The 54,507-nt window shown below is 66.2% G+C and carries 59 protein-coding genes, 1 tRNA gene, 1 other RNA gene, 1 pseudogene and 1 riboswitch (2 of these 63 only partly in view); of the genes and pseudogenes, 28 read left to right on the forward strand and 34 right to left on the reverse strand.

From position 1 onward, the window contains the following. Positions 1–251, forward strand: the 3' portion of a protein-coding gene (gene panC / locus U5A56_RS09605; RefSeq protein ID WP_044849221.1) for a pantoate--beta-alanine ligase. 589 nt of this gene lie to the left of the window's left edge; only the last 251 of its 840 coding nucleotides appear in the window; its start codon lies off the left edge, out of view; its stop codon occupies positions 249–251. A gap of 41 nt (positions 252–292) precedes the next feature. Beyond that, on the forward strand, positions 293–679 hold the full coding sequence (gene panD, locus U5A56_RS09610) for an aspartate 1-decarboxylase (RefSeq protein ID WP_006484038.1): 387 nt from the start codon (positions 293–295) through the stop codon (positions 677–679). 208 nt (positions 680–887) lie between these two features. Here panD and U5A56_RS09615 read toward each other — a convergent pair whose 3' ends face one another. The 4 genes from U5A56_RS09615 to U5A56_RS09630 all read right to left on the reverse strand — a co-directional run bounded on the left by U5A56_RS09615 (position 888) and on the right by U5A56_RS09630 (position 3,977). Then, positions 888–1,547 carry a ParA family protein gene (locus tag U5A56_RS09615; RefSeq protein ID WP_044849222.1) on the reverse strand — a complete coding sequence of 220 codons (660 nt, stop codon included), beginning with the start codon at positions 1,545–1,547 and terminating at the stop codon, positions 888–890. A gap of 127 nt (positions 1,548–1,674) precedes the next feature. Then, positions 1,675–2,088, reverse strand: a complete 414-nt coding sequence (locus tag U5A56_RS09620) for a DoxX family protein (RefSeq protein WP_321811945.1) — start codon at positions 2,086–2,088, stop codon at positions 1,675–1,677. A 164-nt stretch (positions 2,089–2,252) separates the two neighbouring features. Beyond that, complete coding sequence (locus U5A56_RS09625; RefSeq protein WP_185500425.1) at positions 2,253–2,393, reverse strand: hypothetical protein; 141 nt, start codon at positions 2,391–2,393, stop codon at positions 2,253–2,255. Between the two features lie 81 nt (positions 2,394–2,474). Further along, positions 2,475–3,977: a cobyric acid synthase gene (locus U5A56_RS09630; protein WP_321922006.1), complete on the reverse strand. Its 1,503-nt coding sequence runs from the start codon at positions 3,975–3,977 to the stop codon at positions 2,475–2,477. Positions 3,978–4,051: 74 nt separating this feature from the next. On the opposite strand from U5A56_RS09630, the gene cobU reads away from it, so the two are divergent. From cobU to U5A56_RS09650, 4 genes are read left to right on the forward strand one after another with little or no spacing between them, the layout of a single operon-like run. Continuing rightward, positions 4,052–4,612: a bifunctional adenosylcobinamide kinase/adenosylcobinamide-phosphate guanylyltransferase gene (gene cobU, locus U5A56_RS09635; RefSeq protein ID WP_321804744.1), complete on the forward strand. Its 561-nt coding sequence runs from the start codon at positions 4,052–4,054 to the stop codon at positions 4,610–4,612. Then, complete coding sequence (cbiB, locus tag U5A56_RS09640; RefSeq protein WP_321922008.1) at positions 4,606–5,550, forward strand: adenosylcobinamide-phosphate synthase CbiB; 945 nt, start codon at positions 4,606–4,608, stop codon at positions 5,548–5,550. Before cobU ends, cbiB begins: the two co-directional genes overlap by 7 nt. Then, positions 5,543–6,562, forward strand: coding sequence for a threonine-phosphate decarboxylase CobD (gene cobD, locus U5A56_RS09645; protein ID WP_321922010.1), 1,020 nt, complete (start codon positions 5,543–5,545; stop codon positions 6,560–6,562). The genes cbiB and cobD overlap by 8 nt, the downstream gene beginning before the upstream one ends. Further along, positions 6,559–7,470, forward strand: coding sequence for a cobalamin-binding protein (locus U5A56_RS09650; RefSeq protein WP_321922012.1), 912 nt, complete (start codon positions 6,559–6,561; stop codon positions 7,468–7,470). Before cobD ends, U5A56_RS09650 begins: the two co-directional genes overlap by 4 nt. A 152-nt stretch (positions 7,471–7,622) precedes the next feature. Here the strand turns inward: U5A56_RS09650 and cobC are convergent, their stop codons facing one another. Genes cobC through U5A56_RS09675 form a run of 5 tightly spaced genes read right to left on the reverse strand, consistent with a single transcriptional unit; the run spans position 7,623 to position 11,873 of the window. Beyond that, the gene (gene cobC / locus U5A56_RS09655) at positions 7,623–8,207 is read right to left on the reverse strand and encodes an alpha-ribazole phosphatase (protein ID WP_321922014.1); all 585 of its coding nucleotides are present in this window, start codon (positions 8,205–8,207) and stop codon (positions 7,623–7,625) included. Beyond that, positions 8,192–8,968: an adenosylcobinamide-GDP ribazoletransferase gene (locus U5A56_RS09660; RefSeq protein WP_321922016.1), complete on the reverse strand. Its 777-nt coding sequence runs from the start codon at positions 8,966–8,968 to the stop codon at positions 8,192–8,194. The genes cobC and U5A56_RS09660 overlap by 16 nt, the downstream gene beginning before the upstream one ends. Next, positions 8,958–10,013 (reverse strand): nicotinate-nucleotide--dimethylbenzimidazole phosphoribosyltransferase, encoded by a 1,056-nt coding sequence (cobT, locus tag U5A56_RS09665; protein WP_044845637.1) that lies wholly within the window; start codon positions 10,011–10,013, stop codon positions 8,958–8,960. Before cobT ends, U5A56_RS09660 begins: the two co-directional genes overlap by 11 nt. Before the next feature lie 52 nt (positions 10,014–10,065). Continuing rightward, the gene (locus U5A56_RS09670) at positions 10,066–10,878 is read right to left on the reverse strand and encodes an ABC transporter ATP-binding protein (protein WP_321922018.1); all 813 of its coding nucleotides are present in this window, start codon (positions 10,876–10,878) and stop codon (positions 10,066–10,068) included. Beyond that, entirely contained in the window at positions 10,875–11,873 is a 999-nt protein-coding gene (locus U5A56_RS09675; RefSeq protein ID WP_321922020.1) for an iron ABC transporter permease, read from the reverse strand. Before U5A56_RS09675 ends, U5A56_RS09670 begins: the two co-directional genes overlap by 4 nt. Positions 11,874–12,560: 687 nt before the next feature. Beyond that, a riboswitch (cobalamin riboswitch) is annotated at positions 12,561–12,814 on the reverse strand. A gap of 165 nt (positions 12,815–12,979) precedes the next feature. On the opposite strand from U5A56_RS09675, the gene U5A56_RS09680 reads away from it, so the two are divergent. The 5 genes from U5A56_RS09680 to U5A56_RS09700 all read left to right on the forward strand — a co-directional run bounded on the left by U5A56_RS09680 (position 12,980) and on the right by U5A56_RS09700 (position 15,367). Beyond that, positions 12,980–13,330 carry an ATPase gene (locus U5A56_RS09680; protein WP_044845635.1) on the forward strand — a complete coding sequence of 117 codons (351 nt, stop codon included), beginning with the start codon at positions 12,980–12,982 and terminating at the stop codon, positions 13,328–13,330. Further along, entirely contained in the window at positions 13,327–13,641 is a 315-nt protein-coding gene (locus tag U5A56_RS09685) for a cell division protein ZapA (protein ID WP_011885730.1), read from the forward strand. The genes U5A56_RS09680 and U5A56_RS09685 overlap by 4 nt, the downstream gene beginning before the upstream one ends. 80 nt (positions 13,642–13,721) lie before the next feature. After that, a non-coding RNA gene (ssrS, locus tag U5A56_RS09690) (6S RNA) lies at positions 13,722–13,903 on the forward strand. Positions 13,904–13,972: 69 nt separating this feature from the next. Beyond that, positions 13,973–14,434, forward strand: a complete 462-nt coding sequence (locus U5A56_RS09695; protein WP_044845634.1) for an EVE domain-containing protein — start codon at positions 13,973–13,975, stop codon at positions 14,432–14,434. A gap of 192 nt (positions 14,435–14,626) precedes the next feature. Continuing rightward, positions 14,627–15,367: an SIMPL domain-containing protein gene (locus tag U5A56_RS09700; RefSeq protein WP_044845633.1), complete on the forward strand. Its 741-nt coding sequence runs from the start codon at positions 14,627–14,629 to the stop codon at positions 15,365–15,367. A 195-nt stretch (positions 15,368–15,562) separates the two neighbouring features. On the opposite strand, the gene lgt is transcribed toward U5A56_RS09700, so the two are convergent. Beyond that, positions 15,563–16,453 carry a prolipoprotein diacylglyceryl transferase gene (gene lgt / locus U5A56_RS09705; protein ID WP_044845632.1) on the reverse strand — a complete coding sequence of 297 codons (891 nt, stop codon included), beginning with the start codon at positions 16,451–16,453 and terminating at the stop codon, positions 15,563–15,565. A gap of 89 nt (positions 16,454–16,542) precedes the next feature. Then, entirely contained in the window at positions 16,543–17,460 is a 918-nt protein-coding gene (locus tag U5A56_RS09710) for a LysR substrate-binding domain-containing protein (protein WP_044845631.1), read from the reverse strand. A gap of 135 nt (positions 17,461–17,595) precedes the next feature. On the opposite strand from U5A56_RS09710, the gene ilvD reads away from it, so the two are divergent. Further along, positions 17,596–19,269 carry a dihydroxy-acid dehydratase gene (gene ilvD, locus U5A56_RS09715; RefSeq protein ID WP_321922024.1) on the forward strand — a complete coding sequence of 558 codons (1,674 nt, stop codon included), beginning with the start codon at positions 17,596–17,598 and terminating at the stop codon, positions 19,267–19,269. 125 nt (positions 19,270–19,394) lie between these two features. Then, a complete protein-coding gene (locus tag U5A56_RS09720; RefSeq protein WP_321922026.1) occupies positions 19,395–19,724 on the forward strand; it encodes a c-type cytochrome in 330 nt (109 codons plus the stop codon). 128 nt (positions 19,725–19,852) lie between these two features. On the opposite strand, the gene U5A56_RS09725 is transcribed toward U5A56_RS09720, so the two are convergent. The 3 genes from U5A56_RS09725 to U5A56_RS09735 are packed head-to-tail and all read right to left on the reverse strand — an operon-like array spanning position 19,853 to position 22,590. Continuing rightward, on the reverse strand, positions 19,853–20,602 hold the full coding sequence (locus U5A56_RS09725; RefSeq protein WP_321922027.1) for a DUF2486 family protein: 750 nt from the start codon (positions 20,600–20,602) through the stop codon (positions 19,853–19,855). A gap of 25 nt (positions 20,603–20,627) precedes the next feature. Beyond that, complete coding sequence (locus U5A56_RS09730) at positions 20,628–21,044, reverse strand: DNA polymerase III subunit chi (RefSeq protein WP_006757287.1); 417 nt, start codon at positions 21,042–21,044, stop codon at positions 20,628–20,630. A 34-nt stretch (positions 21,045–21,078) separates the two neighbouring features. After that, complete coding sequence (locus tag U5A56_RS09735; protein WP_044845626.1) at positions 21,079–22,590, reverse strand: leucyl aminopeptidase; 1,512 nt, start codon at positions 22,588–22,590, stop codon at positions 21,079–21,081. 122 nt (positions 22,591–22,712) lie between these two features. Here U5A56_RS09735 and lptF point away from each other — a divergent pair, with 122 nt between their 5' ends. The 3 genes from lptF to U5A56_RS09750 are packed head-to-tail and all read left to right on the forward strand — an operon-like array spanning position 22,713 to position 25,365. Beyond that, the gene (gene lptF, locus U5A56_RS09740; RefSeq protein WP_044845625.1) at positions 22,713–23,804 is read left to right on the forward strand and encodes an LPS export ABC transporter permease LptF; all 1,092 of its coding nucleotides are present in this window, start codon (positions 22,713–22,715) and stop codon (positions 23,802–23,804) included. Between the two features lie 3 nt (positions 23,805–23,807). Then, positions 23,808–24,956 (forward strand): LPS export ABC transporter permease LptG, encoded by a 1,149-nt coding sequence (gene lptG, locus U5A56_RS09745; RefSeq protein WP_321802827.1) that lies wholly within the window; start codon positions 23,808–23,810, stop codon positions 24,954–24,956. Between the two features lie 25 nt (positions 24,957–24,981). After that, positions 24,982–25,365, forward strand: coding sequence for a CbiX/SirB N-terminal domain-containing protein (locus tag U5A56_RS09750; RefSeq protein ID WP_321922031.1), 384 nt, complete (start codon positions 24,982–24,984; stop codon positions 25,363–25,365). 90 nt (positions 25,366–25,455) lie between these two features. On the opposite strand, the gene cobA is transcribed toward U5A56_RS09750, so the two are convergent. From cobA to U5A56_RS09780, 6 genes are all read right to left on the reverse strand, one after another. After that, positions 25,456–26,205 (reverse strand): uroporphyrinogen-III C-methyltransferase, encoded by a 750-nt coding sequence (gene cobA / locus U5A56_RS09755; protein WP_044845622.1) that lies wholly within the window; start codon positions 26,203–26,205, stop codon positions 25,456–25,458. Between the two features lie 88 nt (positions 26,206–26,293). Beyond that, positions 26,294–27,610, reverse strand: a complete 1,317-nt coding sequence (locus U5A56_RS09760) for a sulfate adenylyltransferase subunit 1 (RefSeq protein WP_321922033.1) — start codon at positions 27,608–27,610, stop codon at positions 26,294–26,296. A 22-nt stretch (positions 27,611–27,632) separates the two neighbouring features. Continuing rightward, positions 27,633–28,595, reverse strand: coding sequence for a sulfate adenylyltransferase subunit CysD (cysD, locus tag U5A56_RS09765; protein ID WP_044845620.1), 963 nt, complete (start codon positions 28,593–28,595; stop codon positions 27,633–27,635). A gap of 75 nt (positions 28,596–28,670) precedes the next feature. After that, a complete protein-coding gene (locus U5A56_RS09770) occupies positions 28,671–29,414 on the reverse strand; it encodes a phosphoadenylyl-sulfate reductase (protein WP_321922036.1) in 744 nt (247 codons plus the stop codon). After that, complete coding sequence (locus U5A56_RS09775; RefSeq protein ID WP_044845618.1) at positions 29,411–29,953, reverse strand: DUF934 domain-containing protein; 543 nt, start codon at positions 29,951–29,953, stop codon at positions 29,411–29,413. The genes U5A56_RS09770 and U5A56_RS09775 overlap by 4 nt, the downstream gene beginning before the upstream one ends. Before the next feature lie 25 nt (positions 29,954–29,978). Next, positions 29,979–31,658: a nitrite/sulfite reductase gene (locus U5A56_RS09780; protein WP_321802820.1), complete on the reverse strand. Its 1,680-nt coding sequence runs from the start codon at positions 31,656–31,658 to the stop codon at positions 29,979–29,981. A 217-nt stretch (positions 31,659–31,875) separates the two neighbouring features. Here U5A56_RS09780 and U5A56_RS09785 point away from each other — a divergent pair, with 217 nt between their 5' ends. From U5A56_RS09785 to U5A56_RS09805, 5 genes and pseudogenes are all read left to right on the forward strand, one after another. After that, a complete protein-coding gene (locus U5A56_RS09785) occupies positions 31,876–32,817 on the forward strand; it encodes a CysB family HTH-type transcriptional regulator (RefSeq protein ID WP_009689198.1) in 942 nt (313 codons plus the stop codon). 64 nt (positions 32,818–32,881) lie between these two features. Further along, positions 32,882–34,039, forward strand: a complete 1,158-nt coding sequence (locus U5A56_RS09790) for an ABC transporter substrate-binding protein (protein WP_124666010.1) — start codon at positions 32,882–32,884, stop codon at positions 34,037–34,039. A 105-nt stretch (positions 34,040–34,144) separates the two neighbouring features. Beyond that, a tRNA-Leu gene (locus U5A56_RS09795) sits at positions 34,145–34,229 on the forward strand. Between the two features lie 173 nt (positions 34,230–34,402). Next, a pseudogene (locus tag U5A56_RS09800) lies at positions 34,403–35,628 on the forward strand (tyrosine-type recombinase/integrase). Positions 35,629–35,773: 145 nt separating this feature from the next. Continuing rightward, positions 35,774–36,085: a hypothetical protein gene (locus tag U5A56_RS09805; protein ID WP_321922037.1), complete on the forward strand. Its 312-nt coding sequence runs from the start codon at positions 35,774–35,776 to the stop codon at positions 36,083–36,085. Between the two features lie 103 nt (positions 36,086–36,188). Here the strand turns inward: U5A56_RS09805 and U5A56_RS09810 are convergent, their stop codons facing one another. The 5 genes from U5A56_RS09810 to U5A56_RS09830 all read right to left on the reverse strand — a co-directional run bounded on the left by U5A56_RS09810 (position 36,189) and on the right by U5A56_RS09830 (position 41,159). Further along, a complete protein-coding gene (locus U5A56_RS09810; RefSeq protein WP_321922194.1) occupies positions 36,189–36,770 on the reverse strand; it encodes a recombinase family protein in 582 nt (193 codons plus the stop codon). Between the two features lie 589 nt (positions 36,771–37,359). Continuing rightward, a complete protein-coding gene (drt3b, locus tag U5A56_RS09815; protein ID WP_321922038.1) occupies positions 37,360–39,336 on the reverse strand; it encodes an antiviral reverse transcriptase Drt3b in 1,977 nt (658 codons plus the stop codon). Beyond that, on the reverse strand, positions 39,329–40,591 hold the full coding sequence (gene drt3a, locus U5A56_RS09820) for an antiviral reverse transcriptase Drt3a (RefSeq protein WP_321922040.1): 1,263 nt from the start codon (positions 40,589–40,591) through the stop codon (positions 39,329–39,331). Before drt3a ends, drt3b begins: the two co-directional genes overlap by 8 nt. A 206-nt stretch (positions 40,592–40,797) precedes the next feature. Beyond that, on the reverse strand, positions 40,798–40,938 hold the full coding sequence (locus U5A56_RS09825; protein ID WP_321922042.1) for a hypothetical protein: 141 nt from the start codon (positions 40,936–40,938) through the stop codon (positions 40,798–40,800). Positions 40,939–40,967: 29 nt separating this feature from the next. Further along, a complete protein-coding gene (locus U5A56_RS09830) occupies positions 40,968–41,159 on the reverse strand; it encodes a hypothetical protein (protein WP_321922044.1) in 192 nt (63 codons plus the stop codon). 558 nt (positions 41,160–41,717) lie between these two features. On the opposite strand from U5A56_RS09830, the gene U5A56_RS09835 reads away from it, so the two are divergent. Then, positions 41,718–41,888, forward strand: a complete 171-nt coding sequence (locus tag U5A56_RS09835; RefSeq protein WP_321922045.1) for a hypothetical protein — start codon at positions 41,718–41,720, stop codon at positions 41,886–41,888. A 39-nt stretch (positions 41,889–41,927) separates the two neighbouring features. On the opposite strand, the gene U5A56_RS09840 is transcribed toward U5A56_RS09835, so the two are convergent. Further along, entirely contained in the window at positions 41,928–42,818 is an 891-nt protein-coding gene (locus U5A56_RS09840) for an alpha/beta hydrolase (protein WP_321922046.1), read from the reverse strand. Between the two features lie 105 nt (positions 42,819–42,923). Here U5A56_RS09840 and U5A56_RS09845 point away from each other — a divergent pair, with 105 nt between their 5' ends. After that, positions 42,924–43,811, forward strand: coding sequence for a LysR family transcriptional regulator (locus U5A56_RS09845; RefSeq protein WP_321922048.1), 888 nt, complete (start codon positions 42,924–42,926; stop codon positions 43,809–43,811). A gap of 125 nt (positions 43,812–43,936) precedes the next feature. Here U5A56_RS09845 and U5A56_RS09850 read toward each other — a convergent pair whose 3' ends face one another. The 3 genes from U5A56_RS09850 to U5A56_RS09860 form a co-directional block, all read right to left on the reverse strand. Beyond that, positions 43,937–44,866, reverse strand: coding sequence for a LysR family transcriptional regulator (locus U5A56_RS09850; RefSeq protein ID WP_321922050.1), 930 nt, complete (start codon positions 44,864–44,866; stop codon positions 43,937–43,939). 188 nt (positions 44,867–45,054) lie between these two features. Next, positions 45,055–45,828 carry an SDR family oxidoreductase gene (locus U5A56_RS09855; RefSeq protein ID WP_044845613.1) on the reverse strand — a complete coding sequence of 258 codons (774 nt, stop codon included), beginning with the start codon at positions 45,826–45,828 and terminating at the stop codon, positions 45,055–45,057. Positions 45,829–46,020: 192 nt separating this feature from the next. Further along, positions 46,021–46,521, reverse strand: a complete 501-nt coding sequence (locus U5A56_RS09860) for a DinB family protein (protein ID WP_044845612.1) — start codon at positions 46,519–46,521, stop codon at positions 46,021–46,023. A gap of 210 nt (positions 46,522–46,731) precedes the next feature. On the opposite strand from U5A56_RS09860, the gene U5A56_RS09865 reads away from it, so the two are divergent. Continuing rightward, entirely contained in the window at positions 46,732–47,448 is a 717-nt protein-coding gene (locus U5A56_RS09865; protein ID WP_321922052.1) for a 16S rRNA pseudouridine(516) synthase, read from the forward strand. A gap of 105 nt (positions 47,449–47,553) precedes the next feature. Next, positions 47,554–47,742: a hypothetical protein gene (locus U5A56_RS09870; RefSeq protein WP_044845610.1), complete on the forward strand. Its 189-nt coding sequence runs from the start codon at positions 47,554–47,556 to the stop codon at positions 47,740–47,742. On the opposite strand, the gene U5A56_RS09875 is transcribed toward U5A56_RS09870, so the two are convergent. Then, entirely contained in the window at positions 47,725–48,762 is a 1,038-nt protein-coding gene (locus tag U5A56_RS09875; RefSeq protein WP_321922055.1) for an NAD-dependent epimerase/dehydratase family protein, read from the reverse strand. The genes U5A56_RS09870 and U5A56_RS09875 overlap by 18 nt on opposite strands. A gap of 106 nt (positions 48,763–48,868) precedes the next feature. Here U5A56_RS09875 and U5A56_RS09880 point away from each other — a divergent pair, with 106 nt between their 5' ends. From U5A56_RS09880 to U5A56_RS09890, 3 genes are all read left to right on the forward strand, one after another. Then, positions 48,869–49,900 carry a CDP-6-deoxy-delta-3,4-glucoseen reductase gene (locus U5A56_RS09880; RefSeq protein ID WP_257772996.1) on the forward strand — a complete coding sequence of 344 codons (1,032 nt, stop codon included), beginning with the start codon at positions 48,869–48,871 and terminating at the stop codon, positions 49,898–49,900. A gap of 296 nt (positions 49,901–50,196) precedes the next feature. Next, positions 50,197–51,381, forward strand: coding sequence for an acetylornithine transaminase (locus tag U5A56_RS09885; protein ID WP_044845607.1), 1,185 nt, complete (start codon positions 50,197–50,199; stop codon positions 51,379–51,381). Positions 51,382–51,394: 13 nt separating this feature from the next. Next, entirely contained in the window at positions 51,395–51,850 is a 456-nt protein-coding gene (locus U5A56_RS09890; protein ID WP_321922057.1) for a GNAT family acetyltransferase, read from the forward strand. Between the two features lie 21 nt (positions 51,851–51,871). On the opposite strand, the gene U5A56_RS09895 is transcribed toward U5A56_RS09890, so the two are convergent. The 4 genes from U5A56_RS09895 to U5A56_RS09910 all read right to left on the reverse strand — a co-directional run. Continuing rightward, positions 51,872–52,543, reverse strand: a complete 672-nt coding sequence (locus U5A56_RS09895; RefSeq protein ID WP_321922059.1) for a DUF2278 family protein — start codon at positions 52,541–52,543, stop codon at positions 51,872–51,874. 270 nt (positions 52,544–52,813) lie between these two features. Beyond that, positions 52,814–53,530: an ABC transporter ATP-binding protein gene (locus U5A56_RS09900; RefSeq protein WP_044845604.1), complete on the reverse strand. Its 717-nt coding sequence runs from the start codon at positions 53,528–53,530 to the stop codon at positions 52,814–52,816. Next, positions 53,530–54,306, reverse strand: a complete 777-nt coding sequence (locus U5A56_RS09905) for an ABC transporter ATP-binding protein (protein WP_044845603.1) — start codon at positions 54,304–54,306, stop codon at positions 53,530–53,532. Before U5A56_RS09905 ends, U5A56_RS09900 begins: the two co-directional genes overlap by 1 nt. A 23-nt stretch (positions 54,307–54,329) precedes the next feature. Beyond that, positions 54,330–54,507, reverse strand: partial view of an ABC transporter permease subunit gene (locus U5A56_RS09910; protein WP_044845602.1) — the 3' portion only. 992 nt of this gene lie beyond the right edge of the window; 178 of the gene's 1,170 nt are visible here — the last part of the coding sequence; its start codon lies beyond the right edge, outside the window — the gene reads right to left on this strand; its stop codon occupies positions 54,330–54,332.

The raw sequence follows: 54,507 nt of genomic DNA on the forward strand, positions 1-54,507 counted from the left end.
CCGAGCTCGCGAAGACGCTGCAACGCGTGCGCGACAGCGTGCTCGGCGGCGAGCGCGACCTCGGCACGCTCGAGCAGCACGCGCGCACGCATCTGGCCGAGCGCGGCTGGGCGCCCGACTACATCGCGATCCGCCGCCGCGCGAACCTGATCGCGCCGAGCGCCGCCGAGCTCGAAGCCGGCGAGCCGCTCGTCGTGCTCGCGGCCGCGAAGCTCGGCGCGACGCGCCTGATCGACAACCTGGAAATCTGACGGGCCGCCCGCCCTCGCCTCTCACGCATCACGGAGAACCCATGCAGCGCCACATGCTCAAATCGAAGATCCACCGCGCGGCCGTCACGCACTGCGAGCTGCATTACGAAGGCTCGTGCGCGATCGACGAAGACCTGCTCGAAGCGGCGGGCCTGATCGAAAACGAACGGATCGACATCTGGAACATCAACAACGGCGAGCGCTTCTCGACCTACGCGATCAAGGGCGAGCGCGGCAGCGGGATGATCTCGCTGAACGGCTCCGCCGCGCGCCGCGCGCAACTCGGCGACCTCGTGATCATCGCGGCGTTCGCGATGGTCGACGAAGCCGAGCTGCAGGCCGGCTGGAAGCCGAAGCTCGTGTTCATCGACGAAGGCAACAAGATCAAGGGCCACCGCGACCACGTGCCGACGCAGAACTGGACCTGATTCACGCGGCCGGCCGGCGCATCGCGGCGCGCCGGATCGCTGCCGCGGCGCCCCGCGCGCCGGGGCGGCCGAAGCCGCGCAGCCGCATACGTACGAAGGGCCTGATCCGGCACGCTGCCGCATCAGGCCCTTCTTCATTGGAGCGGGAACCCACCGAATTCGACCGGCTGCGCCGCGCGGGTTCGCCTCGCGCATCCGCCTCGCGCGCTCAGGACGCCTTCGCGACCTTCTCCGCTTTCGGCGCGCGGCGCTCGGCCCATTCGACGATCGGCCGCCACTGCTCGAGATCCTTCTCGACGCGGCTCTTCGCGACGTCCCACAGCGTCAGGCCGTGCGCGGCGATCTGCACGTAGTTCTGCGTGTCGCGCACGTAGCCGAGCACCGGCAGCCCGAGCCCTTCGACGAAGCGGTGCAGCTGGTCGGACGAGCGCGTGCGCGCGTCGACCCGCATCCCGACGATCCCGACCTCGACGCTGCCCTTGCGCACGGCCTTCTCGCCGGCGAGGCGCTCCAGAAACTGCTGGGTCGCGAGAATATCGAACATCGACGGTTGCAGCGGCACGATCACCTTGTCGGCGAGCTGCAGCGCGACGTTGAGCCGGTTGCCGTGCAGCCCGGCCGGCGTGTCGATCACCGCATATTCGAGGCCGCGCGGCGGCTTCGACGGCGCATCCGGGTCGAGCTCCCACGCCTCGATCGGCGGCAGGCCGGCCGGCCGCAGGTCGAGCCACGCATGCGCGGACTGCTGCCGGTCCAGATCGGCGAGCGCGACCCATGCGCCCTGCGCCGCGAAATAGCCGGCAAGATTGGTGGACAGCGTGCTCTTCCCCACGCCGCCCTTCGGATTCGCCACCACGATGACCGTCATGAATTCCCCCGAAAAAGCCGTGCGGCGCCTGCCGCCCTGGCAGGCGCCGCTCGATTGCGGATACAGGGAGCGATGATATCGGCAAACGGGGTGTCACCGGAACGGGTTGCGCCGAAGCCCGCCCCGTTTATGCGGTCCGCGTCGCGGCGCGCGATGCGCCGAGCGCGAATGCACCGCCGCCCAGCAGCGCCTGCACGGCCAGCGTGACGGCCCAGAACGCCGGGTATTCCCAGCCGCCGTTCGGCGACGCGAAGCTCCAGCCGTTCGGCAGATGCGCGGACACCGCGCCGAGCATGAACGGCAGCAGCACGAGTGCGGCGATCCGCACGCGGAAGCCCGCGAGCAGCGCGAGGCCGCCCGCCAGTTCGACGACGGTGGTGACATACGCGAGCCAGCCCGGCAGGCCGATCGACGCGAAAAACTGCGCGGTGCCGGGCAGCGTGAAGACGAACACCTTCTGCGCGACGTGCGCGAGGTACAGCACGCCGAGTGCGACACGCAGCAGCGTCGCGCCGAGATCGTTCAGGCGATTGGGGTTCATGGCGAATTCCTTCGTGAGTGGATGGGAATGGATCGCACTCTATTCGAATCGTTTCGACCAATAAACATGCATTTCGGCTTTAACTGATTCCCAAATGGAACGAATCGGATCATGAAAAAGGGCATGACCGATCATGCCCCGATGCCAGCACCCCGCCGCGAACCTCAGCCGCCGCTCTTGCCCTGGGCGGCGTCGCCCGAGCCGGCCGGCCCGCCGCCCGGTGCATACGAATCACACGCGTGCGCAAACGCCGACGCGCCCAGCAGCACCGCGAGCAGCACACTCAACCACCATCGACCCTTCATCGTCGCGCTCCTTCGGGCGGACCTCCGCCCATCTGAGTTGTACGCGATCCGCCGCAAAATGCCAGGCCGGCACGCCATGCGTCAGCGGAACTCGGCGTACAGCGCGCGCAGGTCGAGATGCTCGGCGAACGAATCGGCCAGCCGCTCCAGCGACGCCTCGCGCAGCGCCGGATAGTCGATGCGTTCCGCGCCGTCGAGTCCCGCCCATGCGAGCAGTGCCGCGCACGCGTCGGGCGCGTCGAACAGCCCGTGCACGTAGGTCGCGAGGATCTGCCCGTCGGCCGACCGTGCGCCGTCCGGGCGCACGCCGCCCGGTGCGTCGCCCGCCGCCAGTTCCAGCGCGGGCGCCGCGAGCGCGGGCCCGCGCGTGTCGCCCATGTGGATCTCGTAGCCGTGCACCGCGGCCGCGCCCGGCAGCGCGAGTTGCCCGGTCACGTTCTTCAACGTCTTGTCCGGCTGCAGCGTCGTGTCGAAATCGAGCAACCCGAGCCCCGCCACGCTGCCGGGCGCCCCTTCGAGGCCGAGCGGATCGTCCAGCGTGCGGCCGAGCATCTGCATCCCGCCGCAGATGCCGATCACCTTGCCGCCATAGCGCAGGTGCCGGCGGATCACCGCGTCCCAGCCCGCGTCGCGCAGCCACGCGAGATCGCGCTGCACGCTCTTCGAGCCGGGCAGGATCAGCAGGTCGGCGTCCGGCACCGGGCCGCTCTTCCAGTACGTGAACTCGACCTGCGGATGCGCACGCAGCGGGTCGAAATCGGTATGGTTGCTGATCCGCGGCAACGCGGGCACCACCACGCGCAGCACGCCGGCATCGCCGCGCACGGCGGCGCTGCGCGCCTGCGACGGCAGCATGTCCTCGGCATCGAGCATCAGCCCGTGCAGGTACGGCAGCACGCCGAATACCGGCTTGCCCGTCTGCGCGCGCAGCCAGTCGAGGCCCGGTTCGAGCAGCCTGATGTCGCCGCGAAAGCGGTTGATGACGAAGCCGCGCACGCGCGCGCGCTCGCTGTCCGACAGGCACGCGAGCGTGCCGACCAGGTGCGCGAACACGCCGCCGCGGTCGATGTCGGCCACCAGCACGACCGGGCAGTCGACGCGCTCGGCGAAGCCCATGTTCGCGATGTCGCCTTCGCGCAGGTTGATTTCGGCCGGGCTGCCCGCGCCTTCGACGAGCACCGTGTCGTAGCCGGCGCGCAGCCGCGCGTATGACTCGAGCACCGCGTCGAACGCGACCGGCTTGTAGTCGTGGTAAGCACGCGCGTCGAGGTTCATGCGCGCCTTGCCGTGAATGATCACCTGCGCGCCGCGGTCGCTCGTCGGCTTCAGCAGCACCGGATTGAAATCCGTATGCGGCGCGACGCCGGCGGCCAGCGCCTGCAGCGCCTGCGCGCGGCCGATCTCGCCGCCGTCGGCCGTCACCGCGCTGTTCAGTGCCATGTTCTGCGGCTTGAACGGCGCGACGCGCGCGCCCGCGCGGCGCGCGAGGCGGCACAGCCCCGCGACGAGCGTGCTCTTGCCCGCGTCGGACGTCGTGCCCTGGATCATCAACGTGCCGTGCGGCTGCGGTTCGGGTGCGTTCATCGTGTGCAAAGTCGTGGCGAAGCAAACGCGCATTATCGCCCGCGTGCGGCCGCCCGCGCCGTTACAATCACGCGATGATTCCGCACGACCTCACCTTCGTCCTCGGCGGCGCGCGCTCGGGCAAGAGCGCGCACGCCGAGCGGCTCGCCGCCGACAGCGGGCGCCCCGTCACCTACATCGCGACCGCGGCCGCGACGGCCGCCGACGCCGAATTCGAACGGCGCATCGCGCATCACCGCGCGCGCCGGCCGGCCGACTGGGGTTTCGCCGACGCGCCCGTCGACCTCGCCGGCACGCTCGCGCGGCTCGACGATCCGCACGCGTGCCTGCTCGTCGACTGCCTGACGCTGTGGCTCACGAACCTGCTGTGCCCGCTCGACGGCGAACCGCTCGACGATGCGCAGTACGCGGCGCAGGTCGAGCGGCTCGAGCACGCGTTGCGTGGCGCGCGTGCGAAGGTGATCGTCGTCAGCAACGAAATCGGGCTCGGCGTCGTGCCGCTCGGGTCGGTCACACGCCGCTACGTCGACGAACTCGGGCGCCTGAACCAGCGCGTCGCCGCGCTCGCGACGCGCGTGACGCTACTGGTCGCCGGGCTGCCGCTCGAACTCAAGGCCGGAGCGCCGTCATGCTGATGCTGTCGATGCCGCTCGTCGCGATGCTCGCGGTCGCGGCCGCGATCGTCGATCGTGTGATCGGCGAACCGGCCGGCTGGCATCCGCTCGTCGCGTTCGGCCGGCTTGCCGCGCGCATCGAAGGCGCGCTGAACACGGGCCGGCGCGGCCGCGTGGTCGGCGTCGCCGCATGGGTCGCGGCCGTGGTGCCGCCGGTGGTGGTCGCCGCGTGGCTCGCGGCCGTGCTGCCGTGGCCGCACGCGGCCGCGCTGCACGTCGCGCTGCTGTGGTTCGCGCTCGGCGCGAAGAGCCTCGCCGACCATGTCGCGCCGATCGCCGCCGCGCTGCTGCGGCACGATCTCGATGCCGCACGCGCGCTGACCGCACGGATCGTGTCGCGCGACACGAGCGCAGCCGACGAAGGCGCGCTGTCGCGCGCGGCCGTCGAATCGGCCCTCGAGAACGGCAACGACGCGATCTTCGGCGCGCTCTTCTGGTTCGTCGTCGCCGGCGGCCCCGGCGCGCTGCTGTTCCGGCTCGCGAACACGCTCGACGCGATGTGGGGCTATCGCACGCCGCGCTTCCTGACCTTCGGCTGGGCCGCCGCGCGACTCGACGACGCGCTCAACTGGATTCCCGCACGCCTCACCGCCGCGAGCTACGCGCTGCTCGGCGACACGGCCGCCGCGTGGCGCTGCTGGCGCACGCAGGCGCGCCACTGGGACAGCCCGAACGCGGGCCCCGTGATGGCCGCGGGCGCCGGCAGCCTGAACGTGCAGCTCGGCGGCCCGGCCGTCTATCACGGCGAAATCGAAGACCGTCCCGCCCTCGGTACCGGCGCACCGGCGACGGCCGCGCACGTCGTCGCCGCGCTGTCGCTCGTCACGCGCACGCTCGCGCTGTGGCTCGCACTGCTCGTCGCGAGCGGCGCACTCATCCTCGCAACCCATCATGTCTGACGCACGCATCCCGCACGGCGGCAACCTGCACGAAGCCGCGCGGCGCCACGGCATTCCGTACGACGCCTGGCTCGACCTGTCGACCGGCATCAATCCGGTCGGCTATCCGGTGCCGCCGGTTCCGGCCGACGCATGGCGCCGGCTGCCCGACGACGGCGACACGCTCGCCGCATGCGCGGCCCGCTACTACGGCGCACCCGATGCCGCGCACGTGCTGCCGGTCGCCGGCAGCCAGGCCGCGATCCGCGCGTTGCCCGCACTGCTGCCGGCCGGCGACGCCGGCGTCGCACCGCTCGCGTACGGCGAATACGCGCCTGCCTTCGCGCGCCACGGCCATCGTGTCGTCCCGCTCGACATCGCCTCGGACGCGTTGCCTGCGACGCTGCGTCACGTCATCGTCGGGAATCCGAACAATCCGACAGCCGAGTTCGTGCCGACCGAACGGCTGCTCGGCTGGCATGCGCAACTGTCGGCACGCGGCGGCACGCTGATCGTCGACGAGGCCTTCGCGGATACGGGCGCCACGCCATCGCTCGCGCAGTACACCGATCGTCCGGGCCTCGTCGTGCTGCGCTCGGTCGGCAAGTTCTTCGGGCTCGCCGGCATTCGCGCAGGCTTCGTGCTCGCGCGTCCCGAACTGATCGCCGCGCTGCGCGACATGCTCGGCGCGTGGACCGTCAGCGGCCCCGCACGTCACGCGGTCGCCGCCGCGTTCGCCGACCGCGCATGGCAGGCCGCCGCGCGCGAGCGGCTCGCGGCCGACGGCGCACGCCTCGCCGCGCTGCTGCGCGCGTACGGCTTCGCGGTGCACGCGACGCCGCTGTTCAGCTGGACCGACGACCCGCGCGCCGCCGCGCTGCATACGGCACTCGCCACGCACGGAATCTGGACGCGGCACTTCGCGCAACCGTCGAGCGTGCGCGTCGGCCTGCCGGGCAACGAAGCCGAATGGCAGCGCGTCGCCGACGCGCTCGCGCAGTGCGTGCCGACGCTGCAACGGGCATCCGCATGAACGCCCGCCCGTTGCGCCGACTCCCGGCGCTCGCGATGCTGGTCGCGCTCGCGCCCTTCGCTCACGCCGACATCACGACCCGCGACGATGCAGGCAATGCCGTCACGCTGCCCGCACCGGCGCAACGCGTGATCAGCCTCGCGCCGCATGCGACCGAACTGGTCTATGCGGCCGGCGGCGGCACGAAGCTGGTCGGCACGGTCACGTACAGCGACTACCCGCCCGCCGCGCAGGCCGTGCCGCGCGTCGGCGACAACAAGGCGCTCGACCTCGAGCGGATCGCCGCGCTGAAGCCCGACCTGATCGTCGTCTGGCGGCACGGCAATGCCGAGCGGCAGACCGACGCGCTGCGTGCGCTGCACATTCCGCTGTTCTTCAGCGAACCGAAGCATCTCGACGACGTCGCGACGTCGCTGCGCCGTCTCGGCACGCTGCTCGGCACGGAACCGGTCGCCGACGCGGCCGCGGCATCGTTTTCGCGCGACATCGCGACGCTGCGCGCGCGTTACGCGGCACGCCCGCCCGTCACGATGTTCTTCCAGGTATGGGACCGGCCGCTGACGACGCTCAACGGCGCGCATCTGTTCAACGACGTCGTCACGCTGTGCGGCGGCCGTAACGTGTTCGCGGCGCTGAAGCCGCTCGCGCCGACCGTCACCGACGAGGCCGTGCTTGCGGCGAATCCGGAAGCGATCGTGACGACGAGCGCCGGCGCGACACGCTCGGACACGCCGCTGCCGAGCCTCGCGCGCTGGCGTGCATGGCCCGCGCTGACGGCCGTGGCGCGCAACAACCTGTTCGCGATCGACGGCGATTTGCTGACGCGGCCGTCGCCGCGGATCGCGCAAGGCGCGGCCGCGCTGTGCGAGGATCTCGACGCGGCGCGGGCGCGGCGGCCGGCGCGCTGATTTCGGGCCTTGATGCCCTCACCCGCGTCAGACGAGCACGCGACAGCCTACGCGTCCCAGTGGGCGACTTCCCACATGCGGGCGGCATCCTCCATCCGACGCTGATTTCGGGCCCTGATGCCCTTGCGCGCGTCAGACGAGCACGCGACTGCCTACGCGTCCCAGTGGACGACTTCCCACGTGCGGGCAGCATCCTCCATGCGCAACCAGACGACGCCGCCCGTCGGCACCGGTCGTGACAGCAGCGTATCGAGCGGCACGCGCAGCGCATGCGACGCGAAGGCGCGAATCACGCCTGCATGAGTGATCGCCCATTGCGGCGCGTCGGCCTGCGCGACCTCGCCGGCCACGCGCGCCACGCGCTCGACGAACCGCGCGACACTCTCGCCGCCATGCGCGCACGCATGCATCAGGTCGGCCGCCCACGCATCGAGCGCGGCGCGGTCGATGTCGTCCCAGCGCTGCAGCTCCCACGCGCCGAAGTCCATTTCCTGCCAGCCCGCGTCGCGCCGCAGCGGCACGTCGAACGCTTGCGCAAGCCGCTCGGCGACCGACGCGCAACGCGTGAGCGGACTCGTCCAGACCTGCGCGGGCAACGGCGCCCCGAGCGCCGCCAGACGCTCGCGCATGGTCCGCGCCCCCGCCTCGGCCGGTGCGGCGAGCGGCACGTCGCTGCGTCCGTAGCACACGCCCGGCTCGACAGCGACGGCCGGATGGCGAATCAGGACGAGATCCATCCGAGCACCACGAGATAGATCGCCAGCTCGCTCAACTGCTGCGCGAAGCCGAGGCAGTCGCCCGTATAACCGCCGATCCGCTTCACGAAATAGCGGGCCGCCCATGCGCGCACGAGCACGAGCGCGACGACGGCCGCGACGCCCGCGCGCCAGTCCGGCCAGAACAGCCACGGCAACCCGAATGCGGCCACGACGCAGGCCGCGCGCGCGCCCATGCGCCGTGCGACCGGTTTTGCCTTGCCTTCCGGCCGGACGTAGTCGAGCGACATCAGCAGGCTCACGGCCCCCGCGCGGCTCGCCGCATGCGCGGCGATCATGGTCCACGCGGCGCGCAGCGGCGGCATGGCCGCGAGCGCCTGCCATTTCAGGCCAAGCGCGATCACGAGCGCGGCCGCGCCGAACGTGCCGATGCGCGAATCGTGCATGATGCGCAGCACGTCGTCGCGCGCGTAGCCGCCGCCGAACGCGTCGCAGCTGTCAGCCAGGCCATCCTCGTGGAATGCGCCGGTCGCGAGCAGCGTCGCGGCCATCGACAGCCCCACCGCGATCGACGCCGGCAGCACGCGCAGCGCCGCGAGATAGACGAGCGCGCCCCATGCGCCGACGCACGCGCCGACCAGCGGGAAGTAGCGTGCGGCCTGATCGAGATCGCCGGCCGCGTAGCCGATCGCGCGCGGCACCGGCACGCGCGTGAAATAGCCGAGCGCGACGAAGAAGTAGCGCAGCTCGGCGCGTACGCCCTGCGCGCGTTCAGGCGTCACGATTGTCGACGCCCGCGGATTCGAAGCTCGCCATCTCGGTAAGGAACGCGGCCGCCGCGCGCACCAGCGGCAGCGCGAGCGCGGCACCCGTGCCCTCGCCGAGCCGCAGGTCGAGCGCGAGCAGCGGCTTCGCGCCGAAATGCTCGAGCATGCGCCGGTGCCCGGCCTCGTGCGACGCATGCGAGAACACGCAGTAGTCGCGCACGCCGGGCGCGATGCGCTCGGCGACGAGCAACGCGGCCGTCGCGATGAAGCCGTCGACGAGGATCGTCATCCGCTCGCTCGCGGCCGCGAGATATGCGCCCGTCATCATCGCGATCTCGAAGCCGCCGAACGTCGCGAGCACGTCGAGCGGCGCGATCGCATGCGAATGCCGGACGAGCGCGCGGCCGAGCACCGCGCGCTTGTGCGCGAGCCCCTGGTCGTCGAGACCCGTGCCGCGCCCGACGCACGCGTCGATCGGCACGTCGAGCAGACGGCTCATCAGGCACGCGGCCGACGACGTGTTCGCGATCCCCATTTCGCCGAAGCCGATCACATTCGTGCCGAGCGACGCGTGCACGCGCACGCGCGCGGCACCCGCGGCGAGCGCCGTTTTCGCCTCGTCGTGCGTCATCGCGGGTTCGACCGCGAAGTTGCGCGTGCCGCGCGCGACCGGCAGCGACACGAGCCGGTCGGACACCGGCAGCGGCGACGCGACGCCCGCATCGACGATCTCGAGCACGCTCTGCGCGACGCCCGAGAACGCATTGATCGCCGCGCCGCCGGCCAGGAAGTTCGCGACCATCTGCGCGGTGACCGCCTGCGGATACGGGCTCACGCCCTCGGCCGCGATCCCGTGGTCGCCGGCGAACACGATCGTCACGGGACGCTGCACGTGCGGCCGCTCGGTGCGCTGGATCAGGCCGATCTGCAGCGCGAGCGCCTCGAGCTGGCCGAGGCTGCCGGGCGGCTTGGTCTTGTGATCGATCACATGCTGCAGACGCTTGCGCAGCGTGTCGTCGAGCGGCGCGATCGCGGGCGGGAAGTCGGTCGGGTTCGTCATCGGAAGGTTGCCTCGTTGGTGCGGCCGCTGCCGCGCATCGAAAGAAGGAAATTCATCGTCGCTCGGGCCACGCGGGCAGCAGCGCATCGCGGCCGTTCTCGCGGATCAGCACGAGCGGATAGCCGAACGCGTCGCTCGCGCGCGCCGGCGTCAGCACGTCGAGCACGGGGCCCGCCGACGCATGGCCGCGGCCGTCGAGCAACAGCGCGTGCGTCGCGAAACGCCGTGCGAGATTCAGGTCGTGGCACGAGAACAGCACCGTGCGCGGACCCGCGTCGAGCCAAACGCTCAGCGCGGTCAGGCCGTCGATCTGATGATGCAGGTCGAGATGCGCGAGCGGCTCGTCGAGCAGCATCAGCGGCGCGTCCTGGCACAGCGTCGCGGCCAGCGCGACACGCTGCCGCTCGCCGCCCGACAGCGACAGCACGTCGCGCGACGCGAGCGCGCTCAGCCCGAACGTCGCGAGCGCATCGCGCGCGGCCGCGCGGTCTGCCTCGCGCTCCCAGCCCCAGCCGCCGAGATACGGAAAGCGGTTGAGCAGCACCGTGTCGAATACCGTCGCGCTGAAAGCGTCGTGCAGTTGCTGCGGCATCAGCGCGCGGCGCCGTGCGAGCTGTTCGGGCGGCCAGGCGGCGAGCGGCCGGCCGTCGATCTCGACCTGCCCGCCGGCCGGCCGCTGCAGGCCCGCGAGCGTCGCGAGCAGCGTCGTCTTGCCTGCGCCGTTCGGCCCCGCGACGCACCAGATCTCGCCGGGCCGGAACGCCTGCGTGAAGCCGTCGAGCAGGGTCCGTGCGCCGGCCCGCAGCGTGAGGTCGACCGCCGCATAGGTCACGTCGCCGGCGGTGTGCGGTGCGGCATGCGTCATCGCATCGGTCTCCTCAGCAACATCCACAGGAACACCGGCACACCGATCAACGCGGTCATCACGCCGACCGGCAATTGCGCGGGCGCGATGGCGGTGCGCGCGAGCAGGTCGGCCGCCATCACGCCGCCGCCGCCCGCGAGCATCGCGGCGGGCAGCAGCATGCGCTGGTCGTTGCCGAATGCGAGCCGCAGCGCGTGCGGCACGACGAGGCCGACGAAACCGATCGTGCCGGCCGTCGTCACCGCGGCCGCGGCGGCCAGCGACGCGACGAGGTAGATCCGCATGCGCAGCCGCGCGACCGGCACGCCGAGCGCGAGCGCGGTCGCGTCGCCACGCAGCAGCACGTTGAGTTGCGGCGCGGCCGGCAGCGCGACGCAGGCGGCCAGCAGCAGCGCGCCCCATGCGAACCAGGGCGCCGTCACGCCGTTCAGATCGCCCGTCAGCCAGAAGATGATGCCGCGCAGCCGCGCGTCGGGCGCGAGCGACAGCAGCAGCGTGACGAGCGCGCCCCACCCGGCCGCGATCACGACCCCCGTGAGCAGCAGCCGCGGCGACGCGTCGCGCGCATCGCCGCGCCACAGTTCGCGGCGCGCAAGCCCGAGCACGAGCGCGACCGACACGAGCGCGCCGGCGAACGCGGCCGCATCGACGAGCCACCACGCGGCGCCCGCGATCATCGCGACGAGCGCGAAGCCGGCCGCACCGCCCGACACGCCGAGCACGTACGGCTCCGCGAGCGGATTGCGCAACAGCACCTGCAGCAGCGCACCGGCCAGCGCGAGCAGCGCGCCGCACGCGAAGCCCGCGAGCGCACGCGGCAGCCGCAACGTGCGCACGATGTCGGCGAGCAGTGCGTCGCCGCCGTGCGGCACGAGCGACGCGAGCGCCTGCCACGGCGACATCGGCACGCTGCCGATCGACAGCGACGCGACGAACAGCAACGCGACCACGGCCGCGAGCGCGGCCCAGATCGCGGCGGCACGCGCGGCGCTCATGCGCCGCACGGCATCGCGCATGACGCGTGACGCTTTCGCTGACCGTCATGGCCGGCCGGGCTCGGCACCGGCGTCGCGCTACGGCGTGTCGTAGGCATACGCAAGCTCGTCATCCTCGTCGAACAGGTTGTTGATGCATGCACGGACGAACCGTGCCCGGTGATGTCATCGCACGCACGGCCAGGATGCCATGCGCGGCATGACGCATGATTCACGGCCGGCGACGCCCCATACCGCGCGCGACGATCGGCACCCGGATTCCGCATTTCGTCGCCCGGGTCCCGCGATGCGGCGGCCGGCCGCGTGCCGGTCGCACCGACGTGACACGCGCGCGATCCGTCGCGCCGCATCCTCGCGCGGCCCACGTTCTGCGCAATATAGTGGAAGCCGTCGCAGCGGGTCGATCGGCATCGCGCTTGCGTCACCGTCAGGCACGCTCGGTGCGGCAACCACGGCGGCCGGCAGCAAGGGGACAGCGTCGCGCCAAGCGACCGGGCGCGGTGCCGCGACGACCGGCGTCGTCGCCGATCCGGACGAATCGGCGTGCGCTGCGCTCCGCGCGATGGCGGCAGGCGACATTCCGCAGCGTGCGCCGCACGCCGTGCGGACGATTGGGGTCAGCATCGAAGACAAGTCCCGTGAAGCACTGCGCGCCCCGCTTCCCCGCGGGCCGTGCGTCATGAAGCCGTGCAGGCTCCTCGCCTCGGCCGGTATCCGGGCTGGCGGCGTACCGGCTCGCCTTCCCGCGCGTATCACGCGCAGTGGCCCGCGCCAGCGTGCGACCTGCACGCGAAACGCGCCCGAGCCGGCCTGCGTCATGCGACGCGGCCGCTTACCGTTGCGGGGGCAGCGCAGGTTGGCGAACTCCGGGCGGAGCACGCGCCCTGCTTCCCGTTTAACCGCGCGACGCACGCGCGAGCACCGAGGCGGCGCCAGTTTAGGAGCGGGCCGCGCGAGCGTCAAGGAAGCGTCCGGACGCATGCGGAACACGTGCCGGACCCGTGTATTCGCGGCAAGAAGCGGGGGTGTTACGACTGGAAACGTTACAGATGTCGGAATGCGCGTTATTCCGCGCTAAAATGCTGGGTCTTTAGAGGACGCAGCAAATGCTCAACGAACTCGAAACTTTATCTCAAAATATTGGCCGTCTGATCTCGCTGAACAAGCGCTATCACTCGGAACGGCTCGCGCTCGAGGAGCAGGTCGCGCAATTGCGCGCGGAAGCGGACACGGTCCGCGCGGAACTCGCGCAACTGCGCGACGAACGCAATGCGCTCGCGGCCGAGCGCGACACGCTGTCGGCAAAGATCGACGACGCCCAGGTCAAACTGAATGCGATTCTCGAAAAGCTGCCGCGCACGAAGAGCGCGGAGCAAGCCGACAACCAGCTCGACCTGCTGGATGCGCAGGCGCGCACGGACAGCGACGACGCGGCCAGCCACGGAGAACATGCATGAGCACCAAGCAGATCGAAGTCTCGATTCTCGGTCAGCCCTATCGGCTCGCCTGTTCGGCCGAGACCGAAGCGGCGCTGCTCGAGGCCGTCGCACGCGTCGACGCAGAAATGTCGAAGATCCGCGCGAACAGCTCGGTGCGCGGCACCGACCGCATCGCGGTCATGGCCGCGCTGTCGCTCGCGTCCGAATTGCTGCGGCTGCAAACGAGCGTGCGTCACGGTGAAGCATTTCCGGCGGAAGAAATCCGTCGTACAATGCACCAGATGAACGAACAGCTCGGCGCGGTGCTCGCACAGCACGAGACGCAGTAACGTTTGATCGATGCGTCGATTCCCCTTGATCTCGGCGATCAACGGTGGTCAAATTGGCGCAACGAAACACAGTTCAGTCAGCTTCCCTGCCTGGTTCGCCAAGGTCATATATTCCTTGAACCAATGCCATGTGCACGGTTGCGGAAATTTGTAGCACGGGCGCGCGCGTCACTCTGTCTGATGTACCCGAAGTGCTGCTAACTGCGACCAATTCTGAACCCCAGGTTCAGGATGCCGGCCTAGCGGCCAAGGCGGGGGCCTATTCAACGGCATCGGGAAGTCCCGATGCCGTTTCCTTTTGTAGCAGCCCTTTCTGCGTCGATCACGATCCATGCAATACTGGCTGATGAAGTCCGAACCGGACGAAGCAAGCATCGACGATCTCGCGCACGCGCCGCAGCACTCGCTGCCGTGGACCGGCGTGCGCAACTATCAGGCGCGCAATTTCATGCGCGACACGATGAAGATCGGCGACGGCGTGCTGTTCTATCACTCGAGCTGCCCGGAACCGGGCATCGCGGGCCTCGCCGAAGTCTCGTCGACGCCCTACCCCGACCCCACCCAGTTCGATCCGGCAAGCCCGTATTACGATCCGAAGTCGACGCAGGAAGCACCGCGCTGGCTGCTCGTCGACGTGCGCTTCGTGAAGAAGTCGCCGCTCGTGCCGCTCGCCGCGCTGCGCGAACACGACGAACTCGCCGACATGCGCGTGCTCGCACGCGGCAACCGGCTGTCGATCACGCCCGTCACGCGTGCCGAGTGGCGCTTCATCACCGAAAAGCTGATGAAGTAGGCGTGCGCGGCAAGCACACGCCAAAGGTCAAATCCGGTCAACACGCGCCACCGCCACGGAACTCGCGGCGCGTTCGCGCAGCCTAAGCAACCGCTGTCGCCGCGATCGGGCGGCGGCCGTTTTTCGTCGCGCGGTACGCCCGCGTCGCGCACGCGTGATCCGCGTGCGCGCCCTCGCACAAGGAGTCCAACAATGACCAAGAAATCCGCACTCGCGCTGTCGCTCGCCCTCGCCGCCGCCGTGCCCGTCGCGCTGACGCTCGCGTCGCCCGCCGCGCATGCGCAGACCGCGAACCCGCACTTCCCGGAGCCGGCGGGCGTGCTGTCGCTGTCGTCGCAGGCCAGCGCCGACGTGCCGCAGGACATCATCCACATCACGCTGTTTTACGAACAGCAGGCGAAAGACCCGGGCAGCCTGACGTCGGCGCTGAACCAGCGCGCCGACGCGGCGCTCGCGCAGGCGAAGGGCGTGTCGGGCGTCACCGCGCACACCGGCGCGTTCTCCGTCTATCCGAGCACCGATCGCGACGGGAAGATCTCCGCATGGCGCGGTCGTACCGAAGTCGTGCTCGAATCGCGCGATTTCGCGGCGGCGTCGAAGCTCGCGGGCCAGTTGTCGAACCAGATGCAGATCGCGAACGTCGAGTTCTCGTTGTCACCCGAAGCGCAGCGCGCGGCCGAGCAGAAGCTCACGACCGAAGCGATCAAGTCGTTCCGCGCACGCGCGGACGAAGCCGCGAAGGCGTTCGGCTACAACAGCTACTCGATTCGCGACGTGAACGTCGGCGGCAGCCGTAACGTGCAGCCGTACCCGCGCATGATGGCGATGGCCGCCGCACCGATGGACAGCGCGAAGATGAGCGCGCCGATTTCGGTCGAAGGCGGCAAGGCGACCGTGTCGGTCACGGTCAACGGCTCGGTGCAGATGAAGTAACGCGCATTGCGCAACACGCGGCAGATGTGAAAACGCCGGCCCTCGGGCCGGCGTTTTTCGTTTGCGATCCTGCGATCGACGCGCACGCCGATCGTGCGCGTCCGCATCGCATCAGGCATCACGCATCAGGCATCACGCATCACGTGCCACGCGTCACACCGCTCGCGCGTGACGCAACCGCATCACGCCGCGACATCACGCGACCGCATTCGCCGCGCGACGGCGATACGCCCACACCAGCAACGCGACGCCCGCGAGGATCATCGGCAGCGACAGCCACTGCCCCATCGACAGGCCGAGCGCGAGCAGGCCGAGGAAGTCGTCCGGTTCGCGCGCGAATTCGACCGTGAAACGCGCGAGCCCGTAGCCGATCAGGAACAGCGCGGAGATCGCACCCATCGGCCGCGGCTTGCGCGAGAAGAAGAACAGCACGAAGAACAGCGCAATGCCTTCGAGCGCGATTTCGTAGAGCTGCGAAGGATGGCGCGGCAGCATCTGGTACTGCATGAACACGTCGGCCAGATGCCACTTCTCGACGAGCGCCGGATGCTTCGGCAGCCATGCCGCGTCATCGCGCATCGCGCCCGGGAACAGCATCGCCCACGGCGCGTTCGGATCGGTCACGCGGCCCCACAGCTCGCCGTTGATGAAGTTGCCGAGCCGCCCGGCCGCGAGCCCGGTCGGCACCATCGGCGCGACGAAGTCGGTGACCTGCAGCCAGTGGCGCTTGCGCTGCCATGCGAACAGCGCCATCGCGAGCGTCACGCCGAGGAAGCCGCCGTGGAACGACATCCCGCCTTCCCACACCTTGAAGACGTCGAGCGGATGCGAGAAGTAGAAGTCGGCCTTGTAGAACAGCACGTAGCCGAGCCGGCCGCCGAGCACGGTGCCGAGCACGCCGTAGAACATCATGTCGTCGATGTCCTTCGCGGTCCAGCCCTGCGCCGCGACGTGCGGCAGCTTCAGGCGGATCCGGCCGACGACGATCGCCGCGATGAAGCCGACGAGATACATGAGGCCGTACCAGCGCACGGCCAGCGGCCCGAGGTGGATCGCTACGGGGTCGAAATTCGGGTGAATGATCATGGGTTAGCGATGAAGTTTTCGAATGCGGTACGGCGCTCGCACCGGCGCCGCACCGCGCATTGGACGGCGCCGGCGCGCCATCGTTCGCGTCACGTGGCGAGCCCCTGCGCGCGCACGACGTCGATGAAGCCGGCGAGCACGGGGCTGACGTCGCCCGTGCGCCACACGAGGCCGGTTTCGACGACCGGCGCGTCGCCGGCGAGCGGCCGGTAGACCACGCCGGTGCGCCGCAGGTTACGCAGCGACTGCGGCACCAGTGCGACACCCATGCCGGCCGACACGAGGCTGACGATCGTCTGCATCTGGATCGCCTCCTGGCCGATGCGCGGGGTTTCCCCCGCCGCGCCGTAGCAGCCCGTAATGATGTCATAAAAGCCGGGCGCCAAACGACGCGGGAAGATCACGAGCGGCAGCGCGGCCAGGTCGGCCAGATGCACGGGTTCGTCTTCCGACACGCCGTGCGCCGCGGCCGCCGGCATCGCGACCACCAGCGGCTCGCGCACGACCGGCAGGTACGACAGCCCGGCCGCGTGGCGCGGCGGCACCGGCGGAATCACGAGCCCCGCGTCGATGCGGCCCGCGACGAGTTCGTCGATCTGCACGTCGCTCGTCGCCTCCGCAAGCTGCAGCCGCACTTGCGGATAACGCGCGCCGAACGCGCGCAGCAGCGACGGCAGCAGCCCGTAATCGGCGGTCGACACGAACGCGAGCGACAGCGAACCGGCTTCGCCGCGCGCGAGGCGCCGTGCGAGCGGCGGCAGCGCGTCGGCCGACGCGAGCAGCCGGCGCACGTCGGGCAACAGCGCCGCACCGACCGCCGTCAGCGCGACCGAGCGCTTGGTGCGCGCGAACAGCGCGACGCCGAGCGTGTCCTCCAGTGCCCGGATCGCCTGCGACAGCGGCGGCTGCGTCATCGACAGGCGCTCGGCCGCGCGGCCGAAATGGCGCTCGTCGGCCACGGTCACGAAATAGCGCCACTGGCGCAGGTCCGGCGTCGGTTCGGCCATCTCTCACTCATTCGCAAAAAGACTTAATAAGCGACAAATAATATATTGGACATCCCAAACCGGAAACTCCATGCTTGATTGATCCGAACCGGTGCGCCGATCGCGGGCGTCGCCAATACAACGATGGAGTCCCCCATGCCGTACAACCGTCGCTCGAAGCACATCACGCAAGGCGTGGCCCGTTCGCCGAACCGCTCGATGTATTACGCCCTCGGCTACCAGAAGGACGATTTCGACAAGCCGATGATCGGCATCGCGAACGGCCACTCGACGATCACGCCGTGCAACTCGGGCCTGCAGCGGCTGTCCGATGCCGCCGTCGCGGCGGTGAAGGCGGCCGATGCCAACCCGCAGATCTTCGGCACGCCGACGATCTCGGATGGCATGTCGATGGGCACCGAAGGGATGAAGTACTCGCTGGTGTCGCGCGAGGTGATCGCCGACTGCATCGAGACCTGCGTACAGGGCCAGTGGATGGACGGCGTGGTGGTGGTCGGCGGCTGCGACAAGAACATGCCGGGCGGCATGATCGCGCTCGCGCGCCTGAACGTGCCGGGCATCTACGTGTACGGCGGCACGATCCGCCCCGGCCACTGGAAGGGCCGCGACCTGACGATCGTGTCGTCGTTCGAGGCGGTCGGCGAGTTCACCGCGGGCCGGATGTCGCAGGAGGATTTCGAAGGGGTCGAGAAGAACGCGTGCCCGACGTCGGGCTCGTGCGGCGGGATGTACACCGCGAACACGATGAGCTCGTCGTTCGAGGCGCTCGGCATGTCGCTGATGTACTCGTCGACGATGGCGAACCCCGATCAGGAGAAGGTCGACTCGGCCGCCGAATCGGCACGCGTGCTGGTCGAGGCCGTAAAGCGCGACCTGAAGCCGCGCGACATCATCACCAGGGAGTCGATCGAGAACGCGGTATCGCTGATCATGGCGACTGGCGGCTCGACCAATGCGGTGCTGCACTATCTCGCGATCGCGCACGCGGCCGAGGTCGACTGGACGATCGACGACTTCGAGCGCATTCGCAAGCGCGTGCCGGTGATCTGCGACCTGAAACCGTCGGGCCAGTACGTCGCGACCGACCTGCACCAGGCCGGCGGCATCCCCCAGGTGCTGCGGATCCTGCTCGATGCGGGGCTGCTGCACGGCGGCTGCATGACGATCACCGGCCGCACGCTCGCCGAGGAGCTGAAGGACGTGCCGGGCGTGCCGCGCGCGGACCAGAAGGTGATCTTCCCGATCGATCGCGCGCTGTACAGGGAAGGCCATCTCGCGATCCTGAAGGGCAACCTCGCGGAAGACGGCGCGGTGGCAAAGATCACCGGCCTGAAGAACCCGGTGATCACCGGCCCGGCGCGCGTGTTCGACGACGAGCAAAGCGCGATGGACGCGATCCTCGGCGACAGGATCCGCGCGGGCGACGTGCTGGTGCTGCGCTATCTCGGCCCGCAGGGCGGCCCCGGCATGCCGGAAATGCTCGCGCCGACGTCGGCGATCATCGGCAAGGGGCTCGGCGAATCGGTCGGCTTCATCACCGACGGCCGCTTCTCGGGCGGCACCTGGGGGATGGTGGTCGGGCACGTCGCGCCCGAAGCGTTCGTCGGCGGCACGATCGCGCTCGTGCAGGAAGGCGACTCGATCACGATCGATGCGCACCGCCTGGTGCTGCAGCTGAACGTCGACGACGCGGAACTCGCGCGCCGGCGCGCCGCGTGGAAGCAGCCGGCGCCGCGCTACACGCGCGGCGTGCTCGCCAAGTTCGCGGCGCTCGCGCGTCCGGCGAACCAGGGCGCCGTCACCGGCTGATGCGGCGCGCGGGGCATGCGACCCCATTGCGAACGGCCGCCGGGGAAACGCGCAAAACGCGCTTTCCCTTTGCTTTTATAATGCGCGGACCGTGAAGCCGGCCGTCCCCGCCGGCGGAGAACCGCATGAAACAGACGATATTGCGCGCGCTGCTGGTGGCGCTGCTGACCGGCAGCGCGGCGGCGGCACACGCCGACCTGGCCGGCGACGGGTTCGCGCTCGCGCAGCGCAAGAACTGCATGGCCTGCCATGCGGTCGGCAAGCCGCTGATGGGCCCGTCGTTCCACGACATCGCCGGCAAGTACGTGGCGCGCACCGACGCCGTCGATTACCTCGCGCAATCGATCGTGAAAGGCAGCGTCGGGGTGTGGGGTGGCGTGCCGATGCCCGCCAACACGCAGTTGACGAGCGCAGAAGCGCACACGCTCTCGCAATGGGTGCTGTCGCTGCGCTGAACCGGATGACCGGGTGCGTGCATCGCGCACCGTGCCCTGCACCCGGCAGCGTTCCGCGCTTGTCGTTGCAACCGGCCGGCAATCGTCAGCGACGATGACCGGAGCCGCGCACGAAACGTGCGGCGGGCTCAGCCTGAATGACCGGTCCGGCGGCGGGCGATCTCCGCATCGACCGCGTCGCGAACCCACTCCATCACTTCGGTTTCGAGCGCCAGCGCCACTTCGCGCGTGATCTGGCCGACGAGCCAGGCCGTATGGTCGTGCAACGCGTCGCGACAGCGGGCCTCGATGGCCTCGCGCCCTTCCCCGGTCAGATAATTCGTCAGCCGATTGCGCAGACGCTCGGCGATATGCTGCGTGTCCTCCGCCGTCAGCGCGGCGGCTACATGCGCGTCCGGATGCGACGCGCCGGTGAGTTGAGCGGTAGCCAGCCCGCCGGCAGCCGGTGCAATCGCGTGGGACAGCATCGCTTCGCCAGCATCGCGCGGCATCGCGGCAACGCCGGCCTGCTGCGCATCTTCGTCTTCGGCGGCCAGTGCCGAGCGCAGCGGCGCCTGCGCCGCAGCCGACTCTTCGGCGACGACGTGCCCGGCGGCACCGGGTTGCGCCGGCGCATCGCTGTCGCCCGGCAATTCGACGGTCGGGATGTCCGGCGTCGGCACCGGCTCGACCACCACGAATTCGGGGTCGGTGCCCGGCTGCTCCGGCGCGGCGGACGCCCGAGCCGGATGGCCTGATACCAGCACGTCGGTCAGCACCGGCACCGCGGCAACGTCGTGCGGCGGCGCGTCGGCCGCGGACGAACGCGCCGGCACCGGCTTGCCCGGCACCAGCACGTCGGTCAGCGTCGGGATCGAAGAGGATTCGGCTTGTGTCACGGGAACGCTCCGTCGACGGTTTCGGCTAACTGCCCTGCTTGTAGTTGTTCAGCGCGTAGCCGCGATCGCGATAGAAGCGGTAGCGGTCGCGGCCCGCGGCCAGCTCGTCCGGCGCATTGCCGACCACTTCGAGCAGGCGCTCGAAGCGGGCGAACTGCGCGGGTACGGCCGCGCCGAGGTTCAGCAGCACATGATGATGCGGCGCCTGGTCGAGATCGGCGGCCAGCACGATCGGCGTGCCGGCCGCGTGCGCGCTGTCGACGCCGCAGTGCGGAATGAAATCGAGCGGCGAGAACGTCCAGAGCCGCTCGTCGAGCGCACGCAGGCGCGCGGGCTCCGCGAGCACGACGACCGGCTGCCCGGCCTGGTAGGCCTTGCGCAGCAGCCGGCATGCGTATGCGAGCGAATCGCCGACGTTCGAATGGAAATCGATTCGCGTCATTGCCCGCGTACCCGCATCGTCGTGAGACCTGCCATCACTGGCCGGCGCGGTCGATCAGGAACTGCGCGAGCAGCGGCACCGGACGGCCGGTCGCGCCCTTCGCCGCGCCACCCTTCCATGCGGTGCCGGCGATGTCCAGGTGCGCCCACGGATAGCTGTCGGTGAAGCGCGACAGGAAGCACGCCGCCGTCACGGCACCGGCCGGACGCCCGCCGATGTTCGCGATGTCCGCGAAATTCGACTTCAGCTGATCCTGGTACTCGTCGTCGAGCGGCATGCGCCATGCCGGATCGTTCGCTTCGCGCGATGCGTCGAGCAGTTCGCCCGCGAGTGCGTCGTCCTTCGAGAACAGGCCGCTGTTGTGGGCGCCCAGCGCGATCACGCAGGCGCCCGTGAGCGTCGCCACGTCGATCACCGCGGCCGGCTTGAAGCGCTCCGCATAAGTGAGCGCGTCGCACAGGATCAGGCGGCCCTCGGCGTCGGTGTTGAGCACCTCGATCGTCAGCCCCTTCATGCTGGTGACGATGTCGCCCGGCTTGGTCGCGTTGCCGCCCGGCATGTTCTCGCAGGTCGGCACGATCGCGACGACGTTGATCTTCAGGCCCATTTCGGCGACCGCACGCATCGTGCCGAGCACCGAACCCGCGCCGCACATGTCGTACTTCATCTCGTCCATGCCCTCGCCCGGCTTCAGCGAGATGCCGCCCGTGTCGAACGTGATGCCCTTGCCGACCAGCACGACCGGCGCGGCCTTCGCGGCGGCGCCCTGGTAGTGCAGCACGATGAACTGCGGCGGCTCGACCGACGCGCGCGCGACCGACAGGAACGAGCCCATCTTGAGCGCCTGGATCTGCTTCAGGCCGAGCACCTCGACCTTCAGACCCCAATCCTTCGCGATCTTCTTCGCGGTGTTGCCGAGATAGGTCGGCGTGCACACGTTGCCCGGCAGGTTGCCGAGGTCGCGCGTGAGGTCCATCCCGTTCGCCAGCGCGACGGCCTGCTTGACCGCCAGCTTCGCAGCCTTCTCATCGGCCGGATCGACGCTGAACACGACGCGCTTGAGCGTGTGCGACGCCGGTTCCGGCTTGCTCTTCATCTGCGTGAAGCGGTAGGTCTCGTTGCGCAGCGCGAGAATCGCCGCACGCACACCCCAGTCGGAGCTGCGCTCGTCGACCGGCAGCTGCGCGAGCGAGAACGTGACCTGGCCGACCTTGGTCGCGAGCAGCGCGCGCCATGCGGCCGTCACTGCGTCGTTGTAGGCTTTCTGATTGAAAGCATCCTGCTTGCCGAGGCCGACGAGCAGCACGCGCGATGCGCCGATGCCCGACACTTCGTGCAGAAACAGCGTCTTGCCGCGCTTGCCGTCCATGTCGCCGGCCTTCACCACGCGCGAGATCAGCCCCTTGGTGGCCGTGTCGATGTCGAGCGCCGCGCCCGAGAGAGTCTGCGCCTCGAAGATGCCGAGCACGATGCAGTCGGACTTCCCGGTCAGGAACCCCTTGGCCTCGCCTTTGCTCCAATCACAGCCTTTTATGCTAAAGTCCATCGCGCTTGTCCTCGGATAAAATCTGGGCTAAGGATGAAAGCCGCAATTATCCGCTATTTTTCCCGTGGCGGCGCGAGCGCTCCACCACGCGTGCGCAGCCTCCCGCCCTCTTCTCATCAAGAATGATCTTCGAACGCTCCCTCCAGCGCGAGCTTGCGTATACGGCTGGCGCCGTGTTCATGGTGCTGCTCACGATCATGCTCACGACGATGATGATCCGCATCGTCGGCTATGCCGCGTCCGGCGAAATCGATCCGCGCGACGTGCTCGTGCTGATCGGCCTGACCGTGATCGGCTACCTCGCCGTGATGCTCGTCGTCACGCTGTTCGTGTCGATCCTGTTCGTGCTGACCCGGTGGTACCGGGACTCCGAAATGGTGGTCTGGCTTGCATCCGGCGTGAGCCTCACGCGCCTGATCAAGCCGATCGGCGTGTTCGCCACGCCGATCGTCCTGCTGATCGCGTTCTTCGCGTTCGTCGGCTGGCCGTGGTCGAACCAGCAGAGCAAGATGATCAAGGCGCGCTTCCAGCAGCGCGACGAGATCTCGCTGCTCGCGCCGGGCCAGTTCCGCGAATCGGCCTCGAACCATCGCGTGTTCTTCATCGAGAAGATGTCGCCGGACCAGAGCAAGGTGCAGAACGTGTTCGTCACGTCGACCGAGAACGGCAAGGTCAACGTCGTCGTGTCGCACACCGGCCACACGGAAACGAAGGACGGCGATCGCTTCGTCGTACTGGAAGACGGCCGCCGCTACGACGGCACGCCCGGCCAGCCGAACTTCAAGATCATGGAGTTCCAGCGCTACGGCGTGAAGATCACGAGCACCCCGGTCACCAACGTGCCGACCACCAACAGCACGCCGACACCGGACCTGCTGCGCAACCCGACGCGCGACAACCTCGCGGAATTCGCGTGGCGCGCGGGGCTGCCGCTGATCGCGATCAACCTGATGGTGCTCGGCATTCCGCTGTCGTACCAGAACCCGCGCCGCAGCCGCACGATCAACCTCGTGATGGCCGTGCTGATCTACCTGACGTACTCGAACCTGCTGAACGTCGTGCAGGCGCAGATCGAGCAGGGCAAGATGTCGTTCGGCGTCGGCCTCGTCGGCCTGCACCTGGTCGTCGCGGCGATCGTCGCGTTCATCTTCTGGTTGCGCGTGCGCAATCGTCCGCTGTTTACACGCGCGCTGTTCGGCCGCTCGGGAGCATGATCGATGCGGCTCTATGAAAAATACTTCGCGCGGCAGATCTACGTCACGTTCATCTTCATCCTGTTCGCGTTCTCGGGCCTGTTCTTCTTCTTCGACCTGATCAGCGAACTGAACTCGGTCGGGCACGGCAACTACAAGTTCGGCTACGCGGTGCTGCGCGTCGCGCTGCAGACCCCGTCGCGCTTCTACGAGATCATCCCGGTCGCCGCGCTGATCAGCGCGATCTACGTGTTCGCGCAGATGGCCGCGAACTCGGAATTCACGATCTTCCGCGTGTCGGGTCTCGCGACCAACCAGGCGCTGCGCTCGCTGCTGAAGATCGGCGTGCCGCTCGTGATCATCACCTACCTGATCGGCGAATTCGTCGGCCCATACGCCGACCAGCTGTCCGAACGCGTGCGGCTGCAGGCGCTCGGCGCGTCGGTGTCGTCGAACTTCCAGTCGGGCGTATGGGTGAAGGACACGCTCGCGGCCCGCGAGAACGGCGAGCAGGTCACGCGCTTCGTGAACGTCGGCAGCCTGTCGCCCGACTCGACGATCAGCAACGTGCGCATCTACGAGTTCGACTCGAAATTCCAGCTGCAGAACGTGCGGATCGCGCAGACGGGCCGCTACGAGCCGCCCGGCCACTGGCTGCTCAAGGGCGTCACGGAAACCGAACTGACGCCGATCAAGCCGGTCGGCGGCGCACCGGCCGACGCGCTGAACCCCGTGTACCGGTCGCAGCAGGTGACGCTGCCCGAATACCGGCTGCGCTCGGACCTGACGCCGCAGATCCTGTCGGTGCTGCTCGTGTCGCCGGAACGGATGTCGCTCATCAACCTGTTCCGCTACATCCAGCACTTGCGCGAAAACCAGCAGGACACGCAGCGCTACGACATCGCGCTGTGGCGCAAGCTGCTCTACCCGTTCGCGGTGTTCGTGATGCTCGTGCTGTCGCTACCGTTCGCGTACCTGCACACGCGTGCCGGCGTGGTCGGCGTGAAGGTGTTCGGCGGCATCATGCTCGGCATGAGCTTCCAGCTGCTCAACACGCTGTTCTCGCACATCGGCACGCTGAACACCTGGCCCGCGCCGCTGACCGCGGCGACGCCGGGCCTCATCTATCTCGCGCTCGGCCTGTTCGCGCTCAAGTGGGTCGACCGGCACTGAGCGCGGTCACGACGGAGGCTTCGACATGAGTTCGCACGGCATCGTCCTGTTCGGCCACGGCGCACGCGATCCGCGCTGGGCCGAGCCGTTCGAGCGGCTCGCCGCGCGGCTGCGCGGGGCCGGCTCCCCTGCTCCGCACGTGTCGCTCGCGTTTCTCGAACTGATGACGCCATCGCTCGATACGGCCGTCGCCGCGCAAGTCGCGGCCGGCTGCACGCGCATCACCGTGGTGCCCGTGTTCTTCGGTCAGGGCGGGCATGTCCGCCGCGACCTGCCGCAGCTCGTCGATGCATGCCGGGCCACGCATCCGGGCGTCGAGATCCGTTGCGCGACGGCCGTCGGGGAAGACGACGGCGTGCTCGACGCGATCGCGCGCTACTGCATCGACCAGCTCGGCCACGACGCGTAAGCGAATCGCTGGCCGAAGCGGCGAGCCCAAACGAAAAAGCGCCGGCCTCGGAAGCCGGCGCTTTTTTTGCCTGCGGATCGCACGTTCGACTCAGGCCGCATCCTGCAACGCAGCGCCCTCTTTCGCGTGCCGCACGCGTTCGGCGAACGCATCGCCGATCATCAGCAGGCTCGGCTCCGCCGGGTCGAGCCACGCCTGCGCGCCGCCCGCCGCCATCTGCCCGAGCGTCAGCGTCAGCGTGCGCTCGCGCGCGGTGCTGCAAGCCTCGACGATCGCCACCGGCGTCGCGCTCGCACGGCCCGCGTCGATCAGTTCCTGCGCGATGCCCGGCGCACTGTCGCGGCCCATGTAGTAGACGATCGAATCGGCGCGCGCGGCCTCGCGAATCTCGTCGCTGCCCGGTGCGCGGCTGTGCGTCGCGAACGCGACGCTGCGCGACACGCCGCGCAACGTCAGCGAGCGCTTCAGCGTCGCCGCGCCGGCCAGCGCCGCGGTGATGCCCGGCACGACCTCGAAATCGATGCCCGCCGCTTCGAGCGCGCGCATTTCCTCTTCGGCGCGACCGAACAGCATCGGGTCGCCGCCCTTCAGGCGCACCACGCACGCGTGCTCGCGCGCCGCGTCGACGATCTGCTTGTTGATGAAATGCTGCGCGGTCGAACGCTGCCCGCAACGCTTGCCGACCGCGATCTTGCGCGCGTTCGGTGCGTAGTCGAGCATCGCCGGCTCGACGAGCGCGTCGTGCAGCACGACGTCGGCTTGTTCGAGCAGCCGCATGCCGCGCACCGTGATGAGGTCCGCGGCGCCCGGCCCTGCTCCGATCAGATATACCTTGCCCATGTTTGTCGCTTCGCTTGGGGTCCTGCTCGTGCGGACGGCGGCCGGCCCGCGCCGCCTCGAGGGCGGCGCTGACCGCCGGTTAAGCCCGTTACGCCGAGAACGCCCGAATCATGCCGGCGGCGACCGTGTGGTGCGTCGCCTCGTCGATCAGCACGAACGCGCCCGTGCCCGGGTGCGCATCGTAGGTGTCGCAGACGATCGGCTTCTGCAGCGTCAGCGCGACGCGGCCGATGTCGTTCATCTTCAGTTCCTGGCGGTCGGTCGCGTGCGACAGCGTATGCACGTCGAGCACTTCCTTGACCGCGCCGATCTTCGCGAACACCGTGCTCGTGGTCTGCTTCAGCAGGTACTTGCGCTGCGGCGACAGCGGCGTCTCGTCGAACCAGCACAGGTCCGCCTCGAGCTTCTTCGCCGGCGCGACCGTCTCGGCGGTCGTGACGAACATGTCGCCGCGCGACACGTCGACGTCTTCCGCGAGGCGAATCGTCACCGTCTGGCCCGCGAACGCGTGCGCGACCGCCGCCGTGCCGCCCGGCACCGGCGCGATGATCTCGGCGATCGTCGCAGTGCGGTTCGACGGCAGCACGACGATTTCGTCACCGACCTTCACCTCGCCCGATTCGATCCGGCCCATGTAGCCGCGGAAATCGTCGGCCGAGCTGCCGTCCTGGCGTGCGACCCACTGCACCGGGAAGCGCAGCGCGTCGTGCGCCTGCGTCTCGACCGGCAGCGATTCGAGCAGGTCGAGCAGCGGCTCGCCCGCGTACCACGGCATGCGCTCGCTCGCGCCGACGATGTTGTCGCCCTTCAGCGCCGACACCGGCACGAAACGCACGTCCTTCAGGCCGAGGTGCTTCGCGAGCGCGACGTACGCGTCGCGGATCTCGTTGAAGCGCGCTTCGCTGTAGTCGATCAGGTCCATCTTGTTGATCGCGACGATCACGTGCTGCAGCGCGAGCAGCTTCACGATCGCGCTGTGGCGCTTCGTTTGCGACAGCAGTTCCGCCACGCCGTTCTCGATCGTCACGCGCGTCGCGTCGACCAGGATGATCGCCGCGTGCGCGGTCGATGCGCCCGTCACCATGTTGCGCGTGTACTGCTCGTGGCCCGGCGTGTCGGCGATGATGAACTTGCGCTTCGCGGTCGCGAAATAGCGGTAGGCGACGTCGATCGTGATGCCCTGCTCGCGCTCGGCTTCGAGCCCGTCCGTCAGCAGCGCGAGGTCGATCTCGTCGCCGACCGTGCGCTTGTTCTTCGCGCGCGACAGCGCGGACAGCTGGTCGGACAGCACGGCCTTGCTGTCGTACAGCAGGCGGCCGATCAGCGTGCTCTTGCCGTCGTCGACGCTGCCCGCGGTGATGAAACGCAACACGCCGAGGTCTTCGGTGTTCTCGATGATGCTCATGATGTGAATGTCCTCGTGTGCTTCAGAAATAACCTTGCTTCTTGCGCTGTTCCATCGCGGCTTCGGATGCCTGGTCGTCCATCCGGGTCGCGCCGCGTTCGGTGATCTCGGTCACCGCCGTCTCGGCGATGATCTTCTCGACGTCGTCCGCGTCGCTCTCGACCGGGCACGTGCAGCTGATGTCGCCGACCGTGCGGAAGCGCACCTGCGCGAGTTCGCTCGTCTCGCCGTCACGCATCGGCGTGAGCGGCGTGACCGGCACGAGCAGCCCGTTGCGGCGCACGATCTCGCGCTGGTGCGCGTAGTAGATCGACGGCAGTTCGAGGTTTTCGCGCGCGATGTACTGCCACACGTCGAGTTCCGTCCAGTTCGAGATCGGGAACACGCGCAGGTGCTCGCCGTTGTGCAGGCGCGCGTTGTACAGGCTCCACAGTTCCGGGCGCTGCGCCTTCGGATCCCACTGGCCGAATTCGTCGCGGAACGAGAAGATCCGCTCCTTCGCGCGCGCCTTCTCTTCGTCGCGGCGCGCGCCGCCGATCAGCGCCGTGTAGCCGTGCTGTTCGATCGTCTCGAGCAGCGTGACGGCCTGCGCGGCGTTGCGCGAATCGGTTTCGCGGCGCAGCACGACGGTGCCGCGCTTGATCGAATCCTCGACGTGGCCGACCACCAGCTCGGCGCCGAGCTCCTGCGCGCGGCGGTCGCGGAAGTCGATCACTTCCTCGTAGTTGTGGCCCGTGTCGATGTGCACGAGCGGGAACGGCAGCGTCGTCTTGCGGTTCGCGCCGAGGCCGAACGCCTTCAGCGCGAGGTGCAGCACGACGACCGAGTCCTTGCCGCCCGAGAACAACAGCGCCGGCTTGCTGCATTCGGCAACGAGTTCGCGCAGGATGTGGATCGACTCGGCTTCGAGCCAGTCGAGGTGGCCCATGCGGTCGTCGGCACCGGTGGGCGGGGCAAAGGCGGATTGCTCGAGCGTCGTGCTCATGATTTCAGTCCTTCTCTTCTGGGTTCGTGCCGCCCGCTGTCGCGGGCGGCGCAATATTCGGTTTCTTGTCGGCTTTCAGTGCGCGGCGCCGGCTTCGGCGTTCGCGGGAATCGGCGTGATCGTGATGTGCAGCCCGCATTCCTTCGTGTCGCGCGACTCCCACCACCAGCGGCCCGCCCGGCTGTCCTCGCCGGGGCGGATCGCGCGCGTACACGGCTCGCAGCCGATGCTCGGATAGCCGCGCGCGTGCAGCGGATTGACCGGCACGTCGAACGCCTTCAGGTACGCCCACACGTCGGCTTCCGTCCAGTCGGCGAGCGGGTTGTACTTCGCGATCCCGCGCGCTTCGTCCTGTTCTTCCTCGTGCAGCTCCGCACGCGTGACCGACTGCTCGCGACGCTGGCCCGTGACCCACGCGCCGACGTCGGCCAGCGCGCGGTTCAGCGGCTCGACCTTGCGGATGTGGCAGCACGACTTGCGCAGCTCGACGCTTTCGTAGAACGCGTTCAGGCCGTGCTCGGCGACGTACTGGTCGACCGCGTCCTGCTGCGGATGAAACTGCTCGATCTCGTAGCCGTAGCGCTCGCGCACGCGGTCGATCATGCCCAGCGTTTCCGCATGCAGGCGGCCGGTGTTCAGCGAGAAGATGCCGATCGACACGCCCTTCGACAGGATCGCGTGCGTGAGCAGCATGTCTTCCGCGGCGAGGCTGCTCGCGAACTTCACCTTCTCGTGGCGCCCGCCGATCTGCGCGAGCAGCGCGTCGAGGCGCTCGACCTTCGCGGCCAGTTCGGGCGTCAGTGCGGTCGCGGCGCTCATGCGCTCACCTTCGCGTCGGCCGCGGCCGCGCGGCGGCGGAACAGCGGCGCCGGCTCGTCGAATGCGCCCTGGTAACGCTGCGTGAATTCGCCGAACGCGTTCAGTGCATCGTGGATGTCCTTGTCGGCACGCACCGCGAACGCGTCGAAGCCGCAACGCGACATGTACAGCAGCTGGTCGCGCAGCACGTCGCCGATCGCGCGCAGCTCGCCGGTCCAGCCGTGGCGCTCGCGCAGCAGGCGCGCGATGCTGTAGCCGCGGCCGTCCGCGAAGCGCGGGAAATCGACGGCGATCAGCGAGATCGCACCGAAGTCGGCCACGAGATCGGCCGGCTCGCTGTCCGGCGCGAGCCACACGCCGAGTTCGTCCTTCGTCTTCGCGGCGACGAGCGCCGCGCGCTCGGCCTGCCACAGGGTGAACGGCACCAGCACCTTGCCGGCCGGCAATGCGTCGACCGCGGGCAGCGCACCGTCTTCCGCCGCGCGCACGACCTGCCATGCGTCGTCGATCACTGCGCGGTTCTTGATAATCGAAGCCATCTGCAAATTCCTTCTACCCGGTTGGTTACGCGTTGACTGCCTGGCGCGCCGCATACACGCGCTCCTTGAACGGAGCGATGCCGATGCGGTCGTACGTGTCGATGAAGCGCTCGCCGTCGATGCGTGCCTCGACGAACGTGTCGATCAGCTTCGCGATCACGCCCGGCACTTCTTCCGCGGAGAACGACGGCCCGATCACGCGGCCGAGGCGCGCGCCGTTGCGGCCCGTGCCCTGCTCGCCGCCGAGCGACACCTGGTACCACTCGGCACCGTCCTTGTCGACGCCGAGGATGCCGATGTTGCCCACGTGATGATGACCGCACGAGTTCATGCAACCGGAAATGTTCAGCGACAGGTCGCCGAGATCGTACACGTAGTCCAGATCGTCGAAACGCTGCTGGATCGCCAGCGCGATCGGGATCGACTTCGCGTTCGCGAGCGAGCAGAAATCGCCGCCCGGGCACGCGATGATGTCGGTCAGCAGGCCGACGTTCGGCGTCGCGAAGCTGGCCGCCTTCGCCTTTTCCCACACCGTGAACAGGTCGCGCTTCTTCACGTTCGCGAGGATCAGGTTCTGCTCGTGCGACACGCGCAGTTCGCCAAGCGAGTACGCGTCTGCCCAGTCGGCCACCAGGTCCATCTGCGCGTCGGTCGCGTCGCCCGGGGCGACGCGGTGGTCCTTCAGCGACAGCGTGACCGCGGCATAGCCCGGCACCTTGTGCGGCGCGACGTTGCGCTCGACCCAGCGCGCGAACGCCTTGTTCTCGAGCAGGTGCTGTTCGAACGACGCGTCGGTGTCGGCCAGCTTCTCGTAGACGGGCGGCTGGAAGTACTGCGACACGCGGTCGACTTCCGCCTGCGTGAGCGTCGACGGGCCGTCCTTCAGGTGCTGCCACTCTTCCTCGACCTGCTGCGCAAACTTCGCGGGCGACAGCGCCTTCACGAGGATCTTGATACGCGCCTTGTACAGATTGTCGCGGCGGCCGTAGCGGTTGTATACGCGCAGCACGGCTTCGCAATAGGTGAGCAGGTGCTGCCACGGCAGGTCTTCCTTGATCACCGCGCCGATGATCGGCGTACGGCCGAGGCCGCCGCCCGCGAGGATGCTCGCGACCACCTCGCCCTGCGCGTTCTTCTTCAGGTACACGCCGAGATCGTGGATCTGCACGGCCGCGCGGTCGTGCGTCGAGCCCGACACCGCGATCTTGAACTTGCGCGGCAGCCACGCGAATTCGGGATGGAACGTCGACCACTGGCGCAGGATTTCCGACCACGGACGCGGATCGATCTCCTCGTCCTGGGCGACGCCCGCGAACTGGTCCGCCGTGATGTTGCGGATGCAGTTGCCCGAGGTCTGGATGCCGTGCATCTGCACCGACGCGAGCTTCGCGAGGATCTCCGGCGTTTCCTCGAGCTGGATCCAGTTGAACTGGATGTTCGAGCGGGTCGAGAAGTGGCCGTAGCCGCGGTCGTGTTCGCGGGCGATGCGCGCCAGCATCCGCAACTGGTCGCTGCGCAGGTTGCCGTACGGAATCGCGATGCGGTGCATGTACGCGTGGCGCTGCATGTACAGGCCGTTCTGCAGGCGCAGCGGACGGAATTCTTCTTCGCTCAACTCGCCCGACAGCCGGCGGCGCACCTGATCGCGGTACTGCGCGACACGCTCGTCGACGATCGTCTGGTCGTATTGGTCGTACTGATACATTCGGGGACCCCAGGGGTTTTCGTGGTGACCGCGCGACGTCCTAGCCACGTCGCGCCCGAATCTCCGTTCCGCCGCCATCGCCGGCCTTGCGCGGCCCGGCTGGATTGCTAATGACGAAAACAGATATCCATATTTGAAAAACTCCGGTGAATCGTAATAAACTCGCCTTATATTTCAAACGACTAAAAAATTCTGTTGATATGCGGAAGGGTTATAAATGAACCTGCACCAATTTCGCTTCGTGCGCGAGGCCGTCCGGCAGAATTTCAACCTCACCGAGGCCGCCAAGGCGCTCTACACGTCGCAACCGGGGGTGTCGAAGGCGATCATCGAGCTCGAGGACGAGCTCGGCGTGGAGATCTTCACGCGCCACGGCAAGCGCGTGCGCTCGCTCACCGAGCCGGGCAGGATCATCCTCGCATCGGTCGAGCGGATCCTGCAGGAAGTTGAAAGCCTTAAAAGGGTCGGAAAAGATTACGCGGCGCAGGATCAGGGCAACCTGACGATCGCCGCCACCCACACGCAGGCCCGCTACTCGCTGCCGGCCGCGATCGCCGAGTTCAAGAAGCGCTTCCCGAAGGTGCACCTGTCGATCCTGCAGGGCAGCCCGACGCAGGTCGCCGAGATGGTGATCCACGACCAGGCCGATCTCGCGATCGCGACCGAGGCGATCGCCGACTACAAGGAACTCGTGTCGCTGCCCTGCTTCCAGTGGCATCACGCGGCCGTGGTGCCGGCCGACCATCCGCTGCTCGAACGCAAGCCGGTCACGCTGGACGATCTCGCGCAGTACCCGCTGATCACGTACGACGACGCGTTCGCCGGCCGCAAGAAGATCAATCATGCGTTCGCGCTGCGCGGGCTGTCGCCGGACATCGTGCTGGAAGCGATCGACGCCGACGTGATCAAGACCTACGTCGAACTCGGCCTGGGCGTCGGGATCATGGCCGACATCGCATTCAACCCGGAGCGCGACCGCAACCTGCGGCTGATCCCGGTCGGCCACCTGTTCGGCAGCAACGTGACGCGTGTCGCGCTCAAGCAGGGCGCCTATCTGCGCAGCTATGTGTATACGCTCGTCGAGCTGCTGTCGCCGACGCTGAACCGCAAGCTGATCGAGCAGGCGCTCAAGGGCGAATCCGAATCGTACGAGCTTTGACGGTCAGGTATAACGACAGGGGCGCAAATCGCGCCCCTTTTTATTGCCCGACGGAGATTTCCGCATGACGCTTCCCGCCCTGTTGCGCCGCGCCGCCGGCGCCGCCCTCGTGCTCGCCTGCGCGGCCGCGCATGCCGACCTGAAGGTCGGCGTCGACCTGTCGTCGACCGGCCCGGCCGCCGCGATCGGCATCACCAGCAAGAACGCGATCCTGATGTGGCCGAAGACGATCGCCGGGCAGCCGGTGCAGGTGACGGTGCTCGACGACGCGTCCGACCCGGGCGCAGCCGTGCGCAACATCCGCAAGCTGGTCGACGAGGATCGCGTCGACGTCGTGGTCGGGCCGAACATCACGCCGGCCGCGCTCGCGGCGCTCGACGCGGTGGCCGCCGCCCAGACGCCGATGATCACGCTGGTCGGCTCCGGCGCGATCGTCGAGCCGCAGGAAGGCGCGCGGACCTGGGCATTCAAGATGGCTCAGAGCGACAGCGCGATGGCCGACGTGATGACGCGCTACATGGCCAACCACGGCGTGAAGACGGTCGGCTTCATTGGCTTCGCGGACAGCTATGGCGACAGTTGGCTGAACGAATTCACGCGCTTCGCGGAAGTCCGCAAGATCCGCGTGATCGCGACGGAACGCTTCAACCGCACCGACGCGAGCGTCACCGGCCAGGCGCTGAAGCTGATCGCCGCGAAGCCCGACGCGATCCTGATCGCCGGCTCGGGCACGCCGGCCGTGTTGCCGCAACGCACGCTGATCGAGCGCGGCTACAAGGGCGCGATCTACCAGACGCACGGGATCGCCACGCCGGAGTTCATCAAGCTCGGCGGCAAGGACGTCGACGGGACGCTGTTCCCGACCCAGCCGGTGGTCGTCGCGCGCACGCTGCCTGCCGACCATCCGGCCCGCAAGGCCGCGCTCGCGTTCGTCGATGCGTATGAAGCGAAATACGGTGCCGGCACGGTCACCCAGTTCGCGGGCGACGCGGCGGGCGTGTACCCGCGCCTCGCCGACGCGGTCGGCCGCGCGCTCAAGGCCGCGCAGCCCGGCACGCCGGGCTTCCGCGCGGCGCTGCGGCGCGAACTCGAACGCGCGCACGAACTCGTCGTGCCGAACGGCGTCGTCAACACCAGCGACAAGGATCACGTGGGGCTCGATCAGCGCGCGAGCGTGATGGGGATCGTGAAGCAGGGCCGATTCGTCTATCTGAGCCAGTAACGCACGGGCGGTCGCCGGACAGCTTGCCCGGTGCCCCGTTTTCCGCCATAATTCGCGTTTCGCCGCGCACAATCCGTACGAATCGCATGCGCGGCCAGGATCAAAGCCCAGGTGGTGAAATTGGTAGACGCAGGGGACTCAAAATCCCCCGCCGCAAGGCGTGCCGGTTCGATTCCGGCCCTGGGCACCAGCTAATGTTCCTCGAAATTCCCGACCGGTCGCAAAAACCTTGATAAATAAAGGCGCGGAGGGAAATTTCGTTCCGGAAGAGTCCGGCTCGGTTCGTTGAAAGCCGGGGGTACGCAGGGGTACTTTTAGGGGTACGTCCTCACTTCGAGGCTCCAACTAACGGAGATACCCCTGATGCCCTTGACCGACACGGCAATCTGGACTGCCAAGCCGGGACCAAAGATTCAAAAAATCTACGACAGCAACGGCCTGTTCTTGCAAGTCATGCCGAGCGGCCAAAAATACTGGCGGCTCAAGTTCAAGTATTACTTCGCCGGGAAGGAAAAACTGCTTGCACTCGGCGTATACCCTGACGTCTCGCTGGCCGTCGCTCGTAAGAAGCGCGACGAGGCACGCGCCAAACTCGTCGAAGGCATCGATCCGAATGAAGCGAAAAAGATCTAGAAACGCACGGCCAAGCTGAACGCCTTCAACACATTCGAGCCAATCGCGCGCGCTTGGCTCGAAGAGCGCAAGTCGCACGTCGAGATTGGTCAGCATCAAAAGACGCTTGCCCGCATGGAAAACGATGTATTTCCGTGGCTTGGCAAGCGTCCGATCAAGGAAATCGACGCGCCGGAGATTCGGGAAGTGCTCAAACGGATCGACAGTCGAGGCGCGCGGTACACAGCGCACCGCGTCCGCAGCGAAATCAGCCGCGTTTTTCGGTATGCGATCCAGAATGGCAAGCTGAACCTCAATCCTGCTAAGGACCTGATCGGTGCGATTCCGCCTGCCACCGCAACGCACTTTGCCTCGATCACCGGATCCGAAAAAAATCGGCGAAATGCTGCGCGCGTTCGACGGGTTCAGCGGAACATTTCCGGTGCTCTGCGCACTCAAGCTTGCGCCGATGTTGTTCGTTCGCCCCGGCGAACTACGCAAGGCCGAATGGAGTCAGTTCGATTTGGGCAAAGGCGAATGGCGCTATCTCGTCACGAAAACCAAGACCCGATCACCTTGTTCCTCTCGCTACGCAAGCCGTCGTCATCTTGCGTGATCTGCACGCGCTGACAGGTCGCGGCCGTTATGTTTTCCCCGGTGCTCGTTCTGCCGAGCGACCAATGAGCGAAGCTGCGATCAACGCGGCACTTCGTCGCTTGGGATATGACACACGCACGGAAATTACCGGACACGGCTTTCATGCGATGGCCCGTACCATCCTGCACGAAGAGCTGGAGCAGAAGCCGGAAGTCATTGAACACCAGTTGGCACACGCCGTACCGGACGCGCTCGGCTCAGCGTACAACCGCACAAAATTCCTCAAGGAGCGCCGCCTGATGATGCAGCAATGGGCGGACTACCTTGAACGGCAAAAAGTCGGGGCGGAAATTATTCCGCTCAGCGCGGAAGCGGCCTGATCAAGTTGTAGTTCCCCACGTTACACCTCAAGGCTGCGCCGACATCAGACGTAAACGAAATGGTTTAGATAAATTAAACACTTTCGTTTACTTCGCCCCGTCGATGCAGTAGCATGATTCGCAATTCAACACTTGAGGACCCGTCATGGCCCACCCCGATCCGCTTGAGCAAATCATGAAAACCGTCGTGGAAGGTTTCAAGCAAACGACCGATCAACTGCGAGAACTGCACGAGAAGCAAGCAAGGCTCGAACAGACGCAAAAAGAGCAAGCAAAGGCCGCGTACAACGGGATGACCGGAAGCGGCAAGTCGCGATACGTCGCGACACTGGTCGAAATCGAGCGCTCGGTCGACGACAAAGGGGCACAAGCACGGGTGGCGAACATGCTTGACCTGTCGGCAGGGCGAATCTCCCAACTGCTCAATTCGGAAAAAAACCGGAACAACGGCAAGTAGTTCGGTAAAAATAGCGCCCTTTGCGCAAGGGCGGCAGATAAGTGCGCGGCCGGTTACGTCAGCAAGCACATGCGCGCCCGCTGCCTATTTAGCTCCAGCCAGGTCATGCTGCGATATCAGCAGCAGCCTTGCTGATCGTCGGGTGCGACACCCCGTATTCCTTCGCGAGTCCGCGCGCAGTCGCACCCGCCGCCAGCTTTGCCTTAATTTCCGCGCGCTGTGCAGCCGTCAGCGATGAAGGACGACCGGCGATCTTCCCTTCTGCTTTCGCGCGCGCCAGACCTGCGTGCGTCCGCTCGACCAGTTGATCCCGCTCGAACTGCGCGAACGCCGCGAACATCCTCATAACCAAATCACCAGCCGCGCTCGTCACCTCCACCACCGGCAGGTCCAGCACAATGACGGCGACCTGCATATTCCGCAGCATCGCGACCGTCGCATCAATGTCGCGCGCGTTCCGCCCGAGCCGATCAAGCTTGGTCACAACCAGCTTGTCGCCTTCGTCAAGCTTCGCGACCAATCTGGCGAACATCGGCCGGTCCATCGCGGCAACCGTCCCGCTAATCGTTTCTTCGTACACGTGACGGGGTGCAACGACGTACCCCGCCTTTTCGGCCAGCATGATTTGGTTCGCTGTCGTTTGGTCGCCGGTGCTCACGCGTGCGTATAGAAAAGTCTTGGACATGGCGCGCCCGATGGAAAGATAACGTGGTAAATATGCCATGTGGAAACCTATTCCGGAACACGGACTTTATTTCCACTTTTCCAGCGTGTTTTGTAGCGGCAAGAAAACGGTCGGTTTTTTACCGAAGCAGGATCGACTATCCGCGCCAGATGAGTGACGACTCACATTTGCCGCACATAAGTTCGTACCGACGAACGTCGCCCCGATCTGTAGTGCTCCGATCGTCGAAATGGAATCTCTAGAAATGCGAGGCGTTAGCTGGATCGATGCAAGACACCTCAATGATCCCAGCCCTAGACTGGGCACGCACAGCGGATGAGCGATCGAGCAGATTGACAGCAGGACGCGCACAGAACCCGCTGAGTTGCAGCGGGACGTGGCTAAGGTTGGTGAAAGATGATCGGGTCGCTGAGTGTGTGCAACTTCCACTGTGTGAACAGCTCGGACAGCTTCAGCCGCTCATATGCCAGTCTGCGCGGCGCTTCCATATCGGAGCAGCCACCTATGCCTGTCATAGAAGTACGGTCGCCCCGTGCAAGCGACTTCCGTGGAGGAGCCACGACCATCTTTCGACACGGATTGTAACCGCTCAATATGCACGCTTCAATTCCTTTTTCTCAAGCGAGTTCAGCAAATCAACCTCAGTCCAGTTCACAAACCAATACTGCTTCGATGCAGCCTCAAGAAACTTATCCAGTTCCCCTGCCGAAGGGGGGGTCATCTTCAGTTGGACATAAAATCGTGATATCCATCGGCGACGCTGAGTATGATAGACATACGGGCACGTTATCAAATCGAGAAACAAATGAGCCTTCTCCGAGTTGAAAAGGATGTCCGACAAATCTTTCAAACCGCTATCAGCCGCCTTAACCAAAAGGCGCCTGAGCCTTCTGTATTTCGGCTCTTTTCTGACATAGAACAGACCGCATGTGATATCGAAATACGAGAGCTTTCCACGCGCATCAAATAGCTCCTCTACGACCTCCTCCGAAAGAAGGTAGTTTTCGCCCAACTCCCTGCTGGCAAGCAATATGTTGCTCGCCTCAAGCCATGTGAACCCTTCTACGGCCGCACGCCTCCCCAAGCTTCCATGAGATAACAGGGAATTCGTCAAATCATATATTTTTTGCCTGATCGTCTCCTTAAACACCACCAACTTCTTATCAAAGAATCTTATTAATACAATGATAGACGTGGCGAGCTTATACGACGCACTTACCGAAGGAGAAACCGAGTACAAGAAGAAAAGCACATCAAGCAACACCAACCCGCAATCACGGTAATTCTCGGCATCATCGTCCGACAGAGTGTCGACATCCGAGTTCGCCAATTTCTTAATTCTTTCCGTGAAAGCAGAAATCAGATACGACGACACCTCATCATACGCAACATCATTATAAGAACATATTGATTTTACCGACTCAACAAAACTTCTCGTAAGCTTCCATTTATGGAAAATCTTCTTTGGGACAATTTTTGAAGTACCGTCAACCTCATCGATGAATTTTTCCAGAAATTCACTCGCAATCCTATTGGCATCTCGAATAATTCTAGATTTCTTTGTAACGAATGGCCGCCGAAAGCACTGCGACTTAGCAGAGTTAACATGCAAATTAAATTCCACCAACGTATCGCGATAGCATTCGAAAACTTGCTGCGCCATCCCTTCGTCACCGGAAAATATAAACACATCATCGACGTATCGGCGTATCTCGTAGTCCTCGCCATAGGCAGCACTACACCCTTCTCTTAACTTCTTTATAACTCTACTATCGACCGCCTGGAATACTATTTCAGCAAAGACTCTACTTACCTCGGGGCCGATAACAATACCATTAGTCTCATTATGGTTTGCATGACGCATTACGCCATCAAATGCCTGCCCGAAGGTCGACTCAACTGTAACGTGCGCCTTTGTAAAATCCTTGTCTTTTGTCGCCCACGATAAGCAATGCGTATATATACTATCAAAACACTTTGAAACGTCTAACGTCCATAGATGCCCGAACGCTTTCTCGAGCCCCAAAAAATCAGGGGAATCGAAGAATTTGTACAGCCTATCATATCCGCGATAGGCGAAAAAGGACGGACTGTGCTTCGCAAATTGATCCAGCGCAGCTTCCGATACTCCCCCCGTTTTATATTGACTGATATTTTCCCATGAACTTTTTGTGTAAAAAGTTGAAGCGATTTTATGCGGAGATCGAATGGACGCAGGGCTAGCAGCACAATAATGCAGCACCGCCCTTTCATACTTCTCATAGAATTCTTTTATTTTCCACTGAGAAATTGGATGAACCAAGCCGAGGCGACGGAATTCGGCTGCATTTTTTCTAATTTTATACAAATAAGGAGTGGTTGCACTACCCTTCTTTGATTTCTCACCACACACCAGCCCATCGACCAAAATCCGCGTTATTCCATTGGCATTTTGACCCGATATCACATTTCTGTACAACCCTTCGTTCGAGAAAATAATCGGAGTTTCGTACGGTAAAGTTTCCGTCACAAGCACCCGGCAGTAATCACGCTTATTGATTTGTTTTTTATTTTTATTCTTACCCATGATTCCAGCACCCCTGTATTGCGTGAATTCGGCTCGCGTGAAAATGCGCAAACGTACAGTCCTTGTGACCGCGCATGAAGCTCAACGTGAGGAGCTTCCGTTTGTGCAGTGAAGTCAATATCTTGGAACTACGAGAAAAAACTCGACCATGAGCGCTGCGAATCGCATCTCGAAGGAATTTTTCCAACTCTATCAAACTAGCGGCATCGCTTGAAATATGAGGGTAATTGTAATAAATACCCGCAAGCCTACGCTTCCCTGTGTTCAAATCCTTCACGCTAAAGTTACTTGTCAGAAATTTCAATCGATCATACAAGAGGTCAAAATCATGATCTTTCGAAAATTCTAGAAACGAAAGACATATTCTAGTCTTATATCGCGTCTTCTTATCTCTCGATATATTCACCAGCACGTCTCTGAAATGCTTATTCGGTTGCATATCATTTATTCTTTTCGGCTCCAGCACATCGAAAGAATAACCCAAATATCCGAATGAAATAACCGCCTTCCCGCTTGGCGTTTTCTCTGGACTCACCCTCTCTTTAACGCACTGCACCCGCTGCTTTGATTCATTAAATTCCAGCCCGCGAGGAAGCCTACTCTTCAGCCTCTTCAGAAATGTCGTTTCGTTTTCTAGCGCACTCGTTATCACAACAATGTCGTCTACATATCGCGCATAGAAATAAACCCCCGATATCCCCCTGACAGAAACATCAAAATCTCGCATCATCATTTCTGACAATACAGCACTAAGCGCCAACCCCCGCGGCACCCCAAGCCCGCCATTTGACTGATATGCACTTAGCAGCCATTCGGCCAAACGCTTTGTTTGAGGGCTTAGTTCAGAAATTTCGTTAACCGCCCGAATCACCTCGGAAGTATCGAATGACTCGTAAAACGACTTTATATCAAGACGATACAATCGGAACGGAATCCCTTCCGTCAATAGCAGCTTCAGATTAGCCACAATCGATTGCCGATCCGGCTGCCTAACCCTAGTTTTTCGTCGAATATTCAGCGTGATTTTTCTAAGCGTCAGCTCACTCGACAAATCAGCGACTTGATAAACACTCTTTCCATTTTTTTTGAACGCCGTCAATGGAATTACACCTTGAAAATTTGTACGCGCCGCATTAGCCGCCGCACTAATGCAATTTTTTTTATTGTTATTATCATACAAATCTGAGTGATCTCGGAAATCACTCTTCCGGAGCATGCGCAGAAGCGTAAACTCGCTGAAGGACTGATCGTACATTCGCGTTCCCCGTTCGCAACCTGTAATTATCTGTAGTGCAATAGTACCAAGCAGTGTCTTTGTAAGTCACTTGCTTGGTATTTCAGCACCAGACGGTTGTCTCAGAGTGCGCAGCGGGAGAAGGTAGGTCGTGGCTAAAGGCTGTCCTGAGAAGGAGAAGCGTTCTCAAGCGCAAAGGAACATTCGCCGGTAGTCACCAGACCCAACTACTTGCGCGACTTGCCGCCCGTACCGCGTTGCGTCCGAAGCAAATCGGCAAACTGTTGAACGAACTGCACAACGAGTACTCGCTCGTTGGCATCAAGTCCAAGCAACGCATCTGCAATGGTCGCTAACTGATCGTCCACACGCTTCGATCCTCGCTGCAAAAGCTGATCTACCGAGCAATCCAGCGCATCGCTGAGTTGCTGTAGCCGGTATCGACGATCGCATGCGCCCCGCTCTCGCTCTTCACATGCTTGGTGCCGACTGGCGGTTGTTCTACGCGGATGTAACGCGTGCACGCCACAAGGCATATTTCCGCAAACTCGGCATCAATCTCGACTGTCCGCATCAGTTGAAGCACCAAGTTCCGCTCGTAGAAATTCTCAGCCGTAAGGGTGCAATTGCGTGCACGCCGACTTGGCTGCTCGAGGCAGGTATGGCCCCGAAGCCCCGTCGCTAGATGATTGGCGCTGCTGTCGACATACGCGGTAGCGTGTTCCTTTCAATCTGACGCGCCCTTGCTCTTCACGATCAAGGGCGCGTTTCTTTTTCTGATGTGCAGGGACTGCACGTTAGCCAGTCCGAGAATTCCAACGCGCCGCACGGTTCTCGATACGATGGATCATCATGCCGTGTCCAAACACGCGGGGTGCATTCGAGCAACCGACTAGCCGCAGGGGTACCAACAGGGGTATCAGTGTTGCGGGCACGCCACGAACCCCTTAATTATCAAGGAATTAGCAAGGTTATTTCGTTCAGGCCCTGGCACCAGTCTTTCGCAGCGTCATGCGCTGCACTGTCGAAACCCGCGCAAGCTCGCCGCTTCGCGGGTTTTTTGTTGTTGCCGCGCGCGAGGCACACCGCAACGCACGCCCTTCCCCGGCGGTCCAAGCATCAGGACACGCAAGCACGGAGGCCGCTCATGTCCACGCGCGTCTTCTTTTCGAGCCCGATCCGCCGCTGCGTGCTTGCCGCGCTGTTGTCGATCCTGCTGGGCGGATGCGACCTGCTGCGCGAGCCGCCCGTGCCCGACTGGCCAGGGCCGCACGCGCCCTACCCGTTCCCGGACAGCATCCCGCACCGCACCGAGTGACCGGTTCGATCGACCGCGCACCGAGGTGCGGCCGCGCGTTCAGCGTTGCTCGCAGAACCGCGCGATCGCGTCCGCAACCGCTCCCGGCGCCTCACGCTGCGGAAAGTGCCCGACACCGTCCAGCACGGCGCGCTCGTAGCGGCCGGTGAAGAACCGCTCGCGCCCGGCCGAAGTCTCGGACCCGTTGCAGGAGTCCGCGCCGCCGTGCAGCACGAGCGTCGGCACCGACAGCACCGGTGCGGGCGTCAGTTGCGCGTCGTCGTCCGCATACGCGGCCCCGCCGTCGACGAATCCCCAGCGATAACGGTACGAGTGCAGCACCACGTCGATCCAGTCCGGGCCGTCGAAGGCCGTCGCGGCCGCGTCGAAGTCGCGTGCGTCGTACCAGCCGGCCGGCGACCACGTATCCCACATCAGGCGCGCAAACGCCCGGCGATCGTCGCGCAGCGCCTGCTCGCCGCGCGGCGTCGCCAGGAACCAGTGGTACCAGTAGTTGCGCGCCTGCGGCAGCGACAACGCCTGGGCCGGGTCGTTCGTGCCGTATCCCACCGACAGCATCACCAGATGCGAGGCCGCGCCGTCGCGCAACCCGCACGCGTTCGCAACCGCGCGCGCACCCCAGTCGTGCCCGACCAGCACGGGCCGCTCGATGCCGAGCGCGTCGATGAATTCGAGCAGGTCGCGGCCAAGCGCCGCGAGCCGGCCGCTGCGCGGCGTCGCGGGATCGCGAAAGCGGGTCGGCGCGAAACCGCGCAGCGCGGGCGCGAGCACGCGGTAGCCGCGCGCGGCCAGCGTTCGAGCCACGGCCTCCCAGCCGACCGGGCTGTCCGGCCAGCCGTGCAGCAGCACGGCCACGCGTTCGCCGCGCGGGTTCCATTCGAGATAGGCGAGTTCGAGCGACGCGGTCGTCGCATAGCGGTAAGCGGTCATGTGCACTCCGGTTGGTCAGCCTGAATGCCCGATGGTAGGCCCGTCTCTCATCACGATTCGCGGCGTATCATTACTCATTCTTCAAATATCGTGGTGAATCAACCGATGGAACCGCTGACCGATCCCGCGTCGACCGCGCTCGACATCGCGCTGTTACGCACCTTCCTCGAAGTCGTCGACAGCCGCGGCTTCGCGCCGGCCGCGGAGCGCCTCGCGCTGACGCCGTCCGCGGTCAGCGGCCACATCAAGCGGCTCGAGCAGGCGGCCGGCACGGTGCTGCTCGCGCGCACGACGCGCCGCATCGCGCTCACGCCGGCCGGCGACACGCTGTACGCGTACGCGCGCAACATCGTCGACATGGAGCGCGAAGTGCGCGCGAGGCTGCGCGGCGCGCCGGCGCATGGCCGGCTGCGGGTCGGCGCGTCGGAGGATTTCGCGGGCGCATGGCTGCCGCAGGTGCTGCGCACGTTTCGCGACAGTCATCCGCGCACATCGATCGAACTGAAGGTCGGGATCACCGCGGCACTGCTGCGCGAGCAGACGCTGGGCCGGCTCGACGTCGTGTTCGGCAAGCAATGCAGGCAGGTCGACGCGCCGGGCGAACTGCTGTGGGAAGAACCACTGGTATGGGCGTTCGCGTCGGATATGGCAATCGACGCCGAAGGCGATGTGCCGCTCGCGCTGTTCCCGGAGCCGTGCGTGTACCGGGAAGCCGCGGTGTCCTCGCTCGCCGCCGCGCTGCGGCCGTTTCGCGTGCTGTTCGAAAGCGCCAGCATGGCCGGCTGCATATCGGCCGCGCTGGCCGGCTTCGCGGTCACGGCGCTCGCGCGCAGCCAGCTGCGCGACGGCCTGCGCGCATGCGGGGCGAATGACGGCCTGCCGGCGTTGCCGGCCGCGCGCTTTTACGCGTTCGCGTCGAAGCCCGACGGCGCCTGCGCCGCGCTGATCGACGCGGTGCGGGCGACCGGGCGCACGCGGCAGTTCGCCGCCTGAGTGCGCGACGCGATGGCCGCACGTGCCGGACGTACCGCGCATGCCGCGTCGCACCGACGCCGATCGATCGGCGTCACCGGCCGGCGAATGGCGGGCGGCCCTCAGTTGCGGCCACGACGCCGCTTTCAGTCGCCGCTGCCGGCCGCGCCCGTGTCGTTCAATGCATCCGCCATCAGCTCGCCGAACCACTCGACGAACGCGTTGAGCCGCCTCGACCGATGCCGCCGATGCGGATATACGGCCGACACGTCCATCGGCGCGGCCCGATGGCCGGGCATCACCTCGACCAGCGCTCCGCTGTCGAGCAGATGCACGACGTCGAAGCGCGGAATCTGGATCAGCCCCATGCCTGCGATGCAGCTCGCGATATAGGTTTCAGCGTTGTTGACGATCACGCGGCTCGGCAGCGTCAGCGTATGCCGTCCACCGTCCGCGCAGTATTCCCAGCCGAGCTCGCGGCCGGTCGTCGGCGACGCATAGCCGATCGCCCAGTGCCCGTGCGCAAGCGCATCGGGATGCTCGGGCACGCCGCATTCGCGCAGGTAGTCGGGGCTCGCGCAGTTGATCAGCGCGAACTGCCCCAGCGGCCGCACGACGAGGCTGCTGTCCGCGAGCCGCCCGACCCGGATCGCGCAGTCGACACCCTCCTGCACGAGATCGATCGAGCGGTCGGTCGAGCCGAGCGACAGTTGCAGCTTCGGGTAGCGGCGAAACAGCGACGGCAGCGCGGGGGCGATCACGCGGCGCGCGATCCGGCTCGGCGCATCGACGTTCAGCCGCCCGATCACGTCGCGATCGCGACGCCGGAACAGCCGGTCGAGCTCGTCGGCTTCCGCGAGCAGGCGCCGGCCACGCTCCAGCAGCAGCGCGCCGTCGGCAGTCAGCTGGACCTGCCGAGTCGTACGGTGCAACAGGCGCGTGCCGAGCGCGGTCTCGAGCTGCTGGACGGCGGCCGACACGGTCGCGCGCGGCACGTCGAGTGCGTGGGCCGCCTTGATGAAGCTGCCCATCTCGGCAACCTGAAGGAAGATCCTGACCTGATCCAGCTTGTCCATCGGCAGGCAGAGAACGTGGGTTCGGACGACCGCGGCCGGCAAGCGCCGCGCGTCGCGGCCGATCCCGGCGGCACAGATGAAACGGCGCGCGGCGTTGTGTCCGCGCGCCCGTCCATTGTCCATGCAAACGGTCCATTGCGGGTCGCCGCGCACACGACGACCGCCGGCACGGCCCGTTACCGGGTCGATTACTTGGTCGTATAGCCGCCGTTGATCAGGATCGTCTGCCCGGTGATCCACCAGCCGTCGGTCACGAGATGACGGATGAACGGCACGACGTCCTCGATGTCGGTGAGGCCCGTCTTGCTGAACGGCGACAGCGCGGCGGCCGTCTTGTGATACGCGACCGCGTCGGCGCCTTCGGCCGGGTAGAAGAACGGCGTATCCATCGGGCCGGGCCCGACCGCCGTCACCGAGATGCCGCGCGCGCCGTACTCCTTCGACGCCGCGCGCGTGAAGTGCTCGACCGGCGCCTTCGATCCTTCGTAGGCCGCATAGAACGGCGTGAACGCGCCGAGCAGCGACGTCACGAGCGTGACGAGCTTGCCGTGATCCTCGAGGTGCCGCCCCGCTTCCTTGATGAAGAAGAACGCCGACTTGCTGTTCACCGCGAACATCTCGTCGTACTCGGCCTCGGTGATTTCGGTGAACGGCTTCTTCAGCACCTTGCCGACGGTATTGATCGCGATGTCGATCTTGCCGAAGCGCTGCTTCGCATCGCCGAACAGCTTCTCGACCGCGGCGGCCGTCGTCAGGTCGGCCTGGAACGTCGCGGCTTCCGCGCCGGCCGCGCGCACGGCAGCGGCCGTCTCTTCGGCCTGCGCCTGCGATGCCGCGCTGTTGTAGTGAATCGCCACCGCCTTCGCGCCGTGGCCGGCCAGGTCCCGGGCGATCAGCCCTCCGAGATTCTTGGCGCCGCCTGCGATCAGGACGACCTTGTCTGCGAGCGTATGAGTAGCCACGGTTGACTCCTGTTTGCGTTGAATGAAGCTAGGAGTGTAGGCACGCGCGACGTGCCGGTCAGCCGGGCACGGCTGGATGAATTATCCAGAAAAACGATCCAGTCAGGCATCCGGAACGGTGGGCTGCCCCACCGACGAACGCGGCGAAATCCGCTCGACGCGACACGATGCACGGCCGCCGGGCCGTGCGGTTCAGCGCGCGTACAGCGCCGCGTCAATCTTGCCGAGCAGCCACTGCATGCCGGCCAGATGCTGCTGGTCGTGGCTGCACAGGTAATGGACGAGACCGCGCACGGTCAGCGCGCCGTAGCCTTCGAACTCCCCGGTGCGCGCAAACTGCCCGGGCGTGAGGCGCGACACGAGGTCGAGCGTCTCGCGCCGCGCGTCGCGAATCGCCGCGAGCACGTCGGACGCGTACGCGGCGTCGTAGCGGCGCTCGAGCGCGAGCGCATCGCCGTCGACCGACACGAGCAGCGGGTGATCTTCGTCGAGCATCCGCCGCAGCCGCACGTGGTAGCCGTCGATTTCGATGTCGCGCACGTGGCAGAGCTGCCCGAGCGGCGAGAAATGCTCGCTCGGGATCCCGCTCCAGTCGTCGGGGGTCCAGCGCGCGTAGCCGTCCGGCACGGCGGCGAAATGGGCTTCGAGCTGACGGGGGAAATCGGCGAGTGCATCGAGCGTCGTCGGATTCATGCGGCGAACTCCGTGTCGGATGGAGACGGCGGCAGCCCGGGTACGAGCCTGCCGCCGTCGTGGCGCGACTTCACGCTGAAGCCGGACGCCCCTTGAATGCGACGTCCACTTTCCGTGAAGAACAAACGTGCGGCGCGGCGCTCCGGCAGCTTACCAGCGTGGGCAGGTTCGTGCCGGTGCCGGCGCGTGGCTTGATAGAATGCGCGCGCTATGGATCTCGAAAGCATTCTCTACACGCAGGGCTTCGGCTCGCGCCGCCAGTGTCGCGGCCTGATCGAAACGGGCCGCGTCACCGTCGCGGGCGCGAGCGCGACCGACCCCGACGCGTCGTTCGACACCGACGGCCTCGTGTTCACGGTCGACGACACCGCGTGGCCGTTCCACGCCCGCGCGTATCTCGCGCTCAACAAGCCGGCCGGCTACGAGTGTTCGCGCGAGCCGCAACACCACGCGAGCGTGTTCAGCCTGCTGCCCCCGCCGCTCGTCGCACGCGGCGTGCAATGCGTCGGCCGCCTCGACCAGGACACGACGGGCCTGCTGCTGCTGTCCGACGACGGCCAGTTCGTGCACGCGTACACGTCGCCGAAGCGCAAGGTGCCGAAAACCTACGTCGCCACCGTGCGCCACCCGCTCGACGACGCCCAGCTGGACGCGCTGCGCGCCGGCGTGCAGCTCCACGGCGAACCAAAGCCGATCGCGGCGGTCGCCGCCGACGCGCGCGACACGCACGCGCTCGCGCTGACCGTCCTCGAAGGCAAATATCATCAAGTGAAACGCATGGTCGCGGCTGCCAGCAATCGCGTCGAGGCACTGCACCGCGAAAGCATCGGCGGGTTCACGCTGCCGGACGACCTGGCGCCGGGCGCGTGGCGCTGGCTTAACGACAGCGACCTTTCAGCCCTGCGCAATCCCGTCAAAACCCTGTAAGGGAAAATCCGCACGATCGTTCGATGTCGGACCGCGTCGCGGCCGCCCGATCCCCCGCTATACTGAAATCACAAGCTGTACGAGCAGCAATGCAGGGGAGACATCATGAACTTCAACCATTCTTTCGAACTGTCGTACGTGACGATCGCGTTCGCGGTCGTGGGCGCCATCGTGATCGGCGCGCTGCTGGCCATGATGCACATGAAGCACAAATACCATCCGAACCTGATCGGCGCGCTGATCGGCGCGCTGTTGTGCTTCCTGCTGATCGAGGCGTTACCGGCGCTGACCTGACGCGCCGCGCGGCGCGAGCGTTTGAAGGAATTCGTCTACGGTCGGATAGCGCAACGTCACGCACAATTCGGCCTTGAGCCGCGCATTGGACAGGCGCCGCGACTCGCGCATGAACGACAGCAGCGCCGGCTCGAGTTGCTGCTCGGCGTCCGCGCGGCTGATCCGCGGCGGCGGCGGCAGGCCGAACACCTGCGCGACCCGGTCGAAATACTCTCCCATCCGCAGTTCGCTGTCGTCCGACGCGTGCACGGCGCGCGCCGGCTTGCCGCGCACGGCCGCGCGACGCAGGATCGCCGCGAGATCGTCGGCGTGGATGTGGTTCGTGTAGACGTCGTCGGCCGCGTCGAGTGCCGGCGTGCCGCGCTCGAGCCGCGCGAGCGGCAGCCGGTTCGCCGCGTAGATGCCGGGAATGCGCACGATGCGCGCGGACAGCACGCCGCGCACCGTCGCCGCCCGCAGCTGACGCTCGGCCGAGACGCGCCGGAACGCGCGCGGATTTGCGGGGCGCAGCGGCTGCGTTTCGTCGATTCGGGCGCCGCCGCAGTCGCCGTAGACGCCCGTCGTGCTGGCGTAGACGAGCGTCGGCGCGCGAAGGGCGTCGGGTACAATACGCGCTTCCCGCACCGGCACGCCGGCCTGTCGGGTCGCGGCGCGCAGCGTGCGCAGCCGGCCGACCGACGACACCGCCGGTGCGGACGGCCGCCGCGCAGGCACGGACAATGCGGCGATCAGCGCACGGGTGCGGCGATCGTCGCGGCCGTCGGATTGCGGCGGCGCGAGATGCAGGACCGTGCGGGCGAGGCCCGCGATACGTCCGAGCGTCGCCCGGCGATCGAGGTCGCCGACGAGCGGCGTCGCGCCTGCCGCGCGCAGTTCGTCGCGGCGGCCCGGATGGCTCGTCAGCGCGACGATGCGCAGGTTGCGGCGCGCATCGCGCCATTGCGCGACGCAGCGCAGGCCGACGTCGCCGCAGCCGACGATCAGCACGCGCGGCCGGCGCAGGATTCGAGTCGCGATCATGTTGGTTGCGAAATCAGTAGCCAGCGTTGCGCGGCGCGCAACGGGTTTGCATTGTAGCTGCCGTGCGCGATATGCACGGTCCCCACATTTTGTTCTATTTGGTTCTATGGCATTCAACGTTACTCTCAAGCAAAGCGGCCGGCAGTTCCAGGTCGAGTCGGACGAAACCGTGCTGGCGGCGGCGCTGCGCCAGAACGTCCATCTGCCGTACGGGTGCAAGAACGGCGCGTGCGGCTCCTGCAAGGGCCAGATCGTGTCGGGCCAGATCGAACAGGGCCCGCACGCCGCATCGGCACTGTCCAACGACGAGCGCACGCGCGGCCTCGCGCTGCTGTGCTGCTCGAAGGCGCAATGCGACCTCGAGATCGACGTGCGTGAAATCGCCGGCGTCGACGGCGTGCAGGTGAAGAAGCTGCCGTGCCGGATCGCCGCGCTCGAGCGCCGCGCCGACGACGTGATGGTCGTGAAGCTGCAGCTGCCGGCCAACGAACGCCTGCAATACCTCGCGGGCCAGTACGTCGAGTTCATCCTGAAGGACGGCTCGCGCCGCAGCTACTCGATGGCGAACGCGCCGCACGAGGAAGGCCCGATCGAGCTGCACATCCGCCACATGCCGGGCGGCAAGTTCACCGACCACGTGTTCGGCGCGATGAAGGAACGCGACATCCTGCGCTTCGAAGGCCCGCTCGGCACGTTCTTCCTGCGCGAGGACTCCGACAAGCCGATCGTGCTGCTCGCATCGGGCACCGGCTTCGCGCCGATCAAGGCGATCGTCGAGCACGTCAGGCATTCGGGCATCACGCGCCCGATGACGCTCTACTGGGGCGCACGCCGCAAGAAGGACATCTACCTCGGCGAGCTCGCCGAGCAATGGGCGCGCGAGATCCCGAACTTCAAGTACGTGCCGGTGCTGTCCGAGCCGGACGACGCCGACCAGTGGACCGGCCGCACCGGCTTCGTCCATCGCGCGGTGATCGAGGACCTGCCCGATCTGTCGGGCCACCAGGTGTACGCATGCGGCGCGCCGGTGATGGTCGAATCCGCACAGCGCGACTTCACGCAGCACCATGCGCTGCCGGCCGACGAGTTCTACGCGGACTCGTTCACGAGCGCCGCCGATCTCGCGCATCCGGTCTGAGCCCCGGGCGCGCCCGCGCGCCCCGCTGCGCGCCGCCGTGTCACATCCGTGGCATCGCGGCGGTTTACAGTGGGGCGCGGGATGCCTTATGCTTGCGCACATGAACCGCTTCCTGTCCGCACTTCGACGTCGCCGCTCGCCGCTCCGCCCGGATGCCGCCGGCTCGTCACGGACTCGCGCGTAACCTACTCCTCCGCTTCACCGGTTACGCACAAGCTGTTCGACCCACCAGCCACGGCCTTCCGTGGCTTTTTTATTGCCCGCTTTCCTTTCAACGTCCGCTGGAGTCTGCTGCCATGCCCCTGAACGATTACCCGATCGACTCGCTGATGTACATCACGAACCGCCCCGACATCGTGTTTACGCACGGCAAGGGTTCGTGGCTCTACGATCACACGGGCAAGCGCTATCTGGACTTCATTCAGGGCTGGGCCGTCAACAGCCTCGGCCACTGCAACGACGGCATCGTCGAAGCGCTGAAGACGCAGGCGGAGAAGCTGCTGAACCCGTCGCCCGCGTTCTACAACGAACCGATGGCGAAGCTCGCGGGCCTGCTCACGCAGCACAGCGTGTTCGACAAGGTGTTCTTCACGAACAGCGGCGCGGAAGCGAACGAAGGCGCGATCAAGCTCGCGCGCAAGTGGGGCCGCAAGTTCAAGAACGGCGCGTACGAGATCATCACGTTCGACCACAGCTTCCACGGCCGCACGCTCGCGACGATGTCGGCCAGCGGCAAGCCGGGCTGGGACACGATCTACGCACCGCAGGTGCCGGGCTTCCCGAAGGCCGAGCTGAACGACATCAACTCCGTCGAGAAGCTGATCACCGACAAGACCGTCGCGGTGATGCTCGAGCCGATCCAGGGCGAAGGCGGCGTGATCCCGGCGACGCGCGAATTCATGCAGGCGCTGCGCGCGCTGACGAAGCAGCACGACCTGCTGCTGATCGTCGACGAAGTGCAGAGTGGGTGCGGCCGCGCGGGCACGCTGTTCGCGTACGAGCTGTCCGGTATCGAGCCGGACATCATGACGCTCGCGAAAGGCATCGGCGGCGGTGCACCGCTCGGCGCGCTGCTGTCGAAGGCCGACGTCGCGGTGTTCGAGGCCGGCGACCAGGGCGGCACGTACAACGGCAACCCGCTGATGACGGCGGTCGGCTATTCGGTGATCTCGCAGCTCGTCGCGCCCGGCTTCCTCGAAGGCGTGCGCGAGCGCGCCGAATACCTGAAGCGCAGGCTGCTCGAACTGTCGGAGGAACGCGGCTTCGAGGGCGAACGCGGCGAAGGCCTGCTGCGCGCGCTGCTGCTCGGCAAGGACATCGGCCCGCAGATCGTCGAGAAGGCCCGCGACATGCAGCCCGACGGCCTGCTGCTGAACGCTGCGCGCCCGAACCTGCTGCGCTTCATGCCCGCGCTGAACGTCACGACCGAGGAAATCGACCAGATGATGGCGATGCTGCGGTCGATCCTCGACACGCTCTAAGGAAACCGCCGCGATGGATGCCGCCGCCGATGCTGTCGCGATCCGCCCGTTCGAACGCACCGACACCGATGCCGTGCTGGCCGTGTGGCGCGATGCGTTCCCGCAGTACGACGAAGCCGGCGCGCCGCCGCACCGCGATCCGCTGCGCTCGATCGAGCTGAAGCTCGCGACGCAGCCGGAGCTGTTCTTCGTCGCGACCCGCGGCGCGCGGGTCGTCGGCACGCTGATGGCGGGGTTCGACGGACATCGCGGCTGGCTCTACTCGTTCGGCGTGTCGAACGACGCGCGGCGGCTCGGCATCGGCCGCGCGCTGATCGCGCATGCGGAACGCGCGCTCGCCGCGCGCGGCTGCCTGAAGATCAACCTGCAGGTGCTGCCCGGCAACGACGATGCATGCCGCTTCTATGCGGCGCTCGGCTATCGCGTCGAGGAACGCATCTCGTTCGGCAAGACGCTGCCGGCCGCGTGACGCCGCCGGCAGCCGCCACGTTCAGCGCGTGATCGGCCCCGCGTCCGGCAGCGGATTGCCGAGCGCGTCGGTCGGCACGGCCTGCTGCTCGAACGCCGCGAAATACGCGGCCCACTGCGACTCGCTCACGCGCACGATCAACGCGCCGTCCTGCCACACGTCGTTGTGATCGTTGTGGTCGTTGCCCGCGCGATGCAGGTAGTTCGCGCCTGTCGAACCCTGGTTCATGTGCGTGTCGTGGATGCCGTTGCCCTCCCTATACGTGCGGCCGAACACGACGACGTCGAGCCCCTGCGACTGCGCGGCATTGACGAGTCGCAGCAGCGACGGGATCGGCTCCGCGTTCTCGGTGCCGTCCATCACCGCGCTGGCACGCCATGCGCCCGTCTCGTTCAGGATGTCGCTGCGCAGATAGTCGAGCGCCGGCAGCGCGGTTTGCCCGGTGAGATCGGTATAGCCTTCGGCCGCGGCCGCGAGCGTCGCCGTGACCGGATGATGGAAATCGTAGACGAGCTTGTAGTTCAGCAGGTCGTCCGCGTCGTTGGTGCCGACGTTGATCGCGACGTCCCAGTCGCCGGTCGGCAATGCGAGCGTCAGGTGGATGTGATACTGGATCTCGCTGCCGTGTGGCGAGCCCTTCAGCTGCGCCACCGACGTCACCTTCGCCTTCACGAAACCGTAATCCAGACTCATGGGTGCTCTCCGTGTCCCGATGGACCGACCATGCTACGCAGCCTGCGTGACGGTTGGTGGACGGCCGGTTTCGGAGGGCCTTCGCGCTACCGTGCCCCGCGCCGCATGGTCGGCGTCACTGTCGAATGCATGGAGTCGCGTCCGCGCGCGCAGTTCGCCGCCGGGCGCGCCGCACGAAAAAAAAGCTGTCACGGTATCCCGTGACAGCCTTTCGAAAGCCCTTGCGCGGCACGCCGGCATCCGCCGCCGCGCCGCACCGGGCCCGCTCATTTACTCACCCAGATACGCAGCCCGCACCTTCGGATCGTCGAGCATCTGCTTCGCGTCGCCTTCCATCGTGACCGTGCCGGAATCCATCACGTAGCCGCGATCGGCCGCCTGCAGCGCGAGGCGCGCGTTCTGCTCGACCAGCAGCACCGTGATGCCCTCCTTCGAGATCTCGCGCACCACTTCGAAGATCTTCTCGACCATGATCGGCGACAGGCCCATCGACGGCTCGTCGAGCAGCAGCAGCTTCGGCTTGCTCAGGATCGCGCGCGACATCGCCAGCATCTGCTGCTCGCCGCCCGACAGCGTACCCGCGAGCTGCGTCGCACGCTCCTTCAGACGCGGGAAGAAGCCGAACATCCGGTCGACGTCCTGCTTGATCTGCTCCTTGTCGTTGCGCAGGTATGCGCCCATCTGCATGTTCTCGATGATCGACATCCGCGCGAAGATCCCGCGACCTTCCGGCACCATCGCGAGGCCGCGCTTGAGCAGCTCGTGCGACGGCACGCCCTTGATCGACTTGCCGTCGTACTCGATGTCGCCCGCCGAATACGGCTTGAGACCCGTGATCGCCTTCATCGTCGTGGTCTTGCCCGCGCCGTTCGCGCCGATCAGCGTCACGAGCTCGCCCTGGCGGACTTCCATGTCAACGCCCTTGACGGCCTGGATGCCGCCGTAGTTGACCTGCAAGCCCTTGATTTTCAACATTGCCGCTGCCATCAGTGCACCCCTGCGCCGAGATATGCCTCAATCACCTTCGGATTCTTCTGCACGTCCTGCGGCAGACCCTCGGCGATCACCTTGCCGTAATCGAGCACCGTCATCCGGTTGCACAGTCCCATCACGAGCTTCACGTCGTGCTCGATCAGCAGGATCGTGCGGCCGTCCGAACGGATCTTGTCGAGCAGGCGCGTGAGTTCGACCTTCTCGGTCGCGTTCATCCCGGCCGCCGGCTCGTCGAGCGCGAGCAGCTTCGGGTCGGTCGCCAATGCGCGCGCGATTTCCAGCCGGCGCTGGTGGCCGTACGACAGGTTGCGCGACGTGTAGTCGGCGTACTGCAGCACGCCGACGTACTCGAGCAGCTCGATCGCGCGTTCCTTGATCTCGCGCTCTTCCTGGCGCTCGGCCGGCGTCTGGAACACCGCGCCCAGCAGGCCGTGCTTGGTCCGCACGTGGCGGCCCACCATCACGTTCTCCAGCGCCGTCATCCCGCCAAACAGGCGGATGTTCTGGAACGTGCGCGCGATGCCCGTCTTCGCGACCTGGTGCACCGCGGTCGGCTTGTATTCCGTGCCGTCGAGCTTGAACTCGCCGGAGTCCGGCGTGTAGAGGCCCGTGATCACGTTGAAGAACGTGGTCTTGCCGGCGCCGTTCGGGCCGATCAGGCCGTAGATCTCGCCTTCCTTGATCTGCAGGCCGACGTCGGACAGTGCCTGCAGCCCGCCGAAGCGTTTGTTCACGCCCGAGACGGACAGTCGGATTTGCTTGTCGCTCATGTGTGTATCCCCTTGTCCGTTGGTTAAGCGCGCACCGGCTTCTTGCTGTTGCGCTTCGCCAGTTTCGCGATCTTGTCCTCATGCTTCGGCGCCGGCCACAGGCCTTCCGAGCGATACAGCATGATGATCACCATCGCGAGGCCGTACAGCGCCTGACGGATCACTTCGGTGTCGACGATGTCGTGACCGAAGATCGCGTGC

The sequence above is a fragment of the Burkholderia sp. BCC1998 genome, assembly GCF_905339875.1.
Classification (GTDB): Bacteria; Pseudomonadota; Gammaproteobacteria; order Burkholderiales; family Burkholderiaceae; genus Burkholderia.

Excerpts from the sequence above, each read along its gene's own strand:
- U5A56_RS09620 (WP_321811945.1), bottom strand. The coding sequence starts at position 2,088 with ATGAACCCCAATCGCCTGAACGATCTCGGCGCGACGCTGCTGCGTGTC.
- U5A56_RS09630 (WP_321922006.1), bottom strand. The coding sequence starts at position 3,977 with ATGAACGCACCCGAACCGCAGCCGCACGGCACGTTGATGATCCAGGGC.
- U5A56_RS09785 (WP_009689198.1), top strand. The coding sequence starts at position 31,876 with ATGAACCTGCACCAATTTCGCTTCGTGCGCGAGGCCGTCCGGCAGAAT.
- U5A56_RS09895 (WP_321922059.1), bottom strand. The coding sequence starts at position 52,543 with ATGAGTCTGGATTACGGTTTCGTGAAGGCGAAGGTGACGTCGGTGGCG.
- cbiB (WP_321922008.1), top strand. The coding sequence starts at position 4,606 with ATGCTGATGCTGTCGATGCCGCTCGTCGCGATGCTCGCGGTCGCGGCC.
- U5A56_RS09840 (WP_321922046.1), bottom strand. The coding sequence starts at position 42,818 with ATGACCGCTTACCGCTATGCGACGACCGCGTCGCTCGAACTCGCCTAT.
- U5A56_RS09680 (WP_044845635.1), top strand. The coding sequence starts at position 12,980 with ATGCTCAACGAACTCGAAACTTTATCTCAAAATATTGGCCGTCTGATC.
- cobU (WP_321804744.1), top strand. The coding sequence starts at position 4,052 with ATGATTCCGCACGACCTCACCTTCGTCCTCGGCGGCGCGCGCTCGGGC.
- lptF (WP_044845625.1), top strand. The coding sequence starts at position 22,713 with ATGATCTTCGAACGCTCCCTCCAGCGCGAGCTTGCGTATACGGCTGGC.
- U5A56_RS09845 (WP_321922048.1), top strand. The coding sequence starts at position 42,924 with ATGGAACCGCTGACCGATCCCGCGTCGACCGCGCTCGACATCGCGCTG.
- U5A56_RS09730 (WP_006757287.1), bottom strand. The coding sequence starts at position 21,044 with ATGACGCGAATCGATTTCCATTCGAACGTCGGCGATTCGCTCGCATAC.
- lptG (WP_321802827.1), top strand. The coding sequence starts at position 23,808 with ATGCGGCTCTATGAAAAATACTTCGCGCGGCAGATCTACGTCACGTTC.
- U5A56_RS09900 (WP_044845604.1), bottom strand. The coding sequence starts at position 53,530 with ATGGCAGCGGCAATGTTGAAAATCAAGGGCTTGCAGGTCAACTACGGC.
- U5A56_RS09775 (WP_044845618.1), bottom strand. The coding sequence starts at position 29,953 with ATGGCTTCGATTATCAAGAACCGCGCAGTGATCGACGACGCATGGCAG.
- U5A56_RS09685 (WP_011885730.1), top strand. The coding sequence starts at position 13,327 with ATGAGCACCAAGCAGATCGAAGTCTCGATTCTCGGTCAGCCCTATCGG.
- U5A56_RS09710 (WP_044845631.1), bottom strand. The coding sequence starts at position 17,460 with ATGGCCGAACCGACGCCGGACCTGCGCCAGTGGCGCTATTTCGTGACC.
- cysD (WP_044845620.1), bottom strand. The coding sequence starts at position 28,595 with ATGAGCACGACGCTCGAGCAATCCGCCTTTGCCCCGCCCACCGGTGCC.
- U5A56_RS09805 (WP_321922037.1), top strand. The coding sequence starts at position 35,774 with ATGGCCCACCCCGATCCGCTTGAGCAAATCATGAAAACCGTCGTGGAA.
- U5A56_RS09870 (WP_044845610.1), top strand. The coding sequence starts at position 47,554 with ATGAACTTCAACCATTCTTTCGAACTGTCGTACGTGACGATCGCGTTC.
- U5A56_RS09700 (WP_044845633.1), top strand. The coding sequence starts at position 14,627 with ATGACCAAGAAATCCGCACTCGCGCTGTCGCTCGCCCTCGCCGCCGCC.
- U5A56_RS09875 (WP_321922055.1), bottom strand. The coding sequence starts at position 48,762 with ATGATCGCGACTCGAATCCTGCGCCGGCCGCGCGTGCTGATCGTCGGC.
- U5A56_RS09905 (WP_044845603.1), bottom strand. The coding sequence starts at position 54,306 with ATGAGCGACAAGCAAATCCGACTGTCCGTCTCGGGCGTGAACAAACGC.
- cobC (WP_321922014.1), bottom strand. The coding sequence starts at position 8,207 with ATGGATCTCGTCCTGATTCGCCATCCGGCCGTCGCTGTCGAGCCGGGC.
- U5A56_RS09675 (WP_321922020.1), bottom strand. The coding sequence starts at position 11,873 with ATGAGCGCCGCGCGTGCCGCCGCGATCTGGGCCGCGCTCGCGGCCGTG.
- drt3b (WP_321922038.1), bottom strand. The coding sequence starts at position 39,336 with ATGGGTAAGAATAAAAATAAAAAACAAATCAATAAGCGTGATTACTGC.
- U5A56_RS09750 (WP_321922031.1), top strand. The coding sequence starts at position 24,982 with ATGAGTTCGCACGGCATCGTCCTGTTCGGCCACGGCGCACGCGATCCG.
- U5A56_RS09865 (WP_321922052.1), top strand. The coding sequence starts at position 46,732 with ATGGATCTCGAAAGCATTCTCTACACGCAGGGCTTCGGCTCGCGCCGC.
- U5A56_RS09650 (WP_321922012.1), top strand. The coding sequence starts at position 6,559 with ATGAACGCCCGCCCGTTGCGCCGACTCCCGGCGCTCGCGATGCTGGTC.
- U5A56_RS09615 (WP_044849222.1), bottom strand. The coding sequence starts at position 1,547 with ATGACGGTCATCGTGGTGGCGAATCCGAAGGGCGGCGTGGGGAAGAGC.
- drt3a (WP_321922040.1), bottom strand. The coding sequence starts at position 40,591 with ATGTACGATCAGTCCTTCAGCGAGTTTACGCTTCTGCGCATGCTCCGG.
- U5A56_RS09885 (WP_044845607.1), top strand. The coding sequence starts at position 50,197 with ATGCCCCTGAACGATTACCCGATCGACTCGCTGATGTACATCACGAAC.
- U5A56_RS09790 (WP_124666010.1), top strand. The coding sequence starts at position 32,882 with ATGACGCTTCCCGCCCTGTTGCGCCGCGCCGCCGGCGCCGCCCTCGTG.
- U5A56_RS09670 (WP_321922018.1), bottom strand. The coding sequence starts at position 10,878 with ATGACGCATGCCGCACCGCACACCGCCGGCGACGTGACCTATGCGGCG.
- U5A56_RS09760 (WP_321922033.1), bottom strand. The coding sequence starts at position 27,610 with ATGAGCATCATCGAGAACACCGAAGACCTCGGCGTGTTGCGTTTCATC.
- U5A56_RS09780 (WP_321802820.1), bottom strand. The coding sequence starts at position 31,658 with ATGTATCAGTACGACCAATACGACCAGACGATCGTCGACGAGCGTGTC.
- cobA (WP_044845622.1), bottom strand. The coding sequence starts at position 26,205 with ATGGGCAAGGTATATCTGATCGGAGCAGGGCCGGGCGCCGCGGACCTC.
- U5A56_RS09890 (WP_321922057.1), top strand. The coding sequence starts at position 51,395 with ATGGATGCCGCCGCCGATGCTGTCGCGATCCGCCCGTTCGAACGCACC.
- U5A56_RS09625 (WP_185500425.1), bottom strand. The coding sequence starts at position 2,393 with ATGAAGGGTCGATGGTGGTTGAGTGTGCTGCTCGCGGTGCTGCTGGGC.
- U5A56_RS09770 (WP_321922036.1), bottom strand. The coding sequence starts at position 29,414 with ATGAGCGCCGCGACCGCACTGACGCCCGAACTGGCCGCGAAGGTCGAG.
- lgt (WP_044845632.1), bottom strand. The coding sequence starts at position 16,453 with ATGATCATTCACCCGAATTTCGACCCCGTAGCGATCCACCTCGGGCCG.
- U5A56_RS09810 (WP_321922194.1), bottom strand. The coding sequence starts at position 36,770 with ATGTCCAAGACTTTTCTATACGCACGCGTGAGCACCGGCGACCAAACG.
- panD (WP_006484038.1), top strand. The coding sequence starts at position 293 with ATGCAGCGCCACATGCTCAAATCGAAGATCCACCGCGCGGCCGTCACG.
- U5A56_RS09720 (WP_321922026.1), top strand. The coding sequence starts at position 19,395 with ATGAAACAGACGATATTGCGCGCGCTGCTGGTGGCGCTGCTGACCGGC.
- U5A56_RS09695 (WP_044845634.1), top strand. The coding sequence starts at position 13,973 with ATGCAATACTGGCTGATGAAGTCCGAACCGGACGAAGCAAGCATCGAC.
- ilvD (WP_321922024.1), top strand. The coding sequence starts at position 17,596 with ATGCCGTACAACCGTCGCTCGAAGCACATCACGCAAGGCGTGGCCCGT.
- cobD (WP_321922010.1), top strand. The coding sequence starts at position 5,543 with ATGTCTGACGCACGCATCCCGCACGGCGGCAACCTGCACGAAGCCGCG.
- cobT (WP_044845637.1), bottom strand. The coding sequence starts at position 10,013 with ATGACGAACCCGACCGACTTCCCGCCCGCGATCGCGCCGCTCGACGAC.
- U5A56_RS09835 (WP_321922045.1), top strand. The coding sequence starts at position 41,718 with ATGTCCACGCGCGTCTTCTTTTCGAGCCCGATCCGCCGCTGCGTGCTT.
- U5A56_RS09850 (WP_321922050.1), bottom strand. The coding sequence starts at position 44,866 with ATGGACAAGCTGGATCAGGTCAGGATCTTCCTTCAGGTTGCCGAGATG.
- U5A56_RS09735 (WP_044845626.1), bottom strand. The coding sequence starts at position 22,590 with ATGGACTTTAGCATAAAAGGCTGTGATTGGAGCAAAGGCGAGGCCAAG.
- U5A56_RS09860 (WP_044845612.1), bottom strand. The coding sequence starts at position 46,521 with ATGAATCCGACGACGCTCGATGCACTCGCCGATTTCCCCCGTCAGCTC.
- U5A56_RS09880 (WP_257772996.1), top strand. The coding sequence starts at position 48,869 with ATGGCATTCAACGTTACTCTCAAGCAAAGCGGCCGGCAGTTCCAGGTC.